Origin of the sequence: Enterobacter sp. AC1 (assembly GCF_050434705.1) — a bacterium.
Classification (GTDB): Bacteria; Pseudomonadota; Gammaproteobacteria; order Enterobacterales; family Enterobacteriaceae; genus Enterobacter; species Enterobacter cloacae_L.
This window is the reverse complement of record NZ_JBNDIZ010000003.1, coordinates 111,275-168,945: the sequence shown is the minus strand read 5'-3', so window position 1 is coordinate 168,945 and position 57,671 is coordinate 111,275. Positions and strand designations below refer to the sequence as shown.

At 53.2% G+C, this 57,671-nt stretch carries 48 protein-coding genes, 3 tRNA genes and 2 pseudogenes (2 of these 53 running past the window's edge); 30 read left to right on the top strand and 23 right to left on the bottom strand.

Going from position 1 to position 57,671, the window contains the following annotated elements; genetic code table 11:
* Both M2433_RS10605 and ldtA read left to right on the top strand, forming a co-directional pair.
* On the top strand, window positions 1-2,422 hold the 3' portion of the coding sequence (locus tag M2433_RS10605) for a cation-transporting P-type ATPase (RefSeq protein WP_429054479.1). Its footprint begins 272 nt before the window's first position; the window shows 2,422 of its 2,694 coding nt (coding positions 273-2,694); its start codon lies beyond the left edge, outside the window; its stop codon occupies window positions 2,420-2,422.
* Window positions 2,423-2,484: 62 nt separating this feature from the next.
* A complete protein-coding gene (gene ldtA, locus M2433_RS10600; protein WP_429054481.1) occupies window positions 2,485-3,381 on the top strand; it encodes a L,D-transpeptidase in 897 nt (298 codons plus the stop codon).
* A gap of 145 nt (window positions 3,382-3,526) precedes the next feature.
* On the opposite strand, the gene M2433_RS10595 is transcribed toward ldtA, so the two are convergent.
* Window positions 3,527-3,602, bottom strand: a tRNA-Asn gene (locus M2433_RS10595).
* A 320-nt stretch (window positions 3,603-3,922) separates the two neighbouring features.
* Here M2433_RS10595 and nac point away from each other — a divergent pair.
* The gene (gene nac / locus M2433_RS10590; protein ID WP_045908128.1) at window positions 3,923-4,840 is read left to right on the top strand and encodes a nitrogen assimilation transcriptional regulator NAC; all 918 of its coding nucleotides are present in this window, start codon (window positions 3,923-3,925) and stop codon (window positions 4,838-4,840) included.
* A gap of 96 nt (window positions 4,841-4,936) precedes the next feature.
* On the top strand, window positions 4,937-5,887 hold the full coding sequence (gene cbl / locus M2433_RS10585; protein WP_047346080.1) for an HTH-type transcriptional regulator Cbl: 951 nt from the start codon (window positions 4,937-4,939) through the stop codon (window positions 5,885-5,887).
* A gap of 19 nt (window positions 5,888-5,906) precedes the next feature.
* Here the strand turns inward: cbl and M2433_RS10580 are convergent.
* A pseudogene (locus M2433_RS10580) lies at window positions 5,907-6,122 on the bottom strand (glutathione S-transferase); the annotation flags it as partial.
* Between the two features lie 43 nt (window positions 6,123-6,165).
* Window positions 6,166-6,306: a hypothetical protein gene (locus tag M2433_RS10575; RefSeq protein ID WP_429054483.1), complete on the bottom strand. Its 141-nt coding sequence runs from the start codon at window positions 6,304-6,306 to the stop codon at window positions 6,166-6,168.
* A 125-nt stretch (window positions 6,307-6,431) separates the two neighbouring features.
* Here M2433_RS10575 and M2433_RS10570 point away from each other — a divergent pair, with 125 nt between their 5' ends.
* Together M2433_RS10570 and M2433_RS10565 are read left to right on the top strand one after the other, a co-directional pair.
* Window positions 6,432-6,806: a type II toxin-antitoxin system RelE/ParE family toxin gene (locus M2433_RS10570; RefSeq protein WP_429054485.1), complete on the top strand. Its 375-nt coding sequence runs from the start codon at window positions 6,432-6,434 to the stop codon at window positions 6,804-6,806.
* A complete protein-coding gene (locus tag M2433_RS10565) occupies window positions 6,790-7,092 on the top strand; it encodes an XRE family transcriptional regulator (RefSeq protein WP_167211435.1) in 303 nt (100 codons plus the stop codon). Before M2433_RS10570 ends, M2433_RS10565 begins: the two co-directional genes overlap by 17 nt.
* An 86-nt stretch (window positions 7,093-7,178) precedes the next feature.
* Here the strand turns inward: M2433_RS10565 and M2433_RS10560 are convergent, their stop codons facing one another.
* Window positions 7,179-8,111 carry a LysR substrate-binding domain-containing protein gene (locus M2433_RS10560; RefSeq protein ID WP_429054487.1) on the bottom strand — a complete coding sequence of 311 codons (933 nt, stop codon included), beginning with the start codon at window positions 8,109-8,111 and terminating at the stop codon, window positions 7,179-7,181.
* A gap of 141 nt (window positions 8,112-8,252) precedes the next feature.
* Here M2433_RS10560 and M2433_RS10555 point away from each other — a divergent pair, with 141 nt between their 5' ends.
* The 8 genes from M2433_RS10555 to M2433_RS10520 all read left to right on the top strand — a co-directional run bounded on the left by M2433_RS10555 (window position 8,253) and on the right by M2433_RS10520 (window position 20,722).
* The gene (locus tag M2433_RS10555) at window positions 8,253-8,642 is read left to right on the top strand and encodes a RidA family protein (RefSeq protein ID WP_429054489.1); all 390 of its coding nucleotides are present in this window, start codon (window positions 8,253-8,255) and stop codon (window positions 8,640-8,642) included.
* A 48-nt stretch (window positions 8,643-8,690) separates the two neighbouring features.
* A complete protein-coding gene (locus M2433_RS10550) occupies window positions 8,691-9,650 on the top strand; it encodes a quinone oxidoreductase family protein (protein WP_429054490.1) in 960 nt (319 codons plus the stop codon).
* Window positions 9,651-9,988: 338 nt separating this feature from the next.
* Window positions 9,989-10,984, top strand: coding sequence for a hypothetical protein (locus M2433_RS10545; protein WP_429054689.1), 996 nt, complete (start codon window positions 9,989-9,991; stop codon window positions 10,982-10,984).
* A gap of 139 nt (window positions 10,985-11,123) precedes the next feature.
* Window positions 11,124-12,524, top strand: a complete 1,401-nt coding sequence (locus M2433_RS10540; protein WP_429054491.1) for a hypothetical protein — start codon at window positions 11,124-11,126, stop codon at window positions 12,522-12,524.
* Window positions 12,517-13,290 carry a chromosome partition protein MukE gene (locus M2433_RS10535; RefSeq protein ID WP_149270400.1) on the top strand — a complete coding sequence of 258 codons (774 nt, stop codon included), beginning with the start codon at window positions 12,517-12,519 and terminating at the stop codon, window positions 13,288-13,290. Before M2433_RS10540 ends, M2433_RS10535 begins: the two co-directional genes overlap by 8 nt.
* The gene (mukB, locus tag M2433_RS10530; protein WP_429054493.1) at window positions 13,287-17,870 is read left to right on the top strand and encodes a chromosome partition protein MukB; all 4,584 of its coding nucleotides are present in this window, start codon (window positions 13,287-13,289) and stop codon (window positions 17,868-17,870) included. Before M2433_RS10535 ends, mukB begins: the two co-directional genes overlap by 4 nt.
* Window positions 17,870-18,868 (top strand): hypothetical protein, encoded by a 999-nt coding sequence (locus M2433_RS10525; protein WP_429054494.1) that lies wholly within the window; start codon window positions 17,870-17,872, stop codon window positions 18,866-18,868. The genes mukB and M2433_RS10525 overlap by 1 nt, the downstream gene beginning before the upstream one ends.
* A 51-nt stretch (window positions 18,869-18,919) precedes the next feature.
* Entirely contained in the window at window positions 18,920-20,722 is a 1,803-nt protein-coding gene (locus M2433_RS10520) for a hypothetical protein (protein ID WP_429054496.1), read from the top strand.
* 65 nt (window positions 20,723-20,787) lie between these two features.
* Here the strand turns inward: M2433_RS10520 and M2433_RS10515 are convergent, their stop codons facing one another.
* Window positions 20,788-23,208: an AAA family ATPase gene (locus tag M2433_RS10515; RefSeq protein WP_429054498.1), complete on the bottom strand. Its 2,421-nt coding sequence runs from the start codon at window positions 23,206-23,208 to the stop codon at window positions 20,788-20,790.
* A gap of 543 nt (window positions 23,209-23,751) precedes the next feature.
* On the opposite strand from M2433_RS10515, the gene M2433_RS10510 reads away from it, so the two are divergent.
* The 5 genes from M2433_RS10510 (at window position 23,752) to M2433_RS10490 (ending at window position 26,205) form a co-directional block, all read left to right on the top strand.
* A complete protein-coding gene (locus tag M2433_RS10510; protein ID WP_149270410.1) occupies window positions 23,752-24,213 on the top strand; it encodes a hypothetical protein in 462 nt (153 codons plus the stop codon).
* The gene (locus M2433_RS10505) at window positions 24,210-24,416 is read left to right on the top strand and encodes a helix-turn-helix domain-containing protein (RefSeq protein ID WP_049841057.1); all 207 of its coding nucleotides are present in this window, start codon (window positions 24,210-24,212) and stop codon (window positions 24,414-24,416) included. Before M2433_RS10510 ends, M2433_RS10505 begins: the two co-directional genes overlap by 4 nt.
* Window positions 24,417-24,764: 348 nt before the next feature.
* A complete protein-coding gene (locus M2433_RS10500) occupies window positions 24,765-25,022 on the top strand; it encodes an AbrB/MazE/SpoVT family DNA-binding domain-containing protein (RefSeq protein WP_000288812.1) in 258 nt (85 codons plus the stop codon).
* Window positions 25,023-25,355, top strand: a complete 333-nt coding sequence (locus M2433_RS10495) for a type II toxin-antitoxin system PemK/MazF family toxin (RefSeq protein WP_063957609.1) — start codon at window positions 25,023-25,025, stop codon at window positions 25,353-25,355. It begins immediately after the preceding gene.
* Window positions 25,356-25,845: 490 nt separating this feature from the next.
* On the top strand, window positions 25,846-26,205 hold the full coding sequence (locus tag M2433_RS10490) for a hypothetical protein (RefSeq protein WP_429054501.1): 360 nt from the start codon (window positions 25,846-25,848) through the stop codon (window positions 26,203-26,205).
* Between the two features lie 336 nt (window positions 26,206-26,541).
* On the opposite strand, the gene M2433_RS10485 is transcribed toward M2433_RS10490, so the two are convergent.
* From M2433_RS10485 to M2433_RS10450, 8 genes and pseudogenes are all read right to left on the bottom strand, one after another.
* Window positions 26,542-27,921, bottom strand: coding sequence for a DUF4062 domain-containing protein (locus M2433_RS10485; protein ID WP_429054502.1), 1,380 nt, complete (start codon window positions 27,919-27,921; stop codon window positions 26,542-26,544).
* A 263-nt stretch (window positions 27,922-28,184) separates the two neighbouring features.
* Window positions 28,185-29,241 (bottom strand): annotated as a pseudogene (locus M2433_RS10480) (tyrosine-type recombinase/integrase); the annotation flags it as partial.
* A 179-nt stretch (window positions 29,242-29,420) separates the two neighbouring features.
* A tRNA-Asn gene (locus tag M2433_RS10475) sits at window positions 29,421-29,496 on the bottom strand.
* Between the two features lie 168 nt (window positions 29,497-29,664).
* Complete coding sequence (locus M2433_RS10470) at window positions 29,665-31,854, bottom strand: TonB-dependent siderophore receptor (protein ID WP_429054503.1); 2,190 nt, start codon at window positions 31,852-31,854, stop codon at window positions 29,665-29,667.
* Window positions 31,855-31,880: 26 nt separating this feature from the next.
* On the bottom strand, window positions 31,881-33,206 hold the full coding sequence (locus tag M2433_RS10465; protein WP_429054504.1) for a lysine N(6)-hydroxylase/L-ornithine N(5)-oxygenase family protein: 1,326 nt from the start codon (window positions 33,204-33,206) through the stop codon (window positions 31,881-31,883).
* On the bottom strand, window positions 33,203-34,945 hold the full coding sequence (iucC, locus tag M2433_RS10460) for an aerobactin synthase IucC (protein ID WP_429054506.1): 1,743 nt from the start codon (window positions 34,943-34,945) through the stop codon (window positions 33,203-33,205). The genes M2433_RS10465 and iucC overlap by 4 nt, the downstream gene beginning before the upstream one ends.
* The gene (locus tag M2433_RS10455) at window positions 34,942-35,889 is read right to left on the bottom strand and encodes a GNAT family N-acetyltransferase (protein WP_429054507.1); all 948 of its coding nucleotides are present in this window, start codon (window positions 35,887-35,889) and stop codon (window positions 34,942-34,944) included. Before M2433_RS10455 ends, iucC begins: the two co-directional genes overlap by 4 nt.
* Entirely contained in the window at window positions 35,889-37,631 is a 1,743-nt protein-coding gene (locus tag M2433_RS10450) for an IucA/IucC family protein (RefSeq protein WP_429054509.1), read from the bottom strand. Before M2433_RS10450 ends, M2433_RS10455 begins: the two co-directional genes overlap by 1 nt.
* 138 nt (window positions 37,632-37,769) lie before the next feature.
* Here M2433_RS10450 and M2433_RS10445 point away from each other — a divergent pair, with 138 nt between their 5' ends.
* A complete protein-coding gene (locus M2433_RS10445) occupies window positions 37,770-38,981 on the top strand; it encodes an MFS transporter (protein WP_429054510.1) in 1,212 nt (403 codons plus the stop codon).
* Here the strand turns inward: M2433_RS10445 and mtfA are convergent.
* The gene (mtfA, locus tag M2433_RS10440) at window positions 38,978-39,769 is read right to left on the bottom strand and encodes a DgsA anti-repressor MtfA (RefSeq protein WP_429054512.1); all 792 of its coding nucleotides are present in this window, start codon (window positions 39,767-39,769) and stop codon (window positions 38,978-38,980) included. The genes M2433_RS10445 and mtfA overlap by 4 nt on opposite strands.
* 87 nt (window positions 39,770-39,856) lie before the next feature.
* Here mtfA and M2433_RS10435 point away from each other — a divergent pair.
* Together M2433_RS10435 and M2433_RS10430 are read left to right on the top strand one after the other, a co-directional pair.
* Window positions 39,857-39,942: transfer RNA gene (locus tag M2433_RS10435), tRNA-Ser, on the top strand.
* Window positions 39,943-40,237: 295 nt separating this feature from the next.
* Window positions 40,238-40,618, top strand: coding sequence for a tail fiber domain-containing protein (locus M2433_RS10430; protein WP_429054514.1), 381 nt, complete (start codon window positions 40,238-40,240; stop codon window positions 40,616-40,618).
* A 45-nt stretch (window positions 40,619-40,663) separates the two neighbouring features.
* On the opposite strand, the gene M2433_RS10425 is transcribed toward M2433_RS10430, so the two are convergent.
* On the bottom strand, window positions 40,664-41,206 hold the full coding sequence (locus M2433_RS10425) for a chorismate mutase (protein ID WP_429054516.1): 543 nt from the start codon (window positions 41,204-41,206) through the stop codon (window positions 40,664-40,666).
* Window positions 41,207-41,484: 278 nt separating this feature from the next.
* On the opposite strand from M2433_RS10425, the gene traF reads away from it, so the two are divergent.
* From traF to M2433_RS10410, 3 genes are all read left to right on the top strand, one after another.
* Entirely contained in the window at window positions 41,485-42,690 is a 1,206-nt protein-coding gene (gene traF, locus M2433_RS10420; protein WP_429054517.1) for a conjugal transfer protein TraF, read from the top strand.
* Between the two features lie 85 nt (window positions 42,691-42,775).
* A complete protein-coding gene (locus tag M2433_RS10415; protein WP_429054519.1) occupies window positions 42,776-43,045 on the top strand; it encodes a polymyxin B resistance protein pmrD in 270 nt (89 codons plus the stop codon).
* An 80-nt stretch (window positions 43,046-43,125) separates the two neighbouring features.
* Window positions 43,126-45,261 (top strand): autotransporter outer membrane beta-barrel domain-containing protein, encoded by a 2,136-nt coding sequence (locus M2433_RS10410; RefSeq protein ID WP_429054521.1) that lies wholly within the window; start codon window positions 43,126-43,128, stop codon window positions 45,259-45,261.
* A 42-nt stretch (window positions 45,262-45,303) separates the two neighbouring features.
* Here the strand turns inward: M2433_RS10410 and M2433_RS10405 are convergent, their stop codons facing one another.
* From M2433_RS10405 to fliE, 8 genes are read right to left on the bottom strand one after another with little or no spacing between them, the layout of a single operon-like run.
* Complete coding sequence (locus tag M2433_RS10405) at window positions 45,304-45,711, bottom strand: flagellar protein FlhE (protein WP_429054523.1); 408 nt, start codon at window positions 45,709-45,711, stop codon at window positions 45,304-45,306.
* Window positions 45,708-47,801: a flagellar biosynthesis protein FlhA gene (flhA, locus tag M2433_RS10400; protein WP_429054525.1), complete on the bottom strand. Its 2,094-nt coding sequence runs from the start codon at window positions 47,799-47,801 to the stop codon at window positions 45,708-45,710. Before flhA ends, M2433_RS10405 begins: the two co-directional genes overlap by 4 nt.
* Window positions 47,801-48,946 carry a flagellar biosynthesis protein FlhB gene (gene flhB, locus M2433_RS10395; RefSeq protein ID WP_429054526.1) on the bottom strand — a complete coding sequence of 382 codons (1,146 nt, stop codon included), beginning with the start codon at window positions 48,944-48,946 and terminating at the stop codon, window positions 47,801-47,803. Before flhB ends, flhA begins: the two co-directional genes overlap by 1 nt.
* Window positions 48,947-48,964: 18 nt before the next feature.
* Complete coding sequence (gene cheZ, locus M2433_RS10390) at window positions 48,965-49,603, bottom strand: protein phosphatase CheZ (RefSeq protein WP_429054528.1); 639 nt, start codon at window positions 49,601-49,603, stop codon at window positions 48,965-48,967.
* A gap of 5 nt (window positions 49,604-49,608) precedes the next feature.
* Window positions 49,609-49,995, bottom strand: coding sequence for a chemotaxis response regulator CheY (cheY, locus tag M2433_RS10385; protein WP_059385156.1), 387 nt, complete (start codon window positions 49,993-49,995; stop codon window positions 49,609-49,611).
* Window positions 49,985-51,064 carry a protein-glutamate methylesterase/protein-glutamine glutaminase gene (locus M2433_RS10380; protein ID WP_429054530.1) on the bottom strand — a complete coding sequence of 360 codons (1,080 nt, stop codon included), beginning with the start codon at window positions 51,062-51,064 and terminating at the stop codon, window positions 49,985-49,987. Before M2433_RS10380 ends, cheY begins: the two co-directional genes overlap by 11 nt.
* Complete coding sequence (locus M2433_RS10375; protein WP_025758659.1) at window positions 51,061-51,915, bottom strand: CheR family methyltransferase; 855 nt, start codon at window positions 51,913-51,915, stop codon at window positions 51,061-51,063. The genes M2433_RS10380 and M2433_RS10375 overlap by 4 nt, the downstream gene beginning before the upstream one ends.
* 16 nt (window positions 51,916-51,931) lie before the next feature.
* Window positions 51,932-52,255, bottom strand: a complete 324-nt coding sequence (gene fliE, locus M2433_RS10370) for a flagellar hook-basal body complex protein FliE (protein ID WP_025758657.1) — start codon at window positions 52,253-52,255, stop codon at window positions 51,932-51,934.
* Between the two features lie 264 nt (window positions 52,256-52,519).
* Between fliE and fliF the strand changes: the two genes are divergently transcribed.
* The 5 genes in view from fliF to fliJ are tightly spaced (at most 12 nt apart) and all read left to right on the top strand, a layout consistent with a single transcriptional unit that may run on beyond the window.
* Window positions 52,520-54,199 carry a flagellar basal-body MS-ring/collar protein FliF gene (fliF, locus tag M2433_RS10365; protein WP_429054533.1) on the top strand — a complete coding sequence of 560 codons (1,680 nt, stop codon included), beginning with the start codon at window positions 52,520-52,522 and terminating at the stop codon, window positions 54,197-54,199.
* Complete coding sequence (gene fliG, locus M2433_RS10360) at window positions 54,199-55,185, top strand: flagellar motor switch protein FliG (RefSeq protein ID WP_059385151.1); 987 nt, start codon at window positions 54,199-54,201, stop codon at window positions 55,183-55,185. The genes fliF and fliG overlap by 1 nt, the downstream gene beginning before the upstream one ends.
* Window positions 55,172-55,876, top strand: coding sequence for a flagellar assembly protein FliH (locus M2433_RS10355; RefSeq protein WP_429054535.1), 705 nt, complete (start codon window positions 55,172-55,174; stop codon window positions 55,874-55,876). The genes fliG and M2433_RS10355 overlap by 14 nt, the downstream gene beginning before the upstream one ends.
* Complete coding sequence (gene fliI / locus M2433_RS10350; protein WP_429054537.1) at window positions 55,873-57,237, top strand: flagellar protein export ATPase FliI; 1,365 nt, start codon at window positions 55,873-55,875, stop codon at window positions 57,235-57,237. The genes M2433_RS10355 and fliI overlap by 4 nt, the downstream gene beginning before the upstream one ends.
* Window positions 57,238-57,249: 12 nt before the next feature.
* On the top strand, window positions 57,250-57,671 hold the 5' portion of the coding sequence (gene fliJ / locus M2433_RS10345) for a flagellar export protein FliJ (protein WP_429054539.1). It continues 28 nt past the right edge of the window; the window shows 422 of its 450 coding nt (coding positions 1-422); its start codon is at window positions 57,250-57,252; its stop codon lies beyond the right edge, outside the window.

Below are 57,671 nucleotides of genomic sequence, written 5' to 3'. Positions count from 1 at the left end.
GGTGGCCATCATTAACGCGCTGATTGGCCATATCCAGGAGAGCAATGCTGAAAAATCGTTGCAGAGCATTCGCAATATGCTCTCCAGCGAAGCCGTGGTGGTACGGCAGGGGAATCATGAAACGATCCCCACCACGGCGCTGGTCCCGGGTGACATCGTGGTGATCCGCGCCGGGGATCGTATCCCTGCGGATCTGCGCGTGATTGAAGCGCACAACCTGCGCGTGGAGGAGGCCATCCTGACCGGCGAATCCACCGTTGTTGAGAAAAACAGCGATGCGTTAAGCGGGGAACTGCCTTTAGGTGACCGGTATAATCTGCTCTACTCAGGCACCACCGTCAGCTCCGGCGGTGGTAAAGGCGTGGTGGTGGCGACCGGAGGCGAGACCGAGCTTGGCCATATCAACCAGATGATGTCCGACATTGAAAAGCACCGCACGCCGCTGATGGTGCAGATGGATAAGCTCGGTAAGACTATCTTTATCACTATCCTGGTGATGATGGTGGCGCTGTTTGTCTTTAGCCTCCTGTTCCGGGATATGCCGGTTTCTGAACTGGTGCTGTCGCTTATCAGCCTCGCCGTTGCCGCCGTGCCGGAAGGCCTGCCGGCCATCATATCTATTATCCTTTCGCTTGGCGTACAGGCCATGGCGCGCCGCAAGGCCATCATTCGTAAGTTGCCCACGGTGGAAACGCTGGGGGCGATGACGGTCATCTGCTCGGATAAAACCGGCACCCTGACGATGAATGAGATGACGGTCAAAGCGGTGATCACCGCTGACACGACCTATCGCGTGGAGGGCGACAGCTACGAACCGGTGGGGAATATTCACCCCGTAAATGACCCGACGCCCGTCAGCGTGACGCAGGGCTCCCTGCTGGAACGCTACCTGCGCACCATTGACCTCTGTAATGACAGCCAGCTGATCAAAGACGAGCAGGGGCTGTGGAAAATCACCGGGGGCCCAACCGAGGGCGCGCTGAAGGTGCTGGCGGCGAAAATCTCGCTCCCACCGCTCGATACCGAAATGCGCAGTAAAATCCCGTTTGATTCGCAGTATAAATACATGTCCACGCTGTACCGGCTGGGCGATGAAGAGGTGATTTTAATCACTGGCGCGCCAGACGTCCTGTTCCGCCTCTGCCAGTACCAGCAGACGAATGACGGGCTGCAGCCGTTCGATCAGCCGTACTGGGAAGGGAAGATTGAAGAGTATGCCCGGGAAGGGCTGCGCATGGTGGCGGCGGCCTGGAAACCTGCCCACGAGGGACAACGCGAGCTGGAGCACCCGGACCTGCAAGATGGCGTGATCCTGCTGAGTATTGCAGGAATGATGGATCCGCCGCGTCCGGAGGCCATCACCGCCATTGCCGACTGTCTGCAGGCCGGGATCCGCGTGAAAATGATCACCGGCGACCACCCGCAAACGGCAATGAGCATTGGGCAAATGCTGGGGATTGGTAACGCCGCAAGCGCTATCACCGGGCGTGAGCTGGAGGCAATGGACGATCGTCAGCTGAGCGACGCCGCCCAGCAGTACGATATTTTCGCCCGAACCAGCCCGGAGGATAAATTCCGCCTTGTGCAGGCTCTGCAAAGTAAACAGGAAGTCGTGGGCATGACCGGGGATGGCGTAAACGATGCCCCGGCGCTCAAGCGGGCGGATGTGGGTATCGCCATGGGGATTAAGGGGACGGAAGTCACCAAGGAAGCCGCCGACATGGTGTTAACAGATGACAACTTTGCCACCATTGCCCGCGCGGTGCATGAGGGACGTCGGGTTTACGATAACCTGAAAAAGACCATTCTGTTCGTCATCCCCAGCAACATCGCGCAGGCTCTGCTGATCATCATCGCGCTGCTGGCGGGGAACCTGATCCCGTTAACGCCGGTCCTGATCCTGTGGATGAACATGGCGACGTCGGCCACGCTGTCGTTTGGCCTGGCGTTTGAAGCGGGTGAGAAGGACATCATGAACCGGCCTCCGCGTAAGGCGAATCTCCATGTGATGGACGGCTATGCCATCTGGCGCGTGGTGTTTGTCGGTCTGATGATTGCCATCAGCGCCTTCGTGCTGGAAGCCTGGCTACAGCCGCGCGGCTATTCGGCGGAATTTATCCGCACCGTGCTGCTGCAAACCCTGGTCACTGCGCAGTGGTTCTACATGCTCAACTGTCGCGTGAATGACGGCTTCTCGCTGAGCAAAGGTCTGCTGGAGAACAAAGGGATTTGGATTGTGAGCGGCGTACTGCTGGCGCTACAGCTGCTTATTATTTACGCACCCTTCATGCAGATGCTGTTTGGCACCGAGGCGCTGCCGTTCCGCTACTGGGTCATCACCCTGCTGATTGGTTTTGCGATGTTCCTTATTGTCGAGGCGGAAAAAGTACTGACGCGCAGGTGGCGCAAAACCGAGGCGTGATAGCGTAAACTGAGAAAGCCTGCCTGAGCCCAGGCTTTCTCTTTTTTTGAGCACAGAAAACTATGATTCGACTTATCTGGTTCGTCCTTACGCTGTGCGCCGCTGTTCCCGGTGCGTTTGCCGTAACCTATCCGCTACCGCCGGCAGGCAGTCGTCTGGTGGGAACCCCGATTATCATCACCGTTCCCGAAGGCAACACGCTGCCTCTGGAAGGCTTTGCCGCGCGGTACGGGCAGGGGCTGAGCAACCTGCTGGAAGCAAACCCGGGCGTGGATCCTTTTCTGCCCAAATCCGGCACACGGCTGGTCATTCCCCAGCAGCTGATTTTGCCTGACACCGTCCGGGAAGGCATTATCGTGAATGCGGCGGAAATGCGCCTTTACTACTATCCGCCCGGCGGTAACACCGTTGAAGTGCTGCCCATCGGCATCGGCCAGGCCGGGCGCGAAACGCCGCGTAACTGGGTGACGGCGGTTGAGCGCAAGCAGGAGGGGCCCACCTGGTCTCCGACGCCGAATACGCGCCGCGCCTATGCGGCAGAGGGGAAAACGCTGCCGGCATTCGTGCCCGCCGGGCCGGATAACCCGATGGGGCTGTATGCGATTTACATCGGCAGGCTGTACGCCATTCACGGCACAAACTCGAATTTCGGCATCGGGCTGCGCGTGAGCCAGGGCTGTATTCGTCTGCGTAATAACGACATCAAATACCTTTTCGATAATGTCCCCGTAGGAACGCGCGTGCAGCTTATCGACAGGCCCGTTAAAAGCACCACCGAGCCGGACGGTAGCCGCTGGGTGGAGGTGCATGAGCCGTTGTCACGTAACCGCGCAGAATTTGAGTCAACACGGAAAGTGCCTCTGCCCATTTCAGCCGCGCAGCGGACGCAGCTGATAAACGACGGGGCGGGAGCCGAACTGGAGCGGCGGTCGGGGATGCCGGTAAAAATTGGCATGTGAGGTGATTGTGCGGGCTGGTGCCCTCACCCCAGCCCTCTCCCACGGGAGAGGGTGCACACACTAAAAACGGCAACTCGGTTGCCGTTTTGCATTTACCTTGCGCAGAAAAGCAAAAAGCCTGCTTTAAAAGCAGGCTTTTCAAATTTGGCTCCTCTGACTGGACTCGAACCAGTGACATACGGATTAACAGTCCGCCGTTCTACCGACTGAACTACAGAGGAATCGTGTGAACGGGGCGCATATTATCGACCTGCGTTCGCCTTGTCAAAGGGTGGATCAACGCCTTTTGATCGTTTGCTGACAAAATCGGCAAAGTGGTGTTTTTGCCAGCGGAATGCACCGCTTTGGTGCGCGTATACCCCTAATGGGGCAGATCATAAACTGCTGTTTCAGTAATAAAACCCACCTCCGTGATTAGGTTTCCTTATTTTCAGGCGCTTAGCGAACAATTTGGACCGACTGGTAAAAGTGGCATTCATATTGCAAACCTGTTCAACAACGACAGCCGGTTCCGGCACAGCATTTTCGAACAGGGGGCAAAATGAACTTAAGACGACTGAAATACTTCGTAAAAATCGTCGATATCGGCAGCCTGACTCAAGCGGCAGAAGTGCTGCATATCGCGCAGCCTGCGCTGAGCCAGCAGGTGGCTACTCTGGAAGGCGAAATGGATCAGCAGCTGTTGATTCGCACCAAACGCGGCGTCACGCCAACGGAAGCCGGTAAGATCCTGTATACCCACGCGCGCACTATCCTCCGCCAGTGTGAACAGGCGCAGCTGGCGGTGAACAACGTGGGCCAGACCCTGAGCGGGCACGTTTCTATCGGACTGGCGCCGGGAACGGCGGCATCGTCTATTACCATGCCGCTGCTGCAGGCCGTTCGCGCCGAGCTGCCTGAAGTGCTGGTATACCTGCACGAAAACAGCGGGTCCGTACTGAATGACAAACTGCTGAGCGGCCAGCTGGATATGGCGGTCCTTTACGATCGCTCCCCGGTCGCCGGGATCACCAGCCAGCCGCTGCTGAAAGAAGATCTTTACCTCGTGGGCACCCGCGACTGTCCGGGCCAGAGCGTAGACCTTACCGCCGTGGCAGAGATGAACCTCTATCTGCCGCGCGATTACAGCGCCGTGCGCGTGCGGGTGGATGAAGCATTTTCCCTGCGCCGCCTGACGGCAAAAATCATCGGCGAGATCGATTCTATCTCCACGCTGACCGCGGCCATTGCCAGCGGAATGGGGGTGACGGTTCTGCCGGAATCTGCCGCGCGCTCGCTGTGCAGTGCGGCAAATGGCTGGATGGCGCGTATCACCACGCCTTCAATGAGCCTGCCGCTGTCGCTGAACATGTCCGCGCGCGGATCGCTCTCGCCGCAGGCGCAGGCGGTAAAAGAGATTTTGATGTCGCTGGTCAGCAAGCCCTCGCTTGAGAACCGCGAGCTTCAGCTCGTGAGCTGATATTCCATAAAAGCATAAGATGCTGGTTTTTATTATTTGTTCTGCAGCTCAGCTGACTCTAACAATAGAGCTATCTCAGATGCGCCGGAGTGAATCGTGAATTTCCAGCAACTTAAAATTATCCGTGAGGCGGCCAGGCGGGACTACAACCTGACCGAGGTCGCCAACATGCTTTATACCTCTCAGTCCGGCGTCAGCCGCCATATCCGCGAGCTGGAAGAAGAGCTGGGGATAGAGATCTTTATCCGCCGCGGCAAGCGTCTGCTGGGCATGACCGAGCCCGGCAAGGCCTTGCTCACCATCGCAGAGCGGATCCTCAATGAGGCCAGCAACGTTAGACGCCTGGCGGATCTCTTTACCAATGACGCCTCTGGCGTGCTTACCATCGCCACCACCCACACCCAGGCCCGCTACAGCCTGCCGCCGGTGATAAAAGCCTTCCGCGAACTTTTCCCGGATGTCCGTCTGGAGCTCATCCAGGGCACGCCGCAGGAAATTGAAGTGCTGCTGCAAAACGGCGGGGCGGATATCGGCATCGCCAGCGAACGCCTGAGCAACGACCCGCTGCTGGTGGCCTTCCCGTGGTTCCGCTGGTACCACAGCTTATTACTCCCGGTCGATCATCCGCTGAATCAGGTCTCTCCCCTGACGCTGGAAGAGATTGCTAAGTGGCCGCTGATCACTTACCGCCAGGGCATTACCGGACGCTCGCGCATTGATGAAGCCTTCAACCGCAAAGGGCTCACGCCGGACATCGTGCTGAGCGCGCAGGATTCCGATGTCATTAAAACCTACGTCGAGCTGGGCCTGGGGATTGGGCTGGTGGCGGAACAGTCCGGCGGCGAGCGCGAGGCCGGGGATCTGGTGCGTCTTGATACACGCCATCTGTTTGACGCCAATACCGTCTGGCTCGGCCTGAAGCGCGGGCAGCTACAGCGCAACTATGTATGGCGCTTTATCGAGCTCTGCAACGCCGGGCTGTCCGTCGATGAGATTAAACGCCAGGTGATGGAGCCGGAAGAAGTGGCGATTGATTACCAGATTTAGCTGCTGGCTTGCCCGGTAGCGCTGCGCTGACCGGGCTCATTGACTCAATAAACGTCCCGATAACCGTACTGGTGACGGCAACCCGATCGGGAGCGTAGGTGGTCGGACGCGTCTTTAGCAGCGCATTCCATTCCCTGCAGGCCGCCAGCAGCTGGACTGTAATGCGATTGACCCAGGCACCGTGCTGCTTTTCTTCCGGGCGCAGGTTATGCTCATACACATTTTGTACCCCTTTCACTGCGCCGTATCCCTGGCCTTACTGACTGGTGACATCGCCGTTAACGGGGGCGAAGCCGGAGGTGGCTCTCTTTGTCGAGCGGCTGGATGAGGAAGTGGCGGCCTGGCGTCAGCTCACGGAGTTCTGAACTCTTTTTTACGGTACTGCTCGCAATGCGGTGAATGCCTGACGGGTGATTCATCGAAATACTCCTGCACGTCTTCAGCTTTCGCGTAACAGCACATGGATCATGCACATTCTCTCAGGATAATTGCTGCTATAGCTTTACTGCTATATAGCTTTTGATCTATATTTCACGGAGGAAGTGTGTGGGCAATTATCACGACGGACAGGTTTGATTGCTGGTTTCGTTCACTTGACGATACTGACCGGGCCTGCGTGCTGGCAGCACTGCTTGTTTTGCGAGAAAAGGGGCCGGCTTTGTCGAGACCCTATGCCGATACGCTTAAAGGCTCTCGTCACAGTAACATGAAAGAGCTGCGCATTCAGAGTAAGGGCGATCCGTTGCGGGCATTTTTCGCGTTTGACCCAAATCGAACCGGCATTGTGCTTTGTGCTGGCAACAAGGCCGGCAACGAAAGACGATTTTACGATGAGATGCTGCTGGTGGCTGACCGGGAATTCACTCACTGGTTGAATACATTAAAAGAGAGGGCGTTGCGCGATGGGCAGAAACCTTGAGCAGCTTATAGCGGATGAAAAACCGGATGTTGTTGCCAGCGCTCAGGCAATGGCGGCCGACATTTTGCTTAACATTCACCTGGCAGAGCTTCGTGAAAAGGTGCAAAAAACGCAGGTTGAAATGGCACAGGCGCTGGGCATCAGGCAGCCCACCGTCGCGGTTATGGAAAAGCCAGGGCGCGATCTGAAACTCTCTTCACTTAAGCGCTACGTTGAGGCAGCGGGTGGAAAGCTTAAGCTTGATGTTGAGCTGCCGGATGGCTCGCACTATGAGTTTGTGCTGTAGGGCAAAAAGCTGCGTCAAAAGCAGCTTTTTCAAATTTAGCTCCTCTGACCGGGAGCGTCTTTGCCAGTAACGGGCGAATAAATAAGCTAAATCTCATTTCCCTTTCTATTGGTGTTGGGGACATGCTGCTGCATCAATTCAACGATCCAGTCAATAAAAACGCGCAGCTTAGCGTTGACGTGGCGGTTCGGTGGGAACGCCAGGTGCAGGGGCATTGGACTGATACGCCATTGTGTAAACAACGGAATCAAAGCGCCGGCAGCCTGATGCGCTGCCGCCATATAGACTGGCAGCGCAATCACGCCCAACCCGGCTAACCCGGCTTCGAGGTAAGCATTGCCATCATCCACGGCAAGCACGTAGCTGCCCGTGATTTCAACATGTTCACTGTCACTGCGCAGTACCAGAGGATCAATCTTGCCGGTGCGTGAGGACAAGAATCCTACTCTGCGATGGTCGGTGTTTTCCAGCTCTCGCGGGTGCGCAGGGGCGCCAAGGCGTTCCACATAGCTGGGGGCGACGTAGACGCCGATTTGCAAATCTCCGACATGGCGAGCAATGAGGGACTGGTCGTTGATTTCGCCGCCGCGCAGGACGCAATCCACGCTGTCGCCGATCAGATCCACCACCCGGTCGCTCACGCCCATGTCGAACTGGATGTCAGGGTAGCGCGCGTGGAACGCCGGTAGCGCCGGTACAAGGATGAGGCGGGCCAGCGGACTGGGCACATCTACCCGTAGCCGTCCCCTGGGCGTCATCGCCGCGCTGGACAGGCAGTTTTCAGCATCTTCCATGTCTGCCAGCAGGCGGATGACGCGTTCGTAGTAGACCGCGCCGTCGGGAGTCACGCCGAGCCTGCGGGTGGTGCGATGGAGCAGTTTAACGCGAAGGCGCGCTTCCAGCTGCTGAACGAGCTGCGTCACCGTGGTTTTGCTCATATGAAGCGTTTGAGCAGCCTTTGTAAAGCTACCAGCCTCCACCACGCGAGCAAAGGCGCGCATCGCATCGAAACGATCCATTCCTTATCCTCTCTTTTCGCCTATTGTTTGGATATTACAAACAATGATGGACAAAGTCGCTTGTTTATCCGCCCGATCCTGCACCTGTAAAGTGTCTTTATGTTCACCGGGCTGATTTCGCCCCATTACAAAGGTAAAAACATGACGGCACGCGATGCAGTTTTTCCCACCGGTCGCCAGGCGCTCTATGAGCGCAATCGCTATTCACCGGCCATTAAATCCAACGGTTTCCTGTTCGTTTCGGGGCAGGTTGGCAGCCGCGAGGATGGTTCGCCAGAGCCCGATCTGAAAGCGCAGGTCAGGCTGGCCTTCGATAATCTTAATGCTGTTCTCGCGGCTGCGGGCTGCACGTTCAGTAACGTGGTTGACGTGACCCTCTTTGTCGTCGATCCCGAGTCAAACCTCGACGCTATCTGGAGTATCCTGCCAGAATATTGGGGGGAAGCGCCTTATCCTACGTTGACCGGAATCGGGGTGACGTGGCTTTACGGATTCCAGTTTGAAATTAAGGTGATTGCCAGGCTGCCCTGAGCGTTACGGGATTTTTCGCCAGTCGAAAGATAAGACAGAGGAAAATTTATGAAAGCAGCGGTTTATGACGTGGAAGGCGCCCCCGGCGTCCTGAAATATGTCGATATCCCGGATCCGGTCACTGGGCCCGACGATATCCTGATTGCGGTCGAGGCTATCTCGATTGAAGGGGGCGATCTGATCAACCGCCGTTCAACTCCGCCGCCTCTTCCTTCATGGGTCGTCGGCTACGCGGCAGCGGGCACTGTGGTTGCCGTCGGGTCGAAAGTCCGTAGCCGTGCGGTTGGGGACAGAGTCGCTGCTTTTCACATGCAGGGATCGCATGCGGAACGTTGGGCTGTGCCCGCGAAACGAACCTGGCTTATACCCGACGGGGTGGGTATGGCAGAAGCGGCGGCGGTACCGATTTCTTTCGGAACCGCGCATCATTGCCTCTTCACACGCGGTATGCTCCGGGGCGGAGAAACCGTCCTGATTCAGGCCGCTGCCGGTGGCGTAGGGCTTGCGGCCGTTCAGCTTGCCTCACAGGCAGGTGCAACGGTTATCGCCGCGGCTAGCGGAACGCAGCGAAGAAGCCGGTTGCTTGAACTTGGCGCCGATTATGTTGTGGATCGTACAGAGAATAACCTTGTGGACAGTGTCCGTGAGTACACCCATGGCACCGGCGTTGACCTCGTCATCGATCCGGTGGGGACCACGTTGTCTGCTTCACTTTCTGCACTCGCTCCGGAAGGACGTCTCATTTTCGTCGGTAATGCCGGCGGCGGCAGTCTGACCGTCGACCTGTGGCCGCCAATGCAGTCTAACCAGACGCTCATGGGGGTATTCATGGGACCCCTTTTTGAAAGACCCGAAGTTCGGACAAGCGTGGACGACATGCTGCAGGCTGTAGCGGCAGGGCGCATCAGGGTTGTCATTGATCGCATCTTCCCCCTGGCTAACGCCGCCGCGGCTCACGAATACGCTGAGACAGCGAAACCGCTTGGCCGCATCGTTATGAAGCCATGAGCGGAGTGAACTCAACCTGGCCCAAACTCTCCCAATGTGATGGAAAATGAAAACAAAAAAGCCTGCTTCAAAAGCAGGCTTTTCAAATTTGGCTCCTCTGACTGGGATCGCCTTAGCCATTAACTGGCTGATTAATAAGCTAAACCTAAATATTGTGGTTGTCAAGACCACCAGAATGACCACCTATTTTTTCTGGTTTTTTCTTTCTGTACACAAGTCGAGTACTATGGCTTGTACACCACCTTATCTATGCTTTCCTTCAAACCAGATAAAGCGCGAAAAAGCTGTGCGGTAGATCAGCTAAGGATTGCTACATAACACCAGGAGCCAGATAAATGATGGAAGGTAAACTAATTTTCTGCTCGGACTCAATACTACGCTTTCGTTCTGATTACGATGAAACAACAGCTCTTCCGTTACTCTCAATACAGAAAGCCATTTCAGATACCGATCCCTTTTTTCTTCTCAGGTTCTTTCGTCATACCGTGATGATTGAAGAAGGAACAACGCTGGCGAATATCTTTTTTGCAATTGAGCCGTGGAAGGAATTGCTAACCGCTTACTTGGATCGGGATGTTGGAGCCTATATTGACGAAGTAAGAAAACCATCTAAACCGACCACATGGGATCTTGAGTGGATTGGCATTGATCGCCGCAGCTCTGTTTACCGCGCATATCAGCATCAGGATATGGGAGACGGTGAGGATTTAACAGCCTGGTTCAACCGTGAGCGGATCCCCACTGACGAATTTGATATAGAAAGTAGCTGCGATGCTTCCGGTTTTATCAAAGGTGATAAAGAACGCTGGAGCCTTAGCGAAAATGTCCACGAAATTAAAAATCTGCCAGTGATCCTCTACAGCAAGCAAACGCTGATGACCTTACAGAAGGATGAGCTGCTAAGAGAAAGTGCCTCTGGGGTAAATAATGCCGATCGTAGCCATTTTGTTTATGGGGATACCTCTTTTTCCTTCTATGAAGTAATGGAAGCGATCTTCATTAGTGGTTTGTTCTTCCATACCCCAAGTATTGCGACAAACTGCTTTGACGGGTTAAAAAACAGTCTTGATGGTCTGGAAAACGAGGCGTCGAAGGAGACTGAATCTGATCTTACCGACAGTGAAGAAGAGAAACCGCTAAAAGTAGAAGTTGCCGAGGGGGCTTTTGATTCCCTGATTAACCATATGGAGTCTGAAACCGAAAACTGGCAGCTACTCAAGAAACAGTGCCAAAAAGAGGGTTCTTTGCCAGTCAGGATTGGACTTATTACACCGGCAAAGCCGCCAGAGTTGCGTTTGTGCGGAGAGATTTGCCGGGATAGCAGTGGCGTTTAAGTTGTTATCGATTTCTATAATGTTTTTGAGGCAGAGGTTGAATTTATGTCACTGTTTCAGCGAGAAAAAAGGATCTCCAGCTATTTATTTGATATAACAGCATGGAGACTGAACGAGAAAAGCCGAGGTGAGCTTTATCATGGACAATGTCGCACCTACACCGCAGCAGTTTACTAGCCCACTAAGCTGCATACTGTTAAAAATCAGTAAATACCAGCCGAACTTGCATCTTACCCCTAATGAGTTTAGCTATCTGGCGGCGATGGCGATGTGGGGTATCGAGGAGTCAGGTGTCGAATCAAATAGTGAGCATTACTTTGTACAATCCGGCTACGATGAGGCCACATGTCACAGCATCATCCGTTACGTTGATGAAAGAATAAATGAGGATCCTAATACCTCCGATGTTCGGGTTAATAACTTTCTGAAACGTGCGCTGGAACAAGGATTGTTGTCACTGGCCGGAATGTCTGTCGCAGATGTGGGTGGAACATATCGTCTGACTCAGTTGGCATATGATTTGTTAAAACCTTTCCAACAATCTGATGAATTAGAAGATAAAGAAACATTAAGTCAGCGTTATCTGAGAATTGATCAGGAACTGTCCAGTTTAAATGCTACCAGCAATGGAGAAAAAATTACTGATAGTGAATGGTTGGTGAAGGTAGAACATTTTTTACCGAGCCTGAAGGATCTGCTGACGGGTGTTTTTAAAAATCAGGAATTCCTTATTTCTAAATTCCATTCAATGCGCTCCGAGATACAAACTGAAATTGGTATTTCTTTGGAAATGGAAATTCAGCAACTTCTTGAAATAATACGTACGCTGGCTGGTCAAATCAACGATTTGAGAATGTTAGTAATGAACCGTGCCGATGCGGTATTAATGCAACTGGAAATTTTGCAAAATAAAGTCGTACAAAAAGGTGGGTCTCAGAGATTAAAAATTACATTATCCTCTTTGTTTGGTTCATTAATGGATGTTCGAGAATTCGCTAATCATTCCTTAAGGGATTTATCCGGATTCTTTAGCAGTGTACTGGACCGTATACGCATCCGTATCGCGTTAGATCCCAATGCTAATCTGGGATATTTAATCGATCGTACTATTGAGTTGTTTGGTAGGTCATCATGGTCGTTAGCATTACCTTCGACCGTTAAGCTAATGCAATTACGTGAATGGGACACACCTCCGCCTCCGGCGGACAATGCGTTGTTCCTCGATGATAATGATGATGAAGAACTGGTGCGGGAGATGCCTGCGTTTCAGTTAGAAAGTTTCGCAAGGGAATTTGTTGAAAAGGCATTAAGTGATAATAAACCGGTGAGTAACACTTCTGTTATCAGAAATATTTTAAGTAAATTCCCATTCAATGAAACGGATCGCTTTCGCTTGGCACAGTGCACAATAAAAGAACTGATGAAACAGAATGACAATATCCACGACGATATCTCCCCGGAATGGGTTTTAATGGATGAGTCAGCAAATTACGAAATCGAAGAACAATGGCTAATTTCACAAGGTGATCTCAATGACTGAGCTTGAATCCACACAGGACGATCAATTTAATACATTCCTTGATGTGATGAAATCACCTCTATTCCCCATGGTAGATTATAAATTACGTAAAGGGATTAATATATTACCTGCGGATTATATGTTGTATTCATTTGTTAATCAGGCATTTAATCCGCTTTGTGAATATTACGACTGCTTGTCTTTATCTTTATGCTTTTCCAATGAATCTGTTTATTACCTACTGCCTCAGCGCCGCGGAAAAATACCCGTTGAGCGATTTAATGAGTTGCAGATGGTCACTGGTTTGATTATTGTTGCAATGGAACTCGAAAAACAGCTTAGTCAAAAAGAGTGGTTCACCACGAACCAACTGCTGGAGCGAATGAGCAATCAATTATCCGAAACCAGACTGCTGGAATTATTTCGCCGTCGTCCAGGCCAACAGACCCAATACGATTTATCTAAAATCCAGGATGAAATAAGAAAGTCGCTCATAGTGTTCGATCGCTATGCTTTTATTCAACTCTCTAAGGATCGACAATCCTTCCAGACAACACCCGCTATCTATCGTTTTATTGAACCGTTGCGAGGATTACAGCAAGAGTCAGAAATTCCACAACGCTTGGCTGAACTGATTCAGGAAGGTTACCTGGTCAATATTGATGAGGCAGCGCGGGATAGTGTAGACGAAGATTTGGCAGAGAGCGATCGTTTCTCTGCCGAAGAAGACATGGATACAACGGGCGATTTATTTGCTTCCGGAACTCATGAAGGGGAACAATTGTGAACCACTACCCTCTGATACGTAGCCTTAGTATTGTCAACATTAATGGCATTATGGCCCGAACGTTAAATCTGGTGAATCCTCACGCACTGCGCACATCGCGACAGTATGGTGGTACGGTTTCATTGTTGGGCAATAATGGTGCGGGAAAAACGTCTTTGTTGGGCGCGTTTATGTTCAGCCAGATCCCTGATATTCGCTACATTAGTTTAGGGACTAAGGATGATTTCAAAGTTTCAACATCAATAAAAGACAGCGAAATGTTTCCACGCTTAGGGCAGCCCAGTATTGTTGCTCTGGAGATTGAGGCCCGGGGGACAGGCCACCGGCATCTGTACGTCGTCAGGGCTGAAAAAAAGACAGGAACAACATTAGATACCCAGCTATTTTGTTTGAAACTTCCCGATGGCGTTAACCCACTGGATTGTTTGCTTGATCGTAAAGGACAAGTAGCTCACCCGGTAACGACAGACCAGTTACGGGATAAAGCAGCACTATTAGGATGCGCTATTCAGACATTTAAAGACCCAAATGCCTACATGTTGGCACTGTTTCAGCATGGCATTTTACCCCGAGCCTGTCAGTCACCCGATGATAAATATCGTCTGGCCCAGATCCTTCATTCAGCAATGGCCGGGCGTCTGGATAAATCGATAGAAAAACATCTCAGCGCTTATTTAATGGCCCATACTCGCGGGAATATACATTCCGTAGTGAATATGGTGCATGAGTCCATGATCAAAGTCAGACTTACGCAGCAAGACCTGCAAAATTATCAAAAGGATTATCAATTTTTTAATTCATTACTTACGTTGAGCTTATCATTTTCAGCCAATACGTGGTCAGTCATTGAGAAAGCTCTGGCGATGAATGATGAAGAGCGCACGACTATTCAGAAAGAAAAATATCGGATTGAACGTGAGCTGGAAAAAATTGAGGAAACTCTGGGTTCACTAAGGCGCAAGGAAGACGCCATAAAAGCGGAACTGTCAATAACGCAACAACAGATAAGCGATATTGAACCCCGACAGCGATGTGCTAATGGCGGTAGGATTTATTTTGATCTAGAGCAAAAAGCAATTGGTGAACTGAATAAACTTGAACCGCAGTTAGAGAGTGCGGAAGAAACAAGCAAACTCCAGCAAGGCATTGTTGATGAGCTGGAAAGAAAAAAAAGTGAGAATGAAGAAAGCCAGCTACGCACAGCCAAACAGCTGTCTAATGTCGTGTCGCGTTATGACGTTGCTCAGAAAATGGCATCGCAATATAACCACGCAAAACAGCTTTATGATGAGATTAACCAATGGAATATGGCTTTTACGCTGTCTGAATTAACCACATTCATTGAACAGTTAGCGAATCAGGAAAAAGAGGCGGGGAATGCCCTCAACCATGCAGAGCGCCAATTACGATCTCATCAGGATATACTGAATGCTTATACTTTCGCCGTAAACAGCGCACGAAAATTGGGGGATAATATCTCTCCTCCAGACGCTCAACGCTGGTTTATGGAAAAATGCGGTCAACTGGAAAAATGGCGTATCGAAAACGCTCAATTAGGTGGGCGGCAACAGCATCAAAAAACGTTACAGAGCGATCATCAAAAACAGCGGCGTCTCCAGCAGCGGCTTCGCGATGCAGGCATGCTATCGTTACCATTGAGCGATGAGGACTTTGCACAGCAACTGGCAATGCAACAAGAGCAAGAATTGCACTTAAATGAACAAAAGGAACAATTAACGCAACGTCAGACTGAAGTACAGCAACAAATTAAGCAGCTTGATATCGATATTGCTCGCTATGAGCAACAGAGCCAGCAGTGGCACCAATATCAGCCATCGGTTAGCTTTTTACGCACTATTTTTCCTGATGATGATTTGACACCGCAACGCTGCGAACAACTAATTCTTGACCATGCGTTACACATTAAATCACTTCGGCAGGTAGTCATTGGCTACGAAACGGAAATCAAACAATGCCAGGGGCGTCGCGACAAACTGAGTGGAAGAGAAGCCGGAAGTCTTGAGTATTTACGGACTCTTGCCGCTGATGTATCGGGAATATCAGTTGCTGAATTGTACGCAGATATCGAAGTACAGGACGCCGGATATTTTGAGGCAGCATTAGGGCCGTTAATGTTTGCCATACTTGTCAATGGTGATGTCGATGATGCCGCCAGACAATTGCTTACACAATACGATGAGCAATGGCCGCTTCCCGATATTTTGTTGATCAGTGTAACCCAACCTATAGACGTTTTACGCAACGGGTCGTTCGAGTCGGAATTACTTTTTAAAGATATCACCGACGAATATAACACGGTGGAGAGTATCCTCCCGCCCTGGTGTGTTATAGATGAACCGCGATACCGCCGCATCAGCCAGATACGTTCAGAGCCTGTATTAGGTGATAAAGCCCGCGAGGCGCTTATCCTTCAATTGGACCAACAGATACAACTGGCAGAAAAAAAGAGCGAGACGCTGGAACGTGAGATTGAAGACGTTGAACGTAACAACGAACATCTTAAGGCCGTTAGCGCGGCCCCCTCATTTATTTGGGATGATGAACCGCCGCTGGAGGATACTCGCCGACAGCGAAGTCATCGTCATACCGCTCTGACGGATATTGAAGAAAAACACAGAAGCGTGTCCAGTCAGTGGAAAAAAAGCCGGAATCTTTTGCTTGCGCTACAGGAATGTGAACCAGACAGTAAAATCCTGTTTCGGGATTTTTCTCAGGAGCTGGCCGAGATTGCTGATCAGATAAATTGTGCTGAAGCTGCCGGGCGTGATATCAAACGCTATCAGCCGTTAATTAATCAGATAGAAAAAGAGTATCCATTACTACGGGAAGAATACCCAGAAAATATAGAGCAAGTACGTCAGCAGGTTGCGCAGAACGAGAAAACCTGGCAAACCTCTGCAATGCGGGTTCGACTGGTGAAAGAGTTAGACAGTGTGCGTGCTCATCTAAACCCGGAATATGTTAATGCTCAGAAAATACTGGAAGATGAAGCACAAGCGCAAATACTCTTGTCAGGCGATCAAAAACGGCTGGAAAAGGAAGGCGACTGGATTAAACAAGAACTCACAAATGCAAAAAAAGAATTAGCTGAAAAAGATAAGTTTTATTCAGATATGATATCCGCGATTACTCGCCACCGCCAGAATCGTGATGATGCAAAAAATGATCTGGATAATTTGCCATTTCCCTATACATTCGGCCTGGAAACTAAACTTGCCTCACAGCTCGCGCATTTACAGGGCCAACTTGAAAAACTGAATAAAAATTTAAGAGAGTGCAATACAAAAACGGCTGAGACGCATCAGCAACGCTCAAGCGAAGAGTTAAACCTGAAAAATCAGAATGATAAGCTCACTGTCCTGACAGAGAAAATTGAACAGATAACTCAGCAGCGCAACGGAATTATAAGCGCAATAAAAGCCGATGGCTCTTATAGTGAGCTGGAACCTGCAATGCGCGAAATGCTGGTAAATTGCAAGGCACCATTACCGGGAGCGCCTTTGCTGGTCGATCAATCATTACTGACTCAACTGACCAGGCTAACTATTGAATATTCTATTTCTTCAGCCGATCCCTTCATGCAGCAATTAGCGTCCTGCGGTCAGAATACATCTGACATCGCTGAAGTCTGTGCCACGCTTTATAGCCGCGCAGTGGCGCTGTTTCGCCGCCGTGCCCGTCAGGATATCCAACGCACCACGCAACCTCGGGAAATGCTGCTGGCATTGTCTCAGGCGGCGAAAGATGCGCAGATGATGCTGGCTGAAACCGAAGCCGCGTTTCAGATGCGCCGGGATGAACTGGCCGATGCGCTATCGCGCCGGATTAACGATGAAAAAAGAGCGATAAGTCGATTAAGCGCTGAACTTACCGGAATTGGCTTTGGGCAGGTTGCCAGCGTGCGTCTGGAAGCCAGAACGGTTAAACATTTCCAGGATACTCTGAACGCCCTGAAATCAGGCGGTTATGGCATGGACGATCTCTTTTCCACGGCAGGAACCGTTACCGAAGCACTGGCTGGCCTGTATAAAAAAATCAATCAACATGAAATTGATGGTTCACATTTACTGGATCACCGTAACTACCTGGACGTAAAAACGCTAATACAGCGTCGCGGTGCAGAGCAGTTTGAACCACTGAACGCTTCCAGCCTGTCAACCGGGGAACGAATCGGCTCTGGGCTGGCAGTGCTGATTGCCGTGCTCAGGCACTGGGGACGCAGCTCTCATGGCAATAAAGAGCCTTTCACTTTGCCGCTGGTGATGGATGAGGTTTCCCGTCTGGATGCCGCCTCTCAGGCGACAGTCCACGAGCTTGCGGTAAGAACCGGGTGCCAGATGTTGGTTGCGGCCCCGGAAACGTTAGGGAAAATTACCGGAACCGGCTACCAGTTGGTGCGCATAGTCAGGACAGAGAACTCGGGGCCCAACGGGCAAACTGTTACTCGCCATCAGGTGAAAATTACCGGTGTCCGCGACGCCCAGCAGTTGCCATTTGACGTTGATGGCTATCTGGCTACAGCTGAGAATGCTGAAAGTGACGAGGTGAAAACAATCTAATGCATAATGAATTGTTTCAGTTAGGTTTCCCGGCCAGTGAACTTGGCGATATTCTTCAGCAACTGAAAGAACGGCAAATGATGTTCGAAAATGCTAAGGAAAAGTTGCTGCGAAATTATCTGGCCGAACTGGGTATTATCATCCCTTCCACGCGCAATCGCTGGCGGCTGGTGGAAAGTGAACGCCTGGAAATTCTGCTCGCGCAGGTGCAGAAACAGATACAACAACAGATCATTGGCAGAAAAGAGCATCGTCCGGCTATCCCTCGCCGCCTGCAAAGGATCCATCATAAATCAGCGTCGGCATGGCGAGGTAACAGTAAAGCAGGTCTGAGCCAACCCTTAGTCAAAGGGCAGACCGTTACCTATGATGATGTCTTGCGACTTCGTAGCCAGGGTACGGCGCTGCGACTAACGTTTACCTGCAATAACAGTGAAAACGTTCTGTTTGCAGATAATGAGAGTGAATGGCGTTCGGAGTGTTGTTTGCCAGAACGGATGCTACTTGATTTACTCTCTGTGGACATGTCATCGGCGCAACTGATCATGACCGTTGAGAATTTAGGTGCTTATGTTGATATGCCGCTTGTCGACGGTTTGATACTGATCTTTGCCCCTGGCCTGAATTATCTCCCTGCCTGCCGATGGATTTCTCAATTCGGGCAGGATATACCCTGGGTACATTTTCCCGATCTCGATCCGAATGGTTTGACGATTGCCCGGCAACTATCCCACTCATTGGCCCGACCCTTCCGGATCTGGTTACCGGACTTTTGGCCATCAGCACACCAGGTTAATGACATGATTGGGGCAGGAAAACATGCCTGGGATACTGCGCCGGATTGCCCTCAACTCAGGCAATTAAAGCAGGAACAGCGTTGGATTGAACAGGAGGTGCTGGTTGTGGACTATCGTTTTAATGCAGCGATGCAGAGGTTGGTTAATCATTCTGGTGATGAGATAGTACTTATCGAATCGACGGAAAACTCAATTGAATAAGATGTGTAGAAAAAAGAAATTAGACTTGTAGAATTCATAAGGGATAATTTAATGATTGACAGATTAGAGCTTACAAAAAATGTCCAGTTCTATGACCTTAAAATTCCTCTCGATAATGAGGAAAGAAAAATTACAAATGACGAAATTCTGAGCATTCTGAATTCTGCCGATGATAATATTGAACCAGATTCTGATTATCTGATGAATGATTTCAGGGTGGAAAGGAATTTGATTGATGCTGATGTTAATTTTATTTATTCTCTGCGCATCTTCCCTACACTAAGGCCTGTCTATTTTATGGGGGAAGCTGAAGGTGCTGAGAATTTTTACGATACAATATATGCGTTCATATTGATTCTGGAATTTGATAACAGTATAGCCATAATAAAAAAGAGCTGCGCAAATATATCTGATAAGTTAGAGAAAGATTTTAATTTAATCACAAGTCACTCATTGGCGGGAACATTTAATGATTCTGATGTTTCATTTCAGAAAATATCCACGCGAAGCATGACAAATTCGGATAAAGCTATCAGGAGTCGTTCTTTTGAGTCATCAGATCTTAAGGGGGCTTTTTCTACACATGCTGCTGGCAGATCTATACCTTACTATTTGAAACTTCGACAAGGCCCAACAATTAAGACAATTTCAGGCAGTGGCAGATTAGTTGAAGCATCACAAAGAATTAGTTTCGATGATATTGCCTCATGGTCTTACCATCAATTATGCCTTGTCAGGCAAGGTGGCGGTGTCAAAGATTTTTTAAGTTACTTTGCACAACAGAAAGAATTAAATGAAGTTATGGCATTGACTCAGCCGAACGCACTCCTCATTGAGAGTACAGCTTTGTATGAAAAAATAGAGTCTGAGGGGCTAAGAATTAAATATAAACTTCCTGACGGTAAAGATTGCTATATATCCGAGAAAAAGCTCAATAAGCTTTTCCAAAAACTAGAAAAAGTTTATGAAATTAGAAATGACTTGACGCTTGATTCAGCTATTGGTAGTGCAAAAATAAAAAGGAATAATAAAACACTTACAATAGAGTCAACTATCCTTAGACGGTTAAAAATTGTATCGAATAGTAAAGAATCCACGCTTCAGAGTTTCATATTTAAAAATGGATTTTATAGTATAACATTCCAGGATCCTCGTTATATGTATTTTATGGGGAATTGCTTTGAAGATACGTCTGGAATTTCAGAAATAAATAGTATTCTGGACATTCTTATTCCTGTTGACAATATGGATAAGGTATTAAGTGAAAAAGGTACTTTTACAAAGCTAAGTACTAAATTCTCTACGGGATCAATGTTTGATTTAGTTGAAGAAATTCATAAAAATGATGACTATATATTTTGCGACGATCTGGGGAACGAATGGGCTGACCACATAACGTTTAATAAACAAGATTCCTGCATCAGTTTCATTCATTCAAAACATGGCTCGAAGACTACGTCAGCAAGTAAATTACATGATGTCGTCGGGCAGGCAATTAAAAATCTGGGGTATATGTATTTTAGTACACCAGATTTTTTGGACAAAGTTAAAAATAAATTAAAGAAAAACTATGTAAACAACAATACGGCTACAAAGATCAATAAAATAAGGATAGGTGATACTAGAAAACTTAAAAAATATCTTGATGATTTATCAAAAGATGTCAAGTTGCACAGGAAATGTATTTTGAGCTGTTCATTTATTTCAAAAAACGAAGTTAAGCGTGAGTTTGGTAAATTACGACGTAATCAGCCAGTAAAGCCACATGTGATACAACTTTTATGGATACTGTCTTCTTTTTCTCATGCGGTTAAAGAAGTTAATGCAGTGCCAGTGATATATTGTGAAAAATGATTTTGTTAGGTCATACTTACTATGACGATGCCCGGATTAAGCCGGGCACCTGAAATATATTATTTTTATACTTCCTGGTATTCTCCAATACTTTTCAACAAGTAATTGTACTGATCAGGGTCTGATTTGTGCATTTTATCCAGAACGAAATTAGCCACCCTAGAAATCTCAGGAACCTCAAGTGGTTTAAATCCACGGTCAGGTATTGATTCAAGATGCGAATATTCATTGTTGAGGCGGTTTATCAATGCAATGGCAGTCGCATCCTCTTCGCCAAAAAATTTCTTGATCTTCTCAAATGAATCATTTTTATCATCATGCCAAGGATATTTGAAGTACAGGAATGCTTCCAGAAATTTTCTGAGATTATTTCCGAAGCCATAAAATGGTTCGTAAGATTCATTTGCCATAGCCTGATCCCGGCATTTGTAAATCTGCTGAAAAAGATAATTAAATTCCGTAATATAATCATTCAAATACGCAGGCATAAGTATAATATTACTTCCTCTGCCGTTACGTTCCAGCATGAAGTTTTCTTTGTCTTCGATGCTTCTTGCCTTGCCTTCACCCACCGTGATTTTCTTTTTAGGAATAGATAATCTTTTGAGGTATTTTAAAAAATCCAGATTATGCGTGGAAATGAAAAGTTGCTTGTATCGATAGCTATTTGAATTATCTCGATTTTTAATTGGTTTAGCTATCAATCCTTCAATCAGGCTGAACATAAAAAATATATGATTCCCATCTAAACTGGAGATTGGGTCATCAATATAAATAATAAGCTCTTTACCTTTACTCTCTGGTTCTTCCAGTTTTGCGATAAAGTAGCAAAATGCGATTAAACTACATTCACCTTCGCTTAGATTGAAGGCCGATTTTCCTCCTCGCATAATTTCAAATTTAACTGATGTTTTAATCGAATCGTCTTTGGCTTCTAATTGTATACTATCGTGCCCAAAGAAATGGTTGAGCAGTGCATTTACTTTTTCTGCCCCTTTGCGTTCATCTTTCTGCTCTCCCTGTAGCTGTGTGATCTTTGTTTCTCGTTCGATGACTTGATTTCTGGCATCAAGAAAATCAGCAGAAGCTTTGTTGGCTTCAGTATTTAAATCTTCTATGCGAATTAGTTCATTATCATAGTTAATTGTCTGAATGAAAGATGCAACATCAGTAAGTCTTAGTGCATCGCGGGCTGCATTCTTATCTTTTTCAAGCGTCTTCGTTCGGGTATTGTTTTGACTCACTAGGTTATTGATATCGCGAGAATACTGCTGGATTTTCTCAAGGGAATAATGAACGTCGGGCATTTCTAACGGTTTAAAAAGATCATTTTTTCTTGAGGTTAATACCTTTTCTAAAATTTCCAGATCTTGTTTGTAGACGGTTAATTCTTCATCAAGGTCCATTTTACTTTGTTCAAATACAATACGCTCTTCAGGATAAAACATATTCCCTGTCAAAGTCATAAATGTGGGAATCTTAACAATTGCATTTGAGATAGATGCTAAGCAGCTATCAATGTCTGATTCCAGAACTGAGGACTCCTCGTTAAAATGAGAGTCCAGAACCTGCCAGATATCGTGCGGTAGATTCTGGCGACAGAAGGCGCACGTCTCTCTTTTTTCTTTATGAAGTGAGATCCCCTGTTTTACCCATGTTTGTAAAATACTATCGTTAAGTAGTTCCTGGAGAGGCTGGGTAGGTATAATACGTCTGGAGAGGAGTTCTTCTGCAGTTTTTCTGATTTCTACGATTTTAAGATCAATATTGATCAAGGTAGTAATATCAGGAAGTGCCTCCTGTTTCAGGAGTGAAAGTTTGTGCGCCTGCTCTTCCATACTAAGATATTTAAATCCGGCTTTCTTAGTAGTTGAGATATCCTGTTTTATATTTGTAATACTGTAAACTGATTTCCCATAATCACGATTCTTTTTTATCTTGTTATTAGCGTGAGCTCTCAGTTTTTCTTCTAAGGCATCTGAAGCTGTTTGGTGGTTGGCCTTAGCCTGATTCCATTTTTTGTTTTTTTCTTCCTGATTAAAGCGAAAACCTGATTTTGTTTCTATGCTGCCAAGTTCTGCTTCTATTACTGCAATGGCATCTCCGATTTCTTTATTTTTCTCACCAACGATAGCAAATGTTTTGATTTCACCACTATCCTGATTGACAAGAAAACTGAGATTTTCGTTCACAAAATCACGATTATAGACTCTGATATCGTAGTGGTGGTTATTGATGTCAGCAGGAGTAATATTACCCTTATCGCTGTAAATGGTGAAAGATGGAGTTGCAAAGTTAGGGGGGAGATGTTTTGTTTCTAAAGCGCGAAAGATCCGTGATAATGTAGTTTTCCCCGAGTAGTTACGTCCATACAAGATATTTAGTCGTTTAAAGCTCTGAACATTATTGCCACGATCTTTAACACTCTTTCGCCAGGTAAAATCACTAAAACTACCAAAGTTAGAAATGTCAATCTGATTGATCATTGATGTATCATCCTCATAGATATCCCCTTCATACGATAGACAATCAGTCCAACTGAATCCTACCGTTCATTCCACGACCAATATTGCTGCGAACAAAGTATTCAAATACCCATATGGGCACTTTCAATACTTAAACTGATCCAGTTTAATGAGAGAAAATTGTGCATAATTTGATATGGCTCTGAAATTTCGATTTTTTACGTGCTAAAGAAAAGTTATCTTGGGGCATTGTATTTCTGCTTCTGTTTTCCATCGATGCTTCTTGCTGTCCATCCCCAATCGCAGTATCCTTACCCGGCACCTGCAAAATCAGGTGCCGGGATTGGTCTCCTGAAGATATTCCTTACTGGCGACATATGACGCTCTTTGCGTCTTTTTTATGTCGTTCACCCAGCTACATCTCTATGGTGGGCCGGGCGGAGGCGCCGCAAGGCGCACCGGTGTCCAGTAAGGCCGGTAAGACCAACTCCGTCCGGTTCCACCACCCGCAAGATTGGTCTCTTAGGTGGTGGTTCAATTAATCACTTACTGGAGGCTGCCACTATGGCTATGATCCCCACTCAAACACATTCGTTACTTGCTGTTCCCTTTAATGCCGCCACGGATTTCACCGTACTTGCCGATCACTGCGAAACCTTTGCCGAAACCCTGATTGAAAGCAACGATCCCACGCTGAAAATGGCGCTCTGCGGCAGACTCAATGCCTGTCTTACACTGTTGCAGCCCACGTTGTTAGACCCCGTTCCTCCCCATCTTATTGAAAGCCTGACCGTTGACACCCTTCCTGCAAATTTCCCCCGTTTCGAGACTGAATGCACAGAGCTTTGCCGCTACTGTCTCGCCTTGACGCAGACGCTGGCAGGGCAAGGCTTTTACTCTGAAATGGAGAAACACCTTAGCGGCCTGCTGTATGAACTGATCAACTATTTCGCCGCGGAAATGAAAGCACCGCGCTGGTTGCGCACCGCCGATGGCGTGAAGTTTATCGACGAGGTGGCCGCATGATGCGACAGGACTGGCATTCGGCCGATATTATTGCCGGGCTGAAAAAACGTGGCACTTCGCTGTCAGCACTTTCGCGTCAGGCGGGGCTGGCATCCTCCACGCTGGCTAATGCGCTTACCCGCCGCTGGCCCAAAGGTGAAAGGTTAATTGCCGAAGCGTTAGATATCGCGCCTGAGCAAATCTGGCCTTCGCGCTACCGCTGATGTTCCTGCGGCGCAGCCCGGATACGGAAGCTGCGCCGCATTTTGTTTATCCGATCCGTCATAATCCTTTGAATCGCAAAAACAGTTTTCTATTATCAGCCTTCTTTGTTACGCACTAAGCTCCCGCCTGCACGAAATGCTTCATGACCTGAAAGAAGCGCCTGAGGTATCAGGACGGTCGCCGTTTTACCGGCAATGCCGCCTTTGAAAACTGCCGGATCTGTCCTTCGATAGATTAAGGCTTTCTTCACGCTTTTTTACGCTAAGGAAATCACAATGAATCTGATGAATAATTGTGCATCGCCTGCCGTAGATGTTATATTAAAATATAATATTCGGAGGTGCTCTATGTATACAACTCGCCTGAAAAAGGTCGGCGGATCCATCATGCTGGCGGTTCCTCCCGCCGTGTTGAAAACGCTGGAGCTGTCGACGGACAGCGAAGTGGGTATGACCATTGATAATGGCTGCCTGATTATTGAACCCCAGAAACGGCCCCGCTATTCGCTTGAGGAACTGCTGGCGCAGTGCGATCCGCACGCCGAAATGAGCGAAGAGGATCGGGAATGGATTGATGCGCCTGCGGTGGGCAAGGAGATTCTGTAAATGGACAGAGGGGAAATCTGGCTTGTTTCACTGGATCCGATTGCTGGCCACGAGCAAAGTGGAAAACGTCCGGTACTCATCGTATCGAAGGCATCGTTTAACAAGCTGACCCGGCTACCGGTAGTGGTTCCCGTCACCAGCGGCGGAAACTTTGCGCGTACAGCAGGTTTCACCGTTTCACTGGAAGGGGCGGGGACCAAAACAATCGGCGTTATTCGCTGCGACCAGCCCAGAACCATTGATATGGCTGCCCGGAACGGCATGCGGCTGGAACGCATACCTGACGCCGTTGTAAATGAAGTGCTTGCGAGGCTGGATGCGATTCTGAATTAAGATCAGAAACGCAGAAAAGCAAAAAGCCTGCTTCAAAAGCAGGCTTTTCAAATTTGGCTCCTCTGATTGGACTCGAACTTCATCTGTATCGCCTGTTATTACTGGATTTTTTAAATTTAACTGTATTTTTACCAACATCAGCACATGAGCGTTAGCTCATAGAGGATGGTAATTTTCAAAAAAGATGTTAGTGCAATAGAAAGGAACAAGTTTGGCTAAGGTGAACAGAGGTTTTGGGGGAAGAGTATGCTGAAAACTTTTATATTTAACATGAGTCAATTTTTATGTGTAAATGTCAAAGTAAAAACATTGAGATGAGTGTAATAAATTGGGTATTACCATCATAGATTCTGGTGCCGATGAGTAACTAATTACCGGATAGGTCTTAGATATACTCGTTGTCGAAATTTTTTGTGTGAGGAACCGCTAAAGTATTATCTCTGAATGCCGATACTGGTGGTGTAGATTCGCAATTTAAAAGGATACTGACATGGATATTACGTTTTCAGATGCTAAAGTTCTTAACAGTTTGATGGGGCACTCTAACTTAGTTCAGTTGACATATTCTGTTTCTGATTTATGGCTAACTTCTAATTCTGTAGTTCTATATTGCTCTTCTTTTCAAATCGTAATTCTCCGCAATGAAAATAATAATGTCATCAATATTATTAATTTAAGATCAATTGGTGATGTAAACAGAGAAACGATCTTAGTTCCACCAAAACTTCTTGTCACAACATGTCTTCAAAATGAACTATCAGCAAATAGACCATTTAATATGTCATGCTGTGAGTTTTTTGATGCAAGTAATCATAAAAACCCTCTGGGGGGGTATATTTCAATCCAGTAATCATGCTTGTATACATATCGTGTAGAGAATACCAATAATAAAATTAGCTACTATAATTGTAGATTAACTATCCCTCCTTCATATAGATAATGTGAAGAGAGGGGTTTATAGATCCTAAAAATAATTGCTATGTTCAGTTTTGTTGCTGGTAAGCCTGTATTCTCGTAAAATATTATTTTTAGGCGAAGGGTTTAAAGACGGGGGATATTTATGATAAATATATTTCTATTTGATAAAATGTATATTTTAAACTATTTCATATCTGTAAAAATATAGTTTTATCATATGTGATTGAAGATTGACAAAGGCCACTTTATTACAGCGTGGCCTTTTATTTTAAATTATTTTTAGTATGAATTCTCTAGTGTTCCATTTACTGAACTCATCACAAAGAATAGAAACAGTAAATTTAAATTCACCTTTTTTTAATGGGATTAATTTGAAATCATGTGGTATTGTCGAAATGCAATCCTGTCGAACACCCTTAATTCTTCCTGTGATTACTTTTGGATTATCGTCAGAAATATAAAAGTAATCTTCATCTACAAGTGACCTTCTTAAAGATGGGATCATCGAAAGTGAGCCGTGATTATATTGCATATTGCTTCTGTGTGATAAACCAAATAAATCACGTGAAGCAAAATCTCTTATATTCCTCTCTTTCCCTTCATCCTCTTTTCTTTTAATGGCTAAATCTATTGGTGAAGTAGGAAAGTATATTGAAGGTTTTTTAATGTCCTTAATGCTTTCTGTATCTAAAATTTCAACTGCGTCGGGAAATGTTATTTTAATTGAAAGGTTATTAGCTTTAATCTCGCCGGCATTTGAAATTTGAAGTAAAGTTGAAGTTGAATGTACTTGTTCAAAGTATTTCATTTTGCTGTTGTATTCATCAACCTCCTGTGCGGAAGGGTTTCTCTCATTATAATGTGTGATATCTTCATCATATATATATGGTGTAAGATCTTCTGGAACATCAGTTCTGTAAAAATTAGGTTTAATTGTTTCTAGTTTTAATTCTGGGAGGTCATCTGGCTCTAATATTTTTAAAACTAGATTATCATCACTTAGGTCGATGTCATTAATATGAAATGAAATAATTGGTGCTTTAATCTTATTGGATTCTTCCAGTTGTTGAATTTGCTTTTTTAATTGACTATTTTCCTCCATTGCATTAACTAGTTTAGTTAATACTTCAGGATCCCCCGAATCCCCTCGAATCCATCCAGTGCGTGGCTCGTCTGTAAAAATTTTATATAATGCTGCTGATACTTTGTGAATCAGATCATCTTCGGAATTCCATAAAGAACATAATTGATCACCTTTTATTTCTTCAATCAAAAAATTAAGTTTTTTTATTTTTTCAGGATCTGACTCTCTATTGGCTCGAGTGGTTTGATAGTTTTCATCAGGAATAAAACATAGAGTAGGCAATCCAATTTCACGAGCATATCGATATTCTTTTTCTGTGAAGCTTATACCATCAACTTCTGAAATGCTGCCATAACGTTCACCAATAATTAGTATATAATAGTCGCTATTATTAATAGACTTTTGAATAGTGTTCCATTGTTCTTTACCATTTGCAGAAAACATTTCCATTCCAGCAGGAATGTGATTCATGCTCAATATATGTTCTGATATTTTCTTGCGAGTCTCAATTAGATCGCTATATGTGGAGCTTATAAATATTTGATAACGTTTGGGGGCGTTCATGTAATACTCCTTGGCCTTCTATTAACCCATGGGAATAAATAATGTACATTAATTTTTATTCTCTGGGAAGTATAATGTAAGTCATTGTGAACATATATGGACGATTGAATTTCTATTATGATTTGATTCTATATCCCGGTGGTTTAAGTTTTGGGGAGGTTCTATCGTTCTGAAATGATGTTATGGCAGGAGTTAGATCTATACTTATGTCAATATGTACCTTTTTCTCCTTAAGACGGCTTGGAAAACGCCTGATCTCATCAGGTGTTGGACTCATGCCCACAAATGTCCTTCTTCGTGTCATAGCCCATATTACGCAAGGCTTTGTTGATGGTGTTATCACTTATCGGTTTGAAACTGTCATAGCTACCCGTAAAGATAAAACCGTAATCGTTGTCATCCTCATAAGTGAGCTGTTTAATTTCTTTCAGCAACACTATTGCCTGACGACAGAGAGGGATGAAATGCTTACGCTTCATCTTGGTGCCACGGCCTGAATACCTCACGCCGTTGATGACTTCCCGCTGTTCGGGGATGACCCACAACTTGCTATTGAAATCGATCTCAGACCATCTCGCGAAGCGCAGCTCGCTGGAACGAAAAATACCAGCAGGTTAAGTTGGATCGCCAGTTTGGTGAGTCTGCGGCCTTTATAGACACTTATACGTTCAAGCAGCAACGAAATCTCTTCAAGCTCCAGAGCAGGACGGTGTTCAGTTTCTGACTTCTGAATAGAGCTTTCCAGATCGTAAGCTGGGTTATTGCGTATGAGCTGCTGTTGGACGGCATAGCGTAGAATAGACGTTACGTATTGCTTAACTCGCGTAGCAACTTCGAGATAACCAAGGGCTTCTACTTTTTTATAGGGGCTAGAAGATCGCCAGTTGAAAGGTCGGTAACGTCTCTGTTGCCAATATCCGTAAAGATGTAGGTTTCAAGTCGAGTCAATACGGTATGACGATAATTTTCTGACCATTTCTTCTTTGTAGCAAACCACGCCTTGGCAACGACCCTGAAAGAGCGTGTGTTGTCGCGTTTGGCTTTCAGCTCTTTAACTTCGGCCTGTTTCTTTGCATTAGGGTCAATGCCCTGAGCAAGGAGCCTTCTGGCCTCATCGCGGCGTTGTCTTACATCAGCAAGTGAAACAACAGGGTAAACGCCTATAGAGAATATTTTTTGCTTCCTTTCGAAGCGGTAAGCCATTTGCCAGTATCTGGAACCCTTGGGGGTAACGCGAAGGAACATACCAAAGCCATCAGTCAGCTTGTATTCCTTATCGAGGGGCTTGGCGTTTTTTACTTTAGTATCAGTAAGTGGCATAACAACATCCCCGTTTGTTGGTAAAAGCGCAATCGAACTAACATTACCAACATTTTTACCTGCAAATGGGTATGGCTTCGAGTGGTTTTTAATGAACGAGGGTGAACTTGAAGAAGGAGATAACCAACTGATAGAAATGCAGAAAACAGACGTTAGTGAACGTCTGCTTCCCTTAAATTTGGCTCCTCTGACTGGACTCGAACCAGTGACATACGGATTAACAGTCCGCCGTTCTACCGACTGAACTACAGAGGAATCGTGTGAACGAGGCGCATAGTAGCGACCTCGGTTCGCCTTGTCAAAGGGGGAAAACACGCTTTTCGCTCGTTTGCTGACAATTTCAGCAAATCGCTGATTTTATAGCAAATTTGCGTTGAAATTACACAAGGAAAAGCGCCGCCCGCAGGCAGGCGGCGCGAAGGGTTAGAACAGTACGGAGTAGTTCAGGCCAAACGTGCGTCCACGGCCCTTATAGGTATACAGGCCCGGTGCGCCGTAGGTTGGGCTATACAGCCCCGGCGCGCGCTGGCCCCAGGCGGTGGTGTAGTCTTTGTCCAGCAGGTTTTCCACGCTGAAGCTGACTTTACCCACCGGCAGGGCGTAGCTGCCCAGGAAGTCGACCGTGTTATAGCCATCGATCTTCTTGCCGTCGGCGTCTGACACGTCAAAGGTCTGCGTGCTCTGCACGCGCAGGGTCCAGTCGCCCGGCGCCCAGTTGACCCATGCGCTGGCTTTCGACGGGCTGGCGCTGTCTACCGTCAGCTTCTCCCATTTGCCGTTCTCGCGGGTTTCGGACTTAATGGCGTTGAAGTTCGCGCCCGTGCTCCAGTCGCTGTTGGTGAAGAAATAGTCCACCTGACCTTCCACCCCATAGATACGACGCTTGTCGTCTTCGAGGTTAATGGTCATGTCCGTCTTGTTGATGGTGATGGTTTTATCGGAAAGCGAGTAGTACGCCGCGACCTGCGTGCGCAGGTTATCCCCGGTATAACGCCAGCCCAGTTCGTAGGCGTTGACCTTGATCCCGTCCAGAGTCGAGTCGTTCACGTTCACGCTGTTCAGCAGGCGATAGTGGCCGTCTACAAGCTGATAGGTGCCGGAGCCGTAATATTTCGCCAGGTCCGGAATTTCGAAGCCCTGGGAGAAGTTAAACCACAGCTGCTGTTGTTCGGTCAGGCGGCCAAGGATCCCGGCGTTAAACAGGAAGTTGTTGTAATCGGTTTTCCCGCCCGGTACCGCGTCGGCGGAGGTGGCTTTCCCGGTGGCGATGGCCTGCTGCTGGGCGTAACCAACAAAGTCGTCCACCTTGTTTTCTGTGTACTGGTAACGCACGCCGCCGCTCAGGGTGATGGCGTCAATGTCGTAACTTGCCTGCAGGAACGGGGCGAGGTTGGTGATGCTGTAGCCCGGGTAACGGCCCACGTTGTAGGCGTTGTCCAGCTCCATGCCGCCGCTCGCCGCGGCTTTGCTCAGGTCGAAGAACTGCTGGTTGGCATCGAAGGTTTCGTGGTCGGCATCCACGCCCCAGGTCAGCGTCAAATCGTCCACCGGCTTGCTGTTCAGCGTCAGCTTGCCGCCGTAGAAATCGGTTTTCTGCTGGGAGGCACCGATGCTGCTCACCACACCTTTGGTCAGGGTCGGGAACGGATAATAGGTCAGGCTCTCGTCGCGGTAGTAAATCTGCGCAACCAGGTCCTGGCCCCAGAAATCGGTATTCGAGTACTGCAGGTTAATCAGATGGCGCTCGGTCCCCGGGACGCGGTCAGAGTCCAGGTTGCCTTTGTTGTACGCGTTCGCATCCCCCGTTACCGCGGAGAAGTTCTTCCCGAGATAGAGCCCGTGCTTGCCGTCGGATTCGCTCTTGTAGTACTGCGTGGTTAACTGCAGCTGCTGGTGATCGTCAATGTTGATGGTGCCTGTCCCCATCACATCGATACGGTCGGAATACTGCAGGCCGGTCTGGGTGTTATCAATAATCACCTCGTCGCCGTTGCCGTCGTACCAGCCGCCGTAGCGCTGATACGACACCGACAGACGACCGGACGCGTTATCATTGCCGCCGCTGACCGCCGCCGACACGTTCTCATCGTGATCGTTGTGGCTGTTAAAGCCGCTTTTTGCCCCTGTCTGGAACTCAACCTCGGTCTCCGGCTGGCCTTTTTTGGTGACGATGTTCACCAGACCGCCGGTACTGCCGCCGCCGTAGAGCGAGGTGGCACCGGAGATCACTTCAATGCGATCGATATTGAACGGGTCGATAGAGTCCAGCTGACGGCTGTCGCTGCGGGACGAGTTCAGACGCACGCCGTCCACCATCACCATCATGGAACGGCCGCGCAGGTTCATACCATAGTTGGTACGCCCCTGGCTGCTGACGTCCATGCCCGGGATCAGCTGCGCCAGCACGTCTTTAATCTCTTTCCCGCCCTGAACCTGCTGCTCAATTTCAGCCCGCTCAATAACCCAGGTGGTCTGCGCCATCTCCGCCACGCTGCGATGCGCGCGGCTGGCGGAGACAACGATATTTTCTTCCTTTTGTTCTTCCGCCCACGCAGAGGTAGAAAGCATTGCAAGCAAGCAAGGATTTAAAACCCAAAGATGAGAACGTTTCATTGTTATGTTGATCCTGATTGTGTGTGTCAGTACTCGGTGGTTTTTGCTAATGATTTAAAAACCGGGTTGCTGTCCGGGCTGGCGGTGGTCCGCCAGTGGATAACGCCGGGTGTGGTGGCCAGCTCAAACGGCTCGTCCGCGTGCGCGCGATTCAAAATTCGCGCCGCGCGCCAGGCCATCAGGCTGAGCTGGGGTTCGGCAATGCCGAGACGGTGCATCCCGGCATTCACGGCAAACAGGCGGTTGCTCTGCGGGCCGTCCCATTCGAGGGTGAAATCGTTGTTGATGCAGAAGGCTTCGTCCGTATCCAGCTTCAGGCGGTGGGACAGCGGCGCGAGGAACGCCGGCTGCACGGCGCGGTAGCCGGTGGCAAAAATCACTACGTCGCTGTCCAGCTGCTCGCGGCCGCCGTCGAGGTGATGCTGAATGCTCAGACGGTGTCCATTTTCCTGACGCGTCAGTGTCGTCACCGAGCGGGACGGCATAAGATGGGCCCAGGGTTTTTCACGCAGCACTTCAAAGCGGTGGTACATGGCGCGGTAAATCGCCAGCAGGGACTCGGTGGTGATCCCGTCAGAGGTCATCTTCTGCTCGTGCAGCATCTGGCGACGGGCCTCTTCACCGAGCGTGGAGAAGCTGTCCACGTACTCCGGCGTGAAGTACTCGTTGGCAAACGCGGCCTCATCCAGCGCGTTGTAATTGTTGCGGCGCGATACCCAGTTCAGGCTCAGCGGCTGGCCCCATTCGCCGCGGAAGATGTTCAAAAACAGGTCCGCACCGCTCTGGCCGCCGCCGACAACGGTAACGCGCTTGCCCGCGAGATCCGGCGTGCGCAGCATCATCTCGCTGGCGTGGAAGCAGGTATCGTCCTGCACGGTAACGCAGTCGGGCAGATTGATCTGTTTGCCAATCCCCACGCAGACGTGGCGCGCCAGGAAGCGATCGCGCTGGGTCACCACCTCAAACAGGCCGCTTTTCTCATCAAAGCTGACCTGCTGCACCTGCTGGCTGAAGGCGAGGTTAGTGAGGTTTTCCGCCGCCCAGCACAGGTAGTCCGCAAACTCCTCGCGGGAGACGGTGCGCTGCTCGGTGGTCAGAAAGCGGTAGAACTTTTTGCGCTGCACCAGGTAGTTCAGGAAGCTGTGGCGGTTGGTTGGCTCCACGGCGCTGACCAGATCCTTCAGGAAGCTGGTCTGCATGTGGCAGTCCGGCACCATCATCCCCGGGTGCCAGGAAAAGTGCGGTTTACGCTCAAGAAACAGCGAGCTAAAACCGTCCAGTCCTTCTGCGAGGGCGGCGATGCTGAGGTTAAACGGGCCAATACCAATGCCGATGAAATCATAGGTTTTCATTGCGCTGACTCCCGTGAGGCCAGAAAAAGTGGGTTATCGAGATCGGTGACATAGTTCGGCAGCATGCGGCTGCCGCCGTCGTGTTCGGAGAAGGTGAGTTTTACCGGGTTGAGGATCACGCGAATAATCTGCGGCTTGAAGAGATCGAATTTGGCGAAGCGGTCCGCCAGATCCGGGTGCGCGGCCATATAACCCCGCAAAACCTGCGCCAGAATCTGGTAGAAGCGCGTTTCGCTGACGCCGCTTTGCAGGGTAAGACGCGAAATAAAGCGCAGCACCGTTACAAAGTTGCCGGTTTGCAGGTCGTGAATAATATAATCCGCGCTCAGGCGCGCCGTGACGGCCTTCACCTGCTCCGGCAGGCTCTGCGCCTGCGGGAAGTCCTCATCCACCAGGCGCATATCGCCCTGGAAATCCTTCAGCAGGATGCGCTGCGGGACGTAATCCTTCATCACCAGCGTCACGTTCTGCCCGTGGGCGATCAGCGCCACGCCGTAGCGGCACAGCAGGTGGTAGAACGGGATCACCGTGGCTTCAAACAGCTTTTCCAGCCACGCCTCGGCGCTTAACCCCGAGCGTTTGATCCACGCGTCGATCAGCGGACACCCGGCGTTATCGGTTTCCATCAGCGCCGCCATCAGCACCGCCTGTTCACCGTCCTTTAAATAACAGGACGGGTTTTCGCGCCAGATCACCCCCAGCATCTCCTGATAGCGGTAGGGCGCTTTCGGCAATGCGGCATAGCCCGGATGCGACAGATAACCGGCTGCGGGCTCGCCCAGTACCTGCGCACCGCAGCGGGCAAGCGTCGCGTCGCTGGCGAACTGCTGCTGTAGCCAGCGCGAGGCCAGCGGCCCGGCGGCAATGTATTTGCCCGGAATGCCGCGATAGCAGGAGGTGTTGTAGATGGTCAGCGGCAGCTTGATGTCATACGGCGCGCGACGGCTGGCGTTAGTGAGCGTGCGCAGGGACTGCTGCGCCAGATACTCATCGCCAAACTCGCCCAGCTCAACCATTTCACCGCGCGCCAGCTGCGGCAGGAAATGAATGGCGATCTTCTGCTGCCACTGCCACGGGTGCAGCGGCACCGGCAGCCAGCTATCGTTCAGACCTAGCGCCTGCCAGCGGGCGTCAAAGCGGGCGCGCTCGGCGTTGTCCATCGCGCTGGCCAGCAGAGCGTTGATGTCGCAATCGGCGTCGCTGCTCCAGACCAGATGCTCCCGCTGCACGGCGACCCAGTGCAGGCGAAAACGCCCGCGGTATTCCGGCGCGTACTGACGCAGGGCATCCAGGCCCCAGCCGCGGCGGCCCTTGTTAAAAATAAACTTCGGATGGCCGCTCATTAAGCATTGCAGTTCGTCCGGGTCGAGGTGGATAAGCGCGTCGGCATCCAGCGCTTCGCGCGCCTGTAAAAGCTGAATATCCCCCCGCAGCGTGGCGTAGAGATCTTCCATATGCTCCGCCGTTTGCGCGTCGCTCATCTCCAACACCGTTGCCAGCTGCAGCAGCGCGCTCCCGGCTTCCACTGCCGCGCCGCTGAGCGTCGTCAGGCTGTTCGGATCTATATGCAGCCAGCCCCAGATCCCGCGCATGGCGCTAAACTGCCATGTTTCGCTGCCCATGGCGATTTGCCAGCGGTCCGCGCCCAGGGTTTCGGCGCGCAGGGTGCGTTCGTATTCCAGCTCGGCGAGGATCTTCGCCACCATCTCACGGTTCACTTTTTGCCAGAGTGCGTTCACAGGCCCACCTCGCTGAAGAAGCGGTGACGCTGGCTCATGATGAGGCGCGAGCGCTTGTGCGGGAAATCGAACTCTTTCACCGTGTCAAAACCGGCAGAGGAAAGGTGGCGGAACAGGCGCTGGTTGTCGAAGCGCGGCTCGGCGACGATGCGCGCGGTGCGCGGCTCATCGAGATACAGATAGTGGCTCAGGCCGCGCAGCCAGCTGCGGATGTACTGCGCGCCGCGCCAGTTTTCTTCACCGACCAGCATGTGCAGCCCGCGGTCAAACGGCTGCCAGCGATAGTGGCGGCCAATGCGGTCTTCCGGCGCCCAGTAAAGCTCAAAATAGCCGAACGGCTGGTCGTCGAAGCAGCCGATAACCGGGTAGCAATACGTTGAGTCGAGCTGGCGGCGCAGGTAGTTTTCCTGCTCGTCCTGCGGACCGGCCATCTCCCAGAAGGCGTTCACGCGCGGGTTATTCATCCAGCGGGTGAATCGCTCACCGTCCAGCGCTACGTCAGCCACGCGGAAGCTGAGGGTGCGCTTAATTTGCGGATCGTAACGGCGATACACCTCGCCCTGCGGGCGGTGAGGGCGCAGCGGGAAGTACAGCTGACGGTTCTCGTCAAACTGCATCCCGCCGCTGGTCTGCGGCCGTTCACCCTTCAGCCAGAGCGGCAGCTGCCAGAAGGCGTCGCGCGCCAGATAATCCCCGTGGGCCAGGCTAAACAGCGCCTGCGCCTGGGGTTCATTCTGCCAGGCTGCCCACGGCAGCGTGATGCCGGTTAGCGCAGGCGCGGCGATGAACAGCTGATCCAGGGCTTCGACCAGCCAGCCGTCCGGGATGTCGTGCAGGCGCTCAAGCACCGCGCTGCCGTCGAGACCCAGCGCCAGCGGCAGCGCGCGATCCGTGACGGTGCAGCGAAAGCCGTATCCTGAATGGACGATATTCGCGATGGCCATCACGCCTTCTCCTTGTAAAACGGGTTGCTAAAGTCGAAATAGATCACCGCCGGATCGGCGATGGTGTTTTCATTGCGATCGTGCAGGTAGCAGAAGAAGTTGCCTTTGCAGTTCCAGGTTGGGCTGTCCAGCACGTAGTCGAGGCAGCGGGTCTGCTTCGCGGTCTGGCGCAGGCCCACAAGCGCGTCGCGCACCCGGGACATCAGGCTCTCCTCGCTGTCGAAACCCGCGGCGGCGAGGGCGGCGGTGACGGCAAGCGTGGAGTTCAGCAGCAGGTAGTAGGGGAAGTAGCGCAGCAGCTGGCTCTCACCAAAGCGGTTTTCCACCTCGCTTTCGCCCGCCTCCTGCAGCCACGCATCGGCCCCTTCGGTCCACGCGCTGCCCTGGCAGTCGCGGTAGATAAGCCCGACGGGGAAGTCCTGCTGCATCTCAACGAGGATATTTTGCTGGTGCGCCAGCAGGACCAGACCGTAGTCCGCCTCGGCGCTGAACAGCGGAAGTAACACGCGGTCGCAATAGGCGTCCAGCCAGCAGCGCGCGGCCTGAGCTAACGGTAAATCCAGACGCTGGCTCAGCCGGCGCACCGCCGCGGCCAGCAGGCTGTCACCGCCGTCCGGCGCGGCCTGGGTCAGGCTCACCAGCACGTTAGTCTGCGTAGCCGGCGTGTCAAACAGCAGGTTGACGCGCAGGGCCATCAGGCTCTCTTCCTGAACGGCACCGCTTTCGTCACGCAGCCCGGCCCAGCCGTCCTCCTGCATGACGCGCATGGTAGGGTAGCGCGCCTGGAGCTCTTGCCAGCGCGCCGTTTTTGCCAGACGCGCCAGGCGCATCCCGCGCTTAACCTCTTTCACCGACAGCGTGCGCACGGAGTTCGTCAGGCGCACGCTGAGGGAGAACTTAATCATGTCGCTATTGGTTTCGCTGTACAGCGAGCGCGAGGAGCTGGTGGGCAGCCACTGCGCGCCCGCTTCACCCAGGTCCAGCAGGGCCTCTTTTTCCACCAGACGCTGGCACCACTCCTGCTGCAGCAGATAGTCGGCCTGCCACGGGTGCATCGGCAGCAGCCAGCGGGTGTCGGTGAAGTGGCCGAGCAGCTCAGGCGCGCTCTGGGCGGCGAAGCGCAGCAGGCGTTCACGCAGGGAGACGTTCAGGCTGTCGCCGGCAATCAGCGTGCTCTCAACGGCAAACCAGCGCAGCGGGAAGCGGGAGGCGAAGTCGGGTAAATAGCGGCGCGCTTCGATTTCGTCAAACGGCTCGTGCGACTTCGGTGCCGGGTGAAACGCATGGCCGACCAGCAGCGCCTGTTCCGCGTCGGCAAACGTTAGCGGCTTATCGCGCAGGGTTGCCCAGCCGTGGCGTAAATCGATTGCCTGCCAGGTATGCACATGGCTTTCGAGGACGCGCTGCTTAAAACGCGACAGCGTAGCGGCATCGAGAGAGCCTTTTACGGACGGTTTTTCAAGAAGTAAATCAACCAGTTGGGGGAATGTGACGGTGTCACCGTCATCGCTGTCGCTCTGAATAAGGGTTGCCGGGAAACGGTACTGATGATGCTGGGTGGGAGAGAAATAGCGTACCGGAACCCGAATAGCCTGGGTTTGAGAAAGCGGGATATGAATCTGCGGTAGCGCACCCTCAGTGGCAGAGGGGAGATAGCGCCAGTCCTTCGTTTCGCGCAGCAGGGCGTTTAAAAAACACTGGGCTGCAACGTCTGTACCGGCCGCGCGGGGCAGAGCACGCATAGATGTACCTCATTCCATGATTGATAATAATTCTCGTTATGATATTCATTCTGTTTACAGTCGCAACCATTTTTGCAATATTTGTTTTCATAAACTTCATGATTTCCACACATTTATTGACACTATGTTCACATTCTTATGCGCGCTGACTCTGAAACATTGACCGAAAACGTCACCTCAAAAGCCAACTGGCCCCTGGCGCTATGTGCCGGTTTATTAGGTATTGGGCAAAACGGCCTGCTGGTGATGCTCCCGCAGCTGGTCACCCTGACAGGGCTTTCGCTCTCGGTCTGGGCCGGGCTGCTGATGTTCGGATCCATGCTCTTTTTACCAGCCTCGCCCTGGTGGGGACGCCAGAGCGAGCGGCGGGGGTGTAAGGCCGTGATGCTGGCCTCGCTGGGCGGCTATCTGGCCAGTTTCGTCGTCATGGCGCTGGTGGTCTGGGCGATGTCGGCCGGAAGGCTGGATAGCGTCTGGGGACTGGCGGGACTTATCCTCTCACGTTTGATCTACGGGCTGACGGTCTCGGGGCTGGTGCCTGCGGCCCAGACGTGGGCTATTCAGCGTGGGGGGCTGGAGAAAAGAATGGCCGCGCTGGCGACGATAAGCTCCGGCCTCAGCTGTGGGCGTTTGCTCGGTCCGCCGCTGGCGGCGCTGATGCTGAGCGTCAATCCGGTAGCGCCGCTCTGGCTGATGGCGGTCGCGCCGTTTATCGCTCTGCTGCTGGTGCTGCGCGAAGTCGCTGACCCGCCGCTGCCGCCGGTGGCGCACCAGGCAACCCGCCTGCAGGCCTCCATGCTGCCGTTCCTGCTGCTGGCGCTGCTGCTGGCGGCGCTGGTCAGCCTGATGCAGCTTGGCCTGTCACCGCATCTTAGCCCCCTGCTGGACGGCAACGCCCGGGATATTAGCCATCACGTTGCGCTCCTGCTGAGTCTGGCCGCGCTGGCCACGCTCGCCGCGCAGTTTCTGGTCGTCCGCCCGCAGCATTTCAGCCCGGTGACGTTGCTTTGCATGGCGGCGGCGTTGATGGTCGTGGGCCTTGGGCTGATGGCTGTCGCTGGCTTAGCGCTGTTCTACGTGGGGATTGTTATCACGTCGCTCGGTGCGGCGATGGCCACGCCGGGCTACCAGCTGCTGCTGAACGATCGGCTGACCACCGGCAAAGGGGCAGGGGTTATCGCCACCAGCCATACGCTGGGCTATGGCGTCAGCGCGCTGCTGGTGCCGGTCGTGACGCGCTTTTACGGGGAGCACTCTTTAACGCTGGCCGCGTGGGGAATGGCGCTGCTGTTTTTAGCGTTGAGCATAGGGGTATGGTCTACCGAGCGTACCCCTGCTGAAAAACCTTAATGGATCGACGATGCGCCGCCAGACGCCTCATTCTGCCGCAGGCGCTGCAGGGGATCCTGCTGATAAAACTGGCAAAAACGCTGCCAGAGCGCCGGGAAGCGTGGGGCAAATAGCTCCGGCGCGCTGAAGAAATACTCCGAGAGCACCGCGAAGCACTCTGCAGGGTCGGTGGCCGCATAGGCGTCAATGCTGGCTGCGCTTTCACCCACCAGATCGATTTCGTCCTGGATGTTATCCATCGCCGCGTGCAGATCGTGCTCCCAGCCCGCCACCTCGCGAAGCGGGATCAGCGGTACGCCGCTGGCGCGATCGCCGTTGCGGGTATCCAGCTTATGCGCCACTTCATGAATAATCAGATTAAAACCGGACGCGTCGAACGAGTCCTGAATGTCTAACCAGTTCAGGATTATCGGCCCCTGCTGCCAGCTTTGTCCGGACTGCACCACGCGCTGATTATGCACCAGGCCGATATCATCCTCCCACTCGTCATCCACCACGAACGGCGCCGGGTAGATCAGCACTTCGTGGAAGCCGTCCAGCCACTCAATGCCGAGCTCAAGCACCGGCAGACAGAATAGCAGGGCGATACGCGCGTTTTTCAGGGGATCGAGCTCGAAACCCTGCAGCGGGACAAGGCGTTTTTGCTGCAAAAAACGATCCGCCATATGAACCAGTTTCGATTGTTCATCCGGCTTAAGATTAGCCAGAACAGGGATCGCCAGCGCGTCATCCCACGGCAGCGCCATATCCCGGCCAGCCTCATTCGTTTTCCAGGGCCACTTAATCATCGCTTTGCAAACTCGTCATTTGAACTAAATGGAAAGGTCAGGTCTGTTAACATGCCAAACAACCCTGCATGATGGCAATAACAAAACGGAAAGATGTCGGAGCGGCTGAACGGATCGGTCTCGAAAACCAGAGTAGAGGCAACCCTGCCGGGGGGCAAATCCCCCTCTCTCCGTCAGTATTCAAGCATTTATACCGTTTCCTTTCAGTGACAAAAATCTCATTGATAAAATTCTCCTCAAATCCCGGCAGGAACAGGCTCGGCTCGAGAAGCGTAATTAGCAGACAAAACCGAACGGATGATTAGCGTGAATTGCTGTCAATAATTAACGCTTATTACCGGTTAGAGCCTATGGTGTGAAAAAGAAATAATTGCTACCGTTTAATTGTCAGCGCGGAAATAACTTGCTGATACTCTTATTTTTAAAAATAACCATTATATATAGCGTTCACATATTTATGGAGTGATTATGTTGTTAAATAAAGCCGCGTTTGCTGTTATTCCCCTGATGTTATCCTCTCTGGCCTTGGCTGATGCGGGATCCCAATGCTGTCCTTTCAGTGATGAAAGTCTGAAAGAAGATATTCGCCCGCTTGAAGGCTCTCTGGATAAAATTCTCAAGCTGGAAGGTGTCTCTTATACCTGGAAAGAGAATAAAAGCCAGGATATCGGCTTAATCGCGCAGAATGTGGAAAAGGTCTACCCGGAACTGGTCAAAATGGAAGGGGGGAAAAAGCAGGTCGACTATCAAAAGCTGGTGGCCCCGCTGATTGAAGCCGTGCGTGAGCAGCAGAATGAAATTAAGGCGTTAAAGGCTGATGTCGCAGAATGTGCATTGAAAAATAAGTAATGAATCCCTGAGCCCGTCGTCAACATGACGGGCTCAGGCAAACCGCTAGTGACGTTTAATCTTCCCGAGCGCGCCAATCAGCTGCGCCTTCTCCAGCTCGGTTATTTCCTTATCATCCAGCAGCTGAGCCAGCATGCGGTCCTGCTCTTCACCAAACCCGCCACCGGTCAGGATTTGACGGCTAATCAGATTCAGAATCGTATTATCCAGTTCGAGAATTTGCGCTCTCACCTGTGCAAGCGGGCGGGGCTGCCACTCTTTTTCAGGCTGTAAACGCCAGCGATCGAGATAGCGATACTGGATATTTTTACTGACAGCCATCTGCGTCTGGACAAACGCATCAACGCTCTGTGGATCCAGCATGGCGTCTCGGGCAGCGCTCTGTGCCTTCAGGAGAACATTTTTTTCTCGCGGGAGATCCTCAACGGGGAGGTGGTTCGCCGCCTTATAGCCGGCCACGTCCTTCATTACGTCGAATCGTGTGTTTAATGCCTCTGCCAGCTCAGGAAGAGTGGCAGCGTTCACGGACGTGGCCAGTGAAGAGCCACACATTAATATTGATGAAACCACGACGGCGAAATAGCGCACGGTTTTCCTCCCGCAAATAATTGTTGGAGAACTATTATGGCAGCCTGTTTTTTACAGGCAATCCTTTATAACGTTAATAAGCGATGACAATTGTAAGCATTTCGGGTAATAGAGGGGTAAATAATTTATTCTATTCACTAAAGTCGTTAATAGTGGAAAGGTCTTAAAGGTTATTGCCAGATAAACAGATTGAACTTCCTGATAGCATAATAAAGAGCAATTTATACCACACGCAATGTGCGCTATCACGCGCCACTCAATATGACTCTGGAAATAAAATGAAAACGAATATTATTATGCGCAGCCTGTTAATTGCAGGGTTTAGCGCGACAGTCCCTTTTGCCTCTGCTTCATATAACGGTTTTGATGCCCGCAGCACCGCCATGGGTGGCACCGGCGTGGCGTCGGCACACTTTGGCGTGGCGCCATTAGTGAATCCGGCACTGCTGGCGACGGCGCGTTCGCAGGAAAAATTCAGCCTGATTGCACCCTCCCTCGGCGCGCACGTCAGCGATCCGGCAAACCTGATTGATGGTTTTGACGACGTCAAATCGGCCTGGGACAGGCTGGAAAGCGCTATTGGTACCGGCAATGAGGCACAGGCCGCAGGCAAACTGGGCGATATTGTTTCAGGTCTCTCCGGGGAAAATGCTTATGCGAATGTCGGGCTGGCGATGGTGCTTGCCGTGCCGGATGATTCATTCCCTATCGCGCTATCCGTCAACAGCTGGGCGAAGGGCAATGCCCGCGCGCTGGTCAGTCAGAGCGACCTGGAGTATCTCGAAGGGGTTGCCAATGGATCTATTATTCCGGTGGATGAGAATCTGGATAACCTGACCTCTCGCGCTGAAGGGATGGCCGCGCTGGTCACCGAATACGGCGTGTCGATTGCCCATCCGTTTAACGTGGGGGATATCCCCGCAGGCGTTGGCATCACGCCGAAGATCCAGCGTATTGAAACATGGAACTACAACGTTGCCATCAACAACTATGACAGCTCCGATCTGCGTGATGGCAACTGGCAGCACCAGACCATGAGCGCCAACATCGACGCCGGTCTCTTTGCCTCGCCGACGCCGGGCTGGATGGTGGCACTTTCCGCGCAAAACCTGTTTGAAAACCGCGTAAAAACCCGAGAGGTGAACGGCTATCAGCCTGCTTTTGTGATCCGTCCACAGCTTACCGCCGGTACCGCCTGGCAAACCGGTCCTGTCACGCTGGGGGCCGATATTGACCTGACGCCGGTCAGCAATTTCCAGTATATCGACAAAAACCAGTACGCGGCCTTTGGCGCGGAATGGCGCACCGCCGATTGGGTGCAGTTGCGGGCGGGTTATCGTCTTGATATGCGCGGCAACGACCGCCGCGTGGTGACGGGCGGTGTCGGGCTTTCCGCCGGTGAGGCCATGCAGTTTGACTTAACCGCCACTGCCGGACGCGACCGCACGATTGGCGGTGTCGCGCAATTTACCTTCTACTTCTGACAGATGCAGGCCGGGTAAGCGCAGCGCCACCCGGCAATAAAGACGGCTGCGTTATTGATGTAGGGTCTGTGATACAGGAGACGCTATGGAGTGGCGGATTACAGGTGTTGTTGAGTTAGCGTCCACCCATCGCTACGCGCTTATTCTGTGTGCCGACCGGTTAAAGCTGTTGGCGGACATATCCTCCTTAGCACCGCTTGCTGTAGGCGATATTCTTTATCCCGTGCAGGATGCAAAATACCTGATTAATAAAGACGAGCAAAAAGTCGTTGCAATCATCAGCGCCGCTGCATTTACCCCTCTACGCTGGAAATTATTACAGGCGCATTCGGATTTGGACGTCGCAGTGTATTAAATTTCAGGTGATTGCCTTTTCACCGATGAATAAACAGAGAGGAACACCTCTCTGTTTATTCCTAATCAGAAAGGCAATTCATGAAACCGTTATTTTATTTTTCGCCGCTTCGCAGGGCGATTCTCTTCACACTACTTGGCGCCGCCGGTGCTTCCTCTGCCGCCACCCTCATCGAAAAAGACACCCTGATTGATGGTCGCTCCCCCAGTAATGAAGACTATCAGGTTCAACATGGCGCGACGCTAACCGCAAAGGATGCGGTTGCCGGTAAAGTGACCATCTCTGACGGCCATCTGATCATGGACGGTGGTCAGATTAATGATTACCTGATGCTGGACGCTGGTAGTACGGCAACCATTGATAATGCCAGCGTTAAGTTCGCCGCATTGATGGGGGACTCCCGGCTGCGTAATACGACGATTGAAACCCAGCTGGTTGTGTATGATGCTCAGTTAGCTGCGGCACAAGTCCGCATGCAGCAACTCGCGGCGCATAATGCCGAGGTCATCGTCGAGAATGGCGTGATTGCCAATAACAACGAAATGTACACCGGAGCCGTTGATTTTGACGATACCAACGGCACGTTTGTCGGTAGCACCATAAAGGGATATCAGTCCGGCATATCCCTCAACGGCAAGAACAAGGTTGGTCTGGATCATTCCAGCGTCTGGGCGGTAAACGGCCCTGCGTTTATGGCCCGCACCGGGACGCAGGATATTCTCCTGACAAATGGCAGCACCGCTGGCTCCGATACCGGTGAACTTCTGACCGCCAGAAAGGGCAGTGAGGTATCTCTGTCGCTCAACGCCAGCCAGGCGGCAGGCGCTATCCAGGCGGAAGAGGGGGCCGTTGTGGACGTCGCGCTCAGCAACGGCAGCCATCTCTCCGGCGCGATGACGAGCGTCAATTCCCTGTCGCTGGATAACACTTCCCTCTATGAAATGACGGCGGATTCCGATATCAAATCCCTGTCCATGGCGGGCGGGACGGTGAAATTTGCCGCAGGCGAGGAGTACCGCACCCTGACGCTCGGCACGCTCTCCGGCAGCGGCCATTTTGTGATGAATGCCGATCTCCTCACGGGCGAAGCCGATCTTCTGGATATTACCGACAGCGCCTCCGGGAAACATACCCTGCGCGTGGCGGCCAGCGGTCGTGAGGCCGGTCGCGACGCGCTGACCCTGGTGCGCACCGGCGGCGGTGATGCTGAGTTTGCTCTGAATGGGGGGCGCCTCGACGTGGGAGCCTGGCAACATACGCTGGTGCGTAATGGCAACCAGTGGGAGCTGGTGCAGGCGGCAGGTTCAACCTCCGCGTCTACCGATGCGATGCTGTCAATGGCGTCCGCGCCGCAGTTTATCCACGAGTATGAAATGAACGTCCTGCGCTCGCGTCTTGACGACACCCGCATCAGGCCGCAGTCCGGCATGTGGGGTACTGTGCTGCACAGCCGCAGCGATGTCGACGGGGCCTGGGATTCCGCCTACCGCCTGGAACAGAACGGCATGATGCTGGGGGGCGATAAGGTGACTTCTCTGAATGCAGGAGATCTCACTACCGGGGCCTGGCTGAGCCAGTCAACCGGTCAGGTTAAGCATGCCCGCGGCGGCCAGAGCCGTGTCACCAGCTACGGTGGCGGTCTGTATGCCACGCTGAACTCGGCTAACGGCTGGTACACCAGCGGCTCCGCGCAGATTAGCCATTTTGCCAACAAGCTGAGCGCCCGCATGAGCGATGGCGCAACGGCGCGTGCCGACTGGAACAGCTGGGGATACGGACTGGGGCTGGAAGCGGGCCGTCACATCGCCCTGAGCGATGCCACGCGTCTGACGCCGTTTGCCGGGCTCGACGGCTGGATGACTCCGTCTGAGCACGTCAAACTGAACAACGGGATGACGACGGAAACCGGCGACGGACGTTCACTGCAGGCACAAGCGGGCTTGCGCCTGAGCACGCGTCTGGAGGCCGGTGAGGTGCAGGTAGCGCCTTATGCGACGGCGGCTCTGCGTCAGGGGCTGGTCAAAAACGGCAGTACGCGCATAAACGAAACCTATCGCTTCACCAACGACTTCACCGGAACGGGTGGCACGTTCACGGGCGGTATCAGCTTGAAAGTGACCCCGTCAACCGAAGTCTGGCTGGATGCGAGCTACGCGAAGAGTGAGCATGTTGAGTCGCCGGTGGTGGGGAGTGTCGGCCTGCGCGTCGATTTCTAGGTAGTACCGCAAGCATGACCGGTTCGCCGGTCATGCTTGGGCTTAACCCCGGTTGCGGTAACTCACCGTAACCTGATTACTCAGCACCGTTAACGGGGCGTCAAGACGCCCGCCCGCGACAGAATAATACTCGAAACGAAAAGGCCCGCCAGCGGGCATACCGACAGGCAGAGGCTGCTCGCCGGAAAAACCGGACAGCGGCATGCAGCGTGCCGCGCTGCACAGGCGAATGCGAAACCCTGACGGGGTCAATCCATGGGTCGTGATTTTCCAGTGTACGCGGGAGGCCACGGCCCCCGCGGGCAGGGGAGAGGGGCTTTGCACCGGTTTGCTCTTCAGCACCTGCTGGCCCCGCGTCAACGTGCCGCCAAAGCTGCTGCTGCTCCAGGAGCCGTCCGCCGCCATGACCAGCGGTGAGATCAGCAGCAGTCCAGGCACCCATCGCGTCATCCTTTACCCCCAATCAGATAGGTCATCCGCACGTTGCGCTGGGTATTAATCTCCTGGCTCGAAAGCACCGCCAGCTGCGGGAAGATGCGACGCAGGTAGCGCGACAGCATCAGGCGCAGGGCCGGGTTCACCAGCAGCACCGGTGGCGCGCCTAAGCCTTCCTGGTGCTGCAGCGCCTGTTCGGTCTGCTTCATCAGGTTTTCGGCAATGCCTGGCTCAATCGCGCTGCCGCTCTGGGTCGCCTGAACCAGCAGCTGCTCCAGGGAGAGATCCAGACCAATCAGCTGAATATCGTCCTCCCCCGGGAACCACTGCTGGGTGATCGCCCGGGAAAGACGCGCCCGCACGCGGGTGGTCAGCTCATCGGCATCGCTCTGGGCGGTGGCAAACTCCGCCAGCGTATCGATGATGGTGCGCATATCGCGGATCGGTACGCGCTCGGCCAGCAGGTTCTGCAGCACCTTGTGCAGCGTGGTCAGGCTGATGACCGCCGGAATGAGATCCTCCACCAGCTTCGGTGAGTGTTTGGTGATCTGGTCGAGCAGCTGCTGCGCCTCCTGTCGACCAAACAGCTCCTCGGTATGGGTGGAGATGAGATGGTTGAGGTGCGTTGCCACCACCGAACTCGGGTCAACCACCGTGTAGCCCAGCGTCTGCGCCAGTTCGCGATGCACTTCGTCAATCCACAGTGCCGGCAGGCCAAAGGTCGGCTCGGTGCACGGGGTACCGGGGACTTCGCCCTCCGCGCAGCCGGGGTTGATCGCCATCCAGCGATCCGGCTGCACGTCGCCTGAACCAATGGTGACCCCTTTAAGCAGGATGCGGTAGTGCGTCGGCGCCAGATCCAGGTTGTCACGAATATGCACGGCGGGGGGGAGGAAGCCCATCTGCTGGGCGAACTTCTTGCGAATGCCGCGCACGCGGGTCAGCAGCTGGCCCTGCTGCTCATGATCCACCATCGGGATCAGGCGATAGCCCACTTCCAGACCCAGGGTATCTTCCATTTGTACGTCAGACCAGGTGGCTTCGTGCACCTGCGCGACCTCGGCTTCCGCCGCGTCGGCGTCAGCCTGCGCGCCACCGGCGTTTTTCGCGTCGCCTTCACGGCCGCGCAGCCACCAGGCGACGCCCAGCAGTGTGGCGGTAAACAGCAGGAAGACGAAGTTCGGCATCCCGGGGATCAGCCCCAGCAGACCAATCACGCCCGCCGCCAGCACAATCACGCGCGGAGAGGTAAACAGCTGGCCCACCATCTGCTCGCCCACATCCTGATCGTTGGCCACGCGGGTCACGACCACACCGGCCGCGGTGGAGATCACCAGGCCCGGGATCTGCGCCACCAGACCATCACCGATGGTCAGCAGGGTGTAGGTTTCACCGGCCACGCCCGCAGACATGTCGTGCTGCATCACGCCGATGACCAGGCCACCGATAATGTTGATCGCCATAATCAGCAGCCCGGCGATGGCATCGCCGCGCACAAACTTGCTGGCACCGTCCATCGAGCCGTAGAAGTCCGCCTCCTGCGTCACCTCTTTACGGCGGCGTTTGGCTTCCTCTTCGCCGATCAGGCCAGCGTTCAGATCCGCGTCAATCGCCATCTGCTTGCCCGGCATCCCGTCGAGGGAGAAGCGTGCGCCCACTTCCGCAATACGTCCGGCACCTTTAGTGATGACCATAAAGTTAATAATGATCAGGATGATGAACACGATGATACCGATGGCGAAGTTGCCGCCCACCAGGAAGTGGCCGAATGCTTCCACCACCTGACCCGCCGCTTCCGAACCAGTATGGCCATTCATCAGGATCACGCGCGTGGACGCGACGTTAAGCGCCAGCCGCAGCAGGGTGGAGAACAGCAGTACCGTCGGGAACGCCGAAAACTCCAGCGTGTTCTGGGTAAACATGGCGACCAGCAGGATCATGATCGACAGCACGATGTTGAAGGTAAACAGCAGATCCAGCACAAGGGTTGGCAGCGGCAGGATCATCATCGCCAGGATGGTCATGATCAGTACCGGCCCGGCCAGCACCTGCCACTGGGTTTCCTTCATGTTGGGTAATCGTAATTTGGTGGCGATATTGGCCATCACTCTCTACTCTCTTGTGCAAAATCCATCCCCGCCGGAACGGGAAGATCTTTAGGTGTCAGCGGACGCAGGCCATAGCCCTTGCGCCAGCGCTTCAGGCCATAAACCCAGGCCAGCACTTCCGCCACCGCGCTATAGAGCTCGGCGGGAACCGGTGAGCCGGGGTTACAATGGCGATACAGGGCGCGCGCCAGCGGCGGTGCCTCAAGCATGGGAACCCGGTTCTCTTCGGCCAGCTCGCGGATGCGCAGGGCAATCAGCCCGCTACCGCTGGCCACCACCATCGGTGCGCCCATAGCGCCTTCCTGGTACTTCAGGGCCACCGAATAGTGGGTCGGGTTATTCACCACCACGTCGGCGGTGGGGACATCGGTCATCATTCGCTGCTGCGCCATATGACGCTGCAGCTGGCGAACCTTGCTTTTAATCAGCGGGTCGCCTTCCTGATTTTTGAATTCGTCTTTGATTTCCTTCAGGCTCATGCGCAGCTTTTTGAAGTTGCTCCAGAGCTGGTACACCACGTCGAACGCCACCATCGGGATCAGCGATAAGATAATGATCAGCATGCAGCCCATCAGCAGGGCGCTGATATCACCCAGCGCCAGGCGCAGTGGTTCATACATCAGGCTGATAAATTTCCCTTTGTTGAACCACAGGAACAGCCCACCACCGATGCCCGCCAGCGTCACCTTGAGAATGCTCTTGACCATTTCCGACACCATCTGCGCGGAAAACAGACGCTTGATGCCGCCGATCGGGTTGAGCTTTTTGACGTTGAACTTGAGGGCTTTGGCGCTCATATTCAGGCCGCCAATCAGCGACGGCGTGGCAACGGCGGTAAGAAACAGCCCGCCGACGAACGGCAGCAGGGCCAGAAACGCCATCCCCAGCAGCGATGCCGCGTGATGGAGCATCTGCTGCGGGTCGCTGACTAACAGCCGGTCAAACGTTAAGCCGTTATGCAGCAGTTGCTGCAGCTGTTTCGCCAGCCAGCCGCCCGCCACCAGCAGTAACCCCCAGCCTGCCAGCAGCATCAGGAGGCTCGTCAGCTCGCGCGACCGGGGAACCTGTCCCTCCTCGCGCGCCTTTTGCTTTCGGTGGGGTGTGGGGTCTTCGGTTTTTTCGCTGTCGTTTTGTTCTGACATGACATTCGCCCGGCGGGATTAGAAGCCGAGTGACTCCAGCAGATCGTCCACCTGCTCCTGAGACGCCACTATGCCCTCTGCGCGGGTATCGATCTGCGGACCGTTCTTCAGGTGCGCGTCACCGGCAGCGGCGCTGGCGTCGCGTTCGCTCATGTTTTCCACCAGCACGCTGATAAGCTCCTTCTCCACGGTCTCGATCACGTGCATCAGGCTTTGCAGCACCTGGCCGGTGAGATCCTGGAAGTCCTGCGCCATCATGATTTCCGTCAGCTGGCGGTTGGTCTGCTGGGTCTTTTCCGGCACGTCGTGCAGGAAGGCGCGGGTGGCTTTGACCAGCTCGCGGGCATCGTCCAGCGGCTGCGGATTGTCAAACCACGCATCCCAGCGGGCGCTCAGCGCGGTGGCGCTATCGCTCAGCCCTTCCTGCAGCGGGCGCGCCACCTCTACGCTGGTCAGCGCCCGGTCGGCGGCCTGGGAGGTCTTACCCACCACATAGTTCAGGCGGTCGCGGGTGTTCGGAAACGCGTCCGCGACTTCCATAATTGCCTGTTCCAGACCGAGGTTGGCCATGCTGTCGCGCAGCAGACGGGTCAACTGTCCGATGCGAACGAAAATCTCAGTGGCGTTATCCGCCTGCATGTTTAACGGGGAGTTCATAAGGGTTACCCGAGTTTTTCAAAGATTTTGCCGAGCTTCTCTTCCAGCGTGGCAGCAGTGAACGGTTTAACGATGTAACCATTGGCGCCCGCCTGAGCCGCGGCGATGATGTTCTCTTTCTTCGCTTCTGCGGTCACCATCAGGACCGGCAGTTTTGCCATCGCCGCATCGCTGCGGATGGTTTTCAGCAGCTCCAGTCCGTCGACATTCGGCATGTTCCAGTCGCTGACCACGAAATCGAAGTCGCTGGCGCGCAGCTTGTTGAGTGCGTCCTGGCCGTCTTCGGCCTCGTCAATGTGCTTGTAGCCCAGATCCTGCAGCAGGTTTCGTACGATGCGTCGCATGGTGGCGAAGTCATCCACCACCAGAAAACGCAAATTTTTATCCGACATGGGGGGTATCTCCTGAACGTCGTGAGTCGGTATGGGATGATTTATGTTTATGGAAACTGTCCAGTAAGCACTGGCTGATATCGTCGAGGTCGACGACCTTTTTCGCCGCGCCCAGCGCAATCGCCTCCCGCGGCATGCCGAACACCACGCAGGTGGCTTCGCTCTGCGCGAGGGTAAAGGCGCCGGTCTGGCGCAGGTGCAGCAGGCCGCGCGCGCCGTCCGCACCCATGCCGGTCAGCAGGGCGGCGCTGGCGTGTTTGCTGGCCTGACGCGCCACGGAGTCAAACAGCACATCCACTGACGGACGATGACGGTTTACCGGCGGGGCATCGCTGAGCCTGACCCGGTAGCCGTTCTCCTGGCAGATAACCTCCATATGGCGATCGCCCGGGGCAATCAGGGCGGTACCAGGCCGCACCGGCTCGCCATCCTGCGCTTCGCGCACGGCAATCTGGCACAGCGAGTCAAGCCGCTGGGCGAAAGAGTGGGTAAAACCGGCAGGCATGTGCTGGGCGATCACAATCCCCGGCGTGCTGACCGGCAGCGGCATCAGCACCCGGCGCAGCGCCTCCGTGCCGCCCGTGGAGGCACCAATGGCGATGAGGCTCTGCTGACGCACGGGAATACCGGCGAGCACCGGCCTGGCCTCGGGGGCGTGCTGGGCCAGCTTCGCGCGGGCCGCGACGCGGATCTTCTCCACCACCAGCTGGCCCCAGCTGTCGATATTCTCTGCACCGCGGTGCTCCGGCTTGGGCAGAAAATCCACCGCGCCGCGCTCAAGCGCGGTCAGGGTGGCTGCCGACCCACGGGTGGTCAGGGAGGAGACCATAATCACCGGCATCGGGCGCAGGCGCATCAGGCGGGAGAGAAACTCCAGCCCGTCCATCCGCGGCATGTCGATATCCAGCGTCAGCACGTCCGGGTTGAGCTGTTTGATCAGCTCGCGAGCGATAAACGCGTCCGGTGCCGTACCGACCATTTCCATATCCGGCTGCTGATTGACCACCGCGCTGAGCATGTTTCGCATCAGCGCAGAATCATCGACCGCCAGCACACGAATCGCCTTCACCGTGTGGCCTCCGTCAGTTCATACACCGACTGCCCCCGCAGACGCAGCGGAATATGTGCGTGGTTAAAGTGTTCCGAATGGCCGACAAACAGCAGGCCACCCGGCTTAAGCAGACGCGCAAAGCGCTGCAGCAGGCGCTGCTGCGTTGGCGCATCGAAATAGATCATCACGTTGCGGCAGAAAATGGCGTCGAACGGCCCGGGAACGGACCACTTTTCATCGAGTAAATTCAGCTGCTGATAGTGGATGGCCGACAGCAATTCCCGTCTGGCCTTCACCCATTCGCTGTTATCGCCTGCGCCCCGCAGAAAGTAGTGGCGCTTCTGCGCCAGCGTCAGGGCGTCCAGATCGCTCAGCCGGTACACGCCCGCCTCCGCTTTTGCCAGCACCTCGGTGTCGATATCCGACGCCCAGATGCGCGGCCCGGCCACCGACGCGCCAAGCTGCTCGTTCAGCGTCATGGCGATAGAGCAGGGCTCTTCCCCCGTTGAGGCAGCGGTACACCAGACGCGATAGCCATTCGCGCGCTGCCGGGCATGTTCCGCGAGGATCGGAAAGTGATAGGCCTCGCGGAAAAAGGAGGTCAGGTTGGTGGTCAGCGCGTTGATAAAGTTCTGCCATTCCGGGTGCTCTGCGTGCGACTCCAGAAGGGCGATATACTCGCTGAACGTGGCCAGTCCCAGCGTGCGCACGCGACGAGAGAGACGATTGAAAATCATCTCTCGCTTTTGCGCGTTGACGACAATGCCGGCGCGCTTATAGATTAATTTCCCGACACGCTGTAATTCGCTGTCAGTCAGAGAAAGCGTATTCAGGGATAAGCGTGCAGGCGTGCTGTTAATTTCACTCATAGAATGGGATCAGACCTTACACCGGGGTATTCATTATTTCCTGATACGCGCTGATCATCTTATTTCGCGCCTGCATACCGAAGCTGAATGAAATAGAGGATTTCTGCATCGCCAGCATCACGTCATTCAGGGCAATATCGCTACTGCCTGACATCCACTGCTCGGTTTTGCTCTTTGCCTCAACCTGCGTTTTATTTATTTCGTTAATGCTGTTAAATAAAACGTCAGAAAAAGAGGGCGCGTCGCCGCGCGAGGTCTGTAGCCGGTTAGACGGGCCGCTGACCTGCTGCGCCTGGGTCTGAATTTGATCGAGTACGCCACGCATTAATGTCGCTGACATTTTTCAGTTCCTGATAAATGGGATAAAAACCACTGCTTATTGCACATCTTTTAAACGTCGACAGCTTAACACGCGTTTAAAAACCTCAGAAAATCCAATAAGCCGACAGAACTTTGAGCTTATTTATCCTTAAAAAAAATGCCTTTCAGACGATAATGCCCGCCTGAAAAATTCTTATATTTTTGAAATCGTCGACATCACTCTCGCGAATTTCGTGAGCTGACGCGCATCGCTGATGCGTGCTATTTCATACAGGAATACGGCATGAGTGCCACACTAAATGAGTTAACCAACAATCCGGCAGAGCGAATTAAATCGATACTGTCCTCACTTCGCGGCAGCCCGAAGCTTTTGCTGGTGATTTGCGGCGCTGCGGCGCTTTCCGTCATCATCGCGTTAATGTTCTGGGCAAAAGAGCCGGACTACCGGGTGTTGTTCAGCAATATCAGTGATGAAGAGGGGGGCGCGATTGTCGCCCAGCTGTCACAGCTCAATGTGCCTTACCGGATCGATACGCCGGGAGGCGTCATCATGGTGCCGGCATCCCAGGTGCATGAGGTGCGCATGAAGCTCGCCCAGCAGGGGCTGCCGAAGGGCGGCTCGGTGGGCTTTGAGCTGCTCGATCAGGAGAAGTTTGGCGTCAGCCAGTTCACCGAGCAGGTGAACTACCAGCGCGCACTCGAAGGCGAGCTGGCGCGCACCATCGAAAATCTCGGCCCGATCCAGAGCGCGCGCGTGCATCTGGCCACGCCGAAACCGTCGATGTTTGTCCGCGAACAGAAAAAACCGACCGCCTCGGTCACCGTTAACCTGCTGCAGGGCCGGACCCTCGACGACAGCCAGGTGGTGGCGATCACCCATCTTATCTCCAGCGCGGTAACCGGGCTGGCCGCAGAGAGCGTGACCATCGTCGATCAGCGCGGCAATCTGCTGACCCAGAGCGGGCTGCGCGGCTTGCAGACGGCGCACCTGAAATACACCAATGAAATTGAGAGCGACTACCAGCAGCGCATTCAGCGCATTCTCGCCCCGCTGGTGGGGGATGAAAACATCCGCGCCCAGGTGACCGCGCAGATGGATTTCACCGAGCAGGAGCAGACCCTGGAGCAGTACCAGCCGAACAGCGACCCGGAAAAAATGGCGATCCGCAGCCGTCAGGCCAGCCTCTCGGAGCAGGGCAACCGCCGTGGCGCGAGCGGCGTACCCGGTGCGTTGAGCAACACCCCGCCGGCACCGGCTACCGCGCCGCTGACCCAGCCGCTTAACACGCCGGCGGACGACAAAAAAGAGAAAACCACCGGCAACAGCACAAGCCGTGAGACGGCACAGCCGTACAACAACCGCAGCGATGAGACCACCAACTTTGAGGTGGATCGCACCCTGACCCACACCAAATCGAATGCCGGACGTATTCAGCGTCTGTCGGTCGCGGTGGTGATTAACCACCTGCCGCAGGGGGAAGCGGGCAAGCCGGGGCCGATCGGCGAGGCCGAGCTGGCGCGCATTAACGCTCTGGTGAAAGAGGCCATCGGCTACAACGCCGCGCGCGGCGACAGCGTCAACATTCTGAACTCCGCCTTTAACGGCGTAGTGGAAACGCCGGTACCGCCGTTCTGGAAGCAGGATCGCTTCTACGCGCTGCTGATGGCTATCGCCCGCTATCTGGTCATTGCCATTATCGCCTGGATCATGTGGCGCAAGCTGGTGCAGCCGGCCTGGATCCGCCACCAGGAGACCACGATTCGTCGCCTGGAGATGGAAAAAGAGGCCCGGGAAGAAGAGCTTGCCGCGAAAAAACGTGCAGCGGAGAAAAACAACCGCGACCGCGCGCAGCAGCGGGTGGATACGGAACTCAATGGTCAACAGCTGCGTGAACTGGCAGAGCAGGAACCGCGCGTTATCGCCCTGGTGATCCGCCAGTGGATGAGTAAGGAGCCGAAATAATGAATGCCTCAGAAAAAAGCGCCATCGTCATGCTGACGCTGGGAGATGTCCTGGCGGCGGAGGTGTTCAAGCACCTTAACGCCCACGAGGTTAAGCAGATCAGTGCCTCGATGGTCAACATGGCGGGCTTTACTCACGACCAGATGGCCATGGTGCTGGAGGAGTTTAAGAAAGACTCCAGCGAATATGCGGCGCTCAGCCTCAACACCAACGATTATCTGCGCAGCGTGCTGGTCAAGGCGCTGGGCGAAGAGAGAGCCTCCTCGTTGCTGGAAGATCTGCTGGATACCCATCAGGGCACCAACGGTATCGAAACGCTTAACTTTATGGATCCGCAGGCGGTGTTCGACCTTATCCGCGAAGAGCACCCGCAGATCATCGCCACCATCCTGGTACACCTCAAGCGTAACCAGGCGGCGGACGTGCTGGGCAAATTCGACGAACGCGAACGTAACGACATTATGCTGCGTATCGCCACCTTTGGCGGCGTACAGCCTGCCGCGCTGCAGGAGCTGACGGAAGTGCTGAACAACCTGCTGCACGGTCAGAACCTCAAGCGCAGCAAGATGGGCGGCGTCCGTCCGGCGGCCGAGATCCTCAACCTGATGAAATCCCATCAGGAGGAGGCGGCCATCGAGGCGGTGCGCGACTTCGACGGTGAACTGGCGCAGAAGATCATCGACGAGATGTTCCTGTTCGAAAACCTGGTGGATGTGGAAGACAGAAGCATTCAGCGACTGCTGCAGGAGATCGAGAGTGAGACGCTGATCATCGCCCTGAAAGGGGCCGACGAGCCGCTGCGCATGAAGTTCTTCCGCAATATGTCACGCCGTCAGGCCGAGCTGATGACCGACGATCTGGCCTCCCGCGGCCCGGTGCGTCTGTCGCAGGTGGAAGCCGAACAGAAGACCATTCTCAACGTGGTGCGTCGCCTGGCCGAGTCTGGCGAGATCCTGATTGGAGGCAGCGACGATGCCTACGTTTGATGAACACAACGCCACCGGGTGGCGGGCCTGGCAGCCTGAAAACCTGCTCGGCGAGCCGCTGGACACCCCGCTGCCGACGATGGACAACGCTCAGTCTGAGGCGCAGCTGAAAGCCGAACTGGCGCGCCTGCGCAAGCAGGCGGAGCAGCAGGGATTTGCTCAGGGACAGCAGCAGGGCCAGGAAGAGGGGCGCAAGCAGGGCTACGAGGCCGGGCTGAAAGAGGGCCGCGACGCCGGGTTTGCCCAGGGCGTAGAGCAGGCGCGCGTGGAGCAGCAGGCGCTGCTGCGCGAGGCCGAAGTCTGGGTCAGCAACTTTAAGCTGGCGCTGGAAAACCTCGAAGGGCTGGTTCCCGCGCGTCTGGTGCAGCTGTCGCTCACCGCGGTCCAGCAGCTCTACGGCACCGCCCGCGTGACGGACAACCAGGCGCTGAACGCGCAGATCCGCAGCCTGATGCAGCAGGATGCCCTGCTGCACGGCACCCTCCAGCTGTATGTCAGCCCGGACGCGTTTGCGCCAGTGCAGGCGGCGCTGGGCGAAACGCTCACCGCGATGGGCTGGGAGCTGCACCGCGACGCCAGCCTGGCCGCCGGGGGCTGCCGGGTTGTCTCCCCGGACGTTGAGGTGGACGCCAGCATGGAAACCCGCTGGCAGGCGCTTTGCCAGCTGGCGCGCGAGGAGCTCTCGCAATGAGCCAGCAGCTAAAAAAGTGGCTCTCCGCCCTCGACCGGGTGGAGGAGAAGCTCATGCAGGTGCCCGATTTTCGCCAGTACGGCAAGCTGACGCGCGCCACCGGGCTGGTGATGGAGGCCGTGGGGCTGAAGCTGCCCATCGGTGCGCTGTGCATCGTTGAGCGCCAGACGGAGCAGGGAATACTCCCCGTCGAGAGCGAGGTGGTGGGCTTTAACGGCCAGACGCTGTTCCTGATGCCGCTGGAGCATGTCGACGGCATCCTGCCGGGGGCGCGCATTTACGCTCTGCAAAGCGACAGCCACGCCGGTAAACAGCTTCCCGTTGGCCCGCATCTGCTGGGCCGCGTGCTGGATGCCCAGGGCCGTCCGCTGGATGGCCGTCCCGCGCCGGGGAAACCGGCGGCCGGGCTCTTTACCCCGACGCTTAACCCGCTGCACCGCGACCCGATCAAAACCGTGCTCGACGTCGGCGTACGCGCCATCAACGGTCTGCTGACGGTGGGCCGCGGACAGCGTATGGGTCTGTTCGCCGGTTCCGGCGTTGGCAAAAGCGTGCTGCTCGGCATGATGGCCCGCTTTACCACCGCGGACGTCATCGTGGTGGGGCTGATTGGCGAGCGTGGCCGCGAGGTAAAAGATTTTATTGAGAATATCCTCGGCGAGGAGGGGCTGGCCCGTGCGGTGGTTGTTGCCGCCCCGGCCGACGTCTCGCCGATTTTACGTATGCAGGGTGCCGTCTACGCCACCCGCATCGCGGAGGATTTCCGCGAGCGCGGCCTCAACGTGCTGCTGATCATGGACTCCCTGACCCGCTACGCCATGGCGCAACGTGAGGTGGCGCTGGCGATTGGCGAACCGCCGGCAACCAAAGGCTATCCGCCGTCGGTCTTTGCCCGCCTGCCTGCCCTGGTTGAGCGCACCGGTAACGGCGTGAAAGGGGGCGGTTCGATCACCGCGTTTTATACGGTGCTGACCGAAGGGGACGACCAGCAGGATCCGATTGCCGACTCTGCGCGCGCGATCCTCGACGGCCATATCGTGCTGTCGCGTCGTCTGGCCGAGGCGGGGCACTATCCGGCTATCGATATCGAAGCCTCAATCAGCCGCGCCATGACCGAGCTGATCCCCCATGCCCAGTACCGCCGGGTGCAGCGTTTCAAACAGCTGCTCTCCGCGTACCAGCGCAACCGCGATCTGGTCAGCGTGGGGGCGTACGTCAAAGGGAGTGACGCGATGCTGGACCACGCCATCGACAAATACCCGTCGCTGGAGGCGTTCCTCCACCAGGCGATCCATGAGCGCAGCGGTTACGACGACGCCGTTTGCGCCCTGTCCGGGCTATTCCCGGACATAAAAGACTAATCCGGAGGGGCGATGAAGGTAAAAAATCCCATGACGCTGCTGCGCGATATGGCCGAAGAGACGCTGACGGAGACCACCCGCGCGCTGGGCGGCGCGCAGCAGCAGCTTCAGCAGGCGCTCACCCAGCACGAACAGCTGCAGCTCTATGAGCAGGAGTACCAGCAGTCCCTGCGCCAGGGAATGATGGGCGGCGGCATGTCGGTGGCGGATCTGGTGAACCATCAGTCGTTTATTTTATCGCTGAAGCAGGTTGTGAAGCAGCAGGAAGGCCACGTTAACGCCTGTGAACAGGCGGTCGACAAGGTGAAGCAGAACTGGGTGCAGAACAAGCAGCGCCTGAACGCCTTTGAAACCCTGATTGCCCGCCGGGAGACGGCCCAGGCGCTGGTTCAAAGCCGACATGAACAGAAGCTGATGGATGAATTTGCCCAGCG

Coding starts and splice junctions, on each gene's coding strand:
- ldtA (WP_429054481.1), top strand. CDS start 2,485: ATGATTCGACTTATCTGGTTCGTCCTTACGCTGTGCGCCGCTGTTCCC.
- nac (WP_045908128.1), top strand. CDS start 3,923: ATGAACTTAAGACGACTGAAATACTTCGTAAAAATCGTCGATATCGGC.
- M2433_RS10575 (WP_429054483.1), bottom strand. CDS start 6,306: ATGAATCACCCGTCAGGCATTCACCGCATTGCGAGCAGTACCGTAAAA.
- M2433_RS10565 (WP_167211435.1), top strand. CDS start 6,790: ATGGGCAGAAACCTTGAGCAGCTTATAGCGGATGAAAAACCGGATGTT.
- M2433_RS10560 (WP_429054487.1), bottom strand. CDS start 8,111: ATGGATCGTTTCGATGCGATGCGCGCCTTTGCTCGCGTGGTGGAGGCT.
- M2433_RS10555 (WP_429054489.1), top strand. CDS start 8,253: ATGACGGCACGCGATGCAGTTTTTCCCACCGGTCGCCAGGCGCTCTAT.
- M2433_RS10550 (WP_429054490.1), top strand. CDS start 8,691: ATGAAAGCAGCGGTTTATGACGTGGAAGGCGCCCCCGGCGTCCTGAAA.
- M2433_RS10545 (WP_429054689.1), top strand. CDS start 9,989: ATGGAAGGTAAACTAATTTTCTGCTCGGACTCAATACTACGCTTTCGT.
- M2433_RS10540 (WP_429054491.1), top strand. CDS start 11,124: ATGGACAATGTCGCACCTACACCGCAGCAGTTTACTAGCCCACTAAGC.
- M2433_RS10535 (WP_149270400.1), top strand. CDS start 12,517: ATGACTGAGCTTGAATCCACACAGGACGATCAATTTAATACATTCCTT.
- M2433_RS10525 (WP_429054494.1), top strand. CDS start 17,870: ATGCATAATGAATTGTTTCAGTTAGGTTTCCCGGCCAGTGAACTTGGC.
- M2433_RS10520 (WP_429054496.1), top strand. CDS start 18,920: ATGATTGACAGATTAGAGCTTACAAAAAATGTCCAGTTCTATGACCTT.
- M2433_RS10515 (WP_429054498.1), bottom strand. CDS start 23,208: ATGATCAATCAGATTGACATTTCTAACTTTGGTAGTTTTAGTGATTTT.
- M2433_RS10510 (WP_149270410.1), top strand. CDS start 23,752: ATGGCTATGATCCCCACTCAAACACATTCGTTACTTGCTGTTCCCTTT.
- M2433_RS10505 (WP_049841057.1), top strand. CDS start 24,210: ATGATGCGACAGGACTGGCATTCGGCCGATATTATTGCCGGGCTGAAA.
- M2433_RS10500 (WP_000288812.1), top strand. CDS start 24,765: ATGTATACAACTCGCCTGAAAAAGGTCGGCGGATCCATCATGCTGGCG.
- M2433_RS10495 (WP_063957609.1), top strand. CDS start 25,023: ATGGACAGAGGGGAAATCTGGCTTGTTTCACTGGATCCGATTGCTGGC.
- M2433_RS10490 (WP_429054501.1), top strand. CDS start 25,846: ATGGATATTACGTTTTCAGATGCTAAAGTTCTTAACAGTTTGATGGGG.
- M2433_RS10485 (WP_429054502.1), bottom strand. CDS start 27,921: ATGAACGCCCCCAAACGTTATCAAATATTTATAAGCTCCACATATAGC.
- M2433_RS10470 (WP_429054503.1), bottom strand. CDS start 31,854: ATGAAACGTTCTCATCTTTGGGTTTTAAATCCTTGCTTGCTTGCAATG.
- M2433_RS10465 (WP_429054504.1), bottom strand. CDS start 33,206: ATGAAAACCTATGATTTCATCGGCATTGGTATTGGCCCGTTTAACCTC.
- M2433_RS10455 (WP_429054507.1), bottom strand. CDS start 35,889: ATGGCCATCGCGAATATCGTCCATTCAGGATACGGCTTTCGCTGCACC.
- M2433_RS10450 (WP_429054509.1), bottom strand. CDS start 37,631: ATGCGTGCTCTGCCCCGCGCGGCCGGTACAGACGTTGCAGCCCAGTGT.
- M2433_RS10445 (WP_429054510.1), top strand. CDS start 37,770: ATGCGCGCTGACTCTGAAACATTGACCGAAAACGTCACCTCAAAAGCC.
- mtfA (WP_429054512.1), bottom strand. CDS start 39,769: ATGATTAAGTGGCCCTGGAAAACGAATGAGGCTGGCCGGGATATGGCG.
- M2433_RS10430 (WP_429054514.1), top strand. CDS start 40,238: ATGTTGTTAAATAAAGCCGCGTTTGCTGTTATTCCCCTGATGTTATCC.
- traF (WP_429054517.1), top strand. CDS start 41,485: ATGAAAACGAATATTATTATGCGCAGCCTGTTAATTGCAGGGTTTAGC.
- M2433_RS10415 (WP_429054519.1), top strand. CDS start 42,776: ATGGAGTGGCGGATTACAGGTGTTGTTGAGTTAGCGTCCACCCATCGC.
- M2433_RS10410 (WP_429054521.1), top strand. CDS start 43,126: ATGAAACCGTTATTTTATTTTTCGCCGCTTCGCAGGGCGATTCTCTTC.
- M2433_RS10405 (WP_429054523.1), bottom strand. CDS start 45,711: ATGACGCGATGGGTGCCTGGACTGCTGCTGATCTCACCGCTGGTCATG.
- flhA (WP_429054525.1), bottom strand. CDS start 47,801: ATGGCCAATATCGCCACCAAATTACGATTACCCAACATGAAGGAAACC.
- flhB (WP_429054526.1), bottom strand. CDS start 48,946: ATGTCAGAACAAAACGACAGCGAAAAAACCGAAGACCCCACACCCCAC.
- cheZ (WP_429054528.1), bottom strand. CDS start 49,603: ATGAACTCCCCGTTAAACATGCAGGCGGATAACGCCACTGAGATTTTC.
- cheY (WP_059385156.1), bottom strand. CDS start 49,995: ATGTCGGATAAAAATTTGCGTTTTCTGGTGGTGGATGACTTCGCCACC.
- M2433_RS10375 (WP_025758659.1), bottom strand. CDS start 51,915: ATGAGTGAAATTAACAGCACGCCTGCACGCTTATCCCTGAATACGCTT.
- fliE (WP_025758657.1), bottom strand. CDS start 52,255: ATGTCAGCGACATTAATGCGTGGCGTACTCGATCAAATTCAGACCCAG.
- fliF (WP_429054533.1), top strand. CDS start 52,520: ATGAGTGCCACACTAAATGAGTTAACCAACAATCCGGCAGAGCGAATT.
- fliG (WP_059385151.1), top strand. CDS start 54,199: ATGAATGCCTCAGAAAAAAGCGCCATCGTCATGCTGACGCTGGGAGAT.
- M2433_RS10355 (WP_429054535.1), top strand. CDS start 55,172: ATGCCTACGTTTGATGAACACAACGCCACCGGGTGGCGGGCCTGGCAG.
- fliI (WP_429054537.1), top strand. CDS start 55,873: ATGAGCCAGCAGCTAAAAAAGTGGCTCTCCGCCCTCGACCGGGTGGAG.